This is a genomic window from Demequina iriomotensis (genome assembly GCF_000971395.1).
In the GTDB taxonomy this organism is placed as follows: domain Bacteria; phylum Actinomycetota; class Actinomycetes; order Actinomycetales; family Demequinaceae; genus Demequina; species Demequina iriomotensis.
On record NZ_BBME01000021.1, the window covers coordinates 1 to 55,423 of the forward strand.

Annotated in this window: 54 protein-coding genes, 1 tRNA gene and 1 pseudogene; 26 read left to right on the forward strand and 30 right to left on the reverse strand. The window is 71.8% G+C overall.

What is annotated here, in order from left to right:
* Window positions 1-128 precede the first annotated feature (128 nt).
* Window positions 129-404 carry a hypothetical protein gene (locus AOM09_RS15020; RefSeq protein ID WP_156162385.1) on the reverse strand — a complete coding sequence of 92 codons (276 nt, stop codon included), beginning with the start codon at window positions 402-404 and terminating at the stop codon, window positions 129-131.
* Between the two features lie 128 nt (window positions 405-532).
* Between AOM09_RS15020 and acs the strand changes: the two genes are divergently transcribed.
* Window positions 533-2,521, forward strand: a complete 1,989-nt coding sequence (gene acs, locus AOM09_RS13680) for an acetate--CoA ligase (protein ID WP_062389660.1) — start codon at window positions 533-535, stop codon at window positions 2,519-2,521.
* 71 nt (window positions 2,522-2,592) lie between these two features.
* On the opposite strand, the gene AOM09_RS13685 is transcribed toward acs, so the two are convergent.
* The 4 genes from AOM09_RS13685 to AOM09_RS13700 form a co-directional block, all read right to left on the reverse strand.
* Window positions 2,593-4,254 carry an ABC transporter ATP-binding protein gene (locus AOM09_RS13685; RefSeq protein ID WP_062389663.1) on the reverse strand — a complete coding sequence of 554 codons (1,662 nt, stop codon included), beginning with the start codon at window positions 4,252-4,254 and terminating at the stop codon, window positions 2,593-2,595.
* Window positions 4,251-5,240: an ABC transporter permease gene (locus AOM09_RS13690; protein WP_062389666.1), complete on the reverse strand. Its 990-nt coding sequence runs from the start codon at window positions 5,238-5,240 to the stop codon at window positions 4,251-4,253. Before AOM09_RS13690 ends, AOM09_RS13685 begins: the two co-directional genes overlap by 4 nt.
* A 1-nt stretch (window position 5,241) precedes the next feature.
* A complete protein-coding gene (locus tag AOM09_RS13695) occupies window positions 5,242-6,336 on the reverse strand; it encodes an ABC transporter permease (protein WP_062389669.1) in 1,095 nt (364 codons plus the stop codon).
* 93 nt (window positions 6,337-6,429) lie between these two features.
* Entirely contained in the window at window positions 6,430-8,076 is a 1,647-nt protein-coding gene (locus AOM09_RS13700; protein ID WP_062389672.1) for an ABC transporter substrate-binding protein, read from the reverse strand.
* Window positions 8,077-8,290: 214 nt separating this feature from the next.
* Between AOM09_RS13700 and AOM09_RS13705 the strand changes: the two genes are divergently transcribed.
* Window positions 8,291-8,680 (forward strand): cupredoxin domain-containing protein, encoded by a 390-nt coding sequence (locus AOM09_RS13705; protein WP_156162386.1) that lies wholly within the window; start codon window positions 8,291-8,293, stop codon window positions 8,678-8,680.
* A 201-nt stretch (window positions 8,681-8,881) separates the two neighbouring features.
* On the opposite strand, the gene AOM09_RS13710 is transcribed toward AOM09_RS13705, so the two are convergent.
* Complete coding sequence (locus tag AOM09_RS13710; protein ID WP_062389678.1) at window positions 8,882-9,679, reverse strand: phosphatase PAP2 family protein; 798 nt, start codon at window positions 9,677-9,679, stop codon at window positions 8,882-8,884.
* 128 nt (window positions 9,680-9,807) lie between these two features.
* On the opposite strand from AOM09_RS13710, the gene AOM09_RS13715 reads away from it, so the two are divergent.
* Window positions 9,808-10,266, forward strand: coding sequence for a GNAT family N-acetyltransferase (locus AOM09_RS13715; RefSeq protein WP_062389681.1), 459 nt, complete (start codon window positions 9,808-9,810; stop codon window positions 10,264-10,266).
* A 2-nt stretch (window positions 10,267-10,268) separates the two neighbouring features.
* Here AOM09_RS13715 and AOM09_RS13720 read toward each other — a convergent pair whose 3' ends face one another.
* Genes AOM09_RS13720 through AOM09_RS13730 form a run of 3 tightly spaced genes read right to left on the reverse strand, consistent with a single transcriptional unit; the run spans window position 10,269 to window position 13,299 of the window.
* Window positions 10,269-11,924 (reverse strand): DUF2705 family protein, encoded by a 1,656-nt coding sequence (locus tag AOM09_RS13720; RefSeq protein WP_062389685.1) that lies wholly within the window; start codon window positions 11,922-11,924, stop codon window positions 10,269-10,271.
* Entirely contained in the window at window positions 11,924-12,844 is a 921-nt protein-coding gene (locus AOM09_RS13725) for an ABC transporter ATP-binding protein (RefSeq protein ID WP_062389688.1), read from the reverse strand. Before AOM09_RS13725 ends, AOM09_RS13720 begins: the two co-directional genes overlap by 1 nt.
* Window positions 12,841-13,299: a GbsR/MarR family transcriptional regulator gene (locus tag AOM09_RS13730; protein ID WP_169747668.1), complete on the reverse strand. Its 459-nt coding sequence runs from the start codon at window positions 13,297-13,299 to the stop codon at window positions 12,841-12,843. The genes AOM09_RS13725 and AOM09_RS13730 overlap by 4 nt, the downstream gene beginning before the upstream one ends.
* Window positions 13,300-13,432: 133 nt before the next feature.
* On the opposite strand from AOM09_RS13730, the gene AOM09_RS13735 reads away from it, so the two are divergent.
* Both AOM09_RS13735 and AOM09_RS13740 read left to right on the forward strand, forming a co-directional pair.
* The gene (locus AOM09_RS13735) at window positions 13,433-15,679 is read left to right on the forward strand and encodes an RNA degradosome polyphosphate kinase (protein ID WP_062389693.1); all 2,247 of its coding nucleotides are present in this window, start codon (window positions 13,433-13,435) and stop codon (window positions 15,677-15,679) included.
* Entirely contained in the window at window positions 15,676-16,650 is a 975-nt protein-coding gene (locus AOM09_RS13740; protein ID WP_062389695.1) for an NUDIX hydrolase, read from the forward strand. The genes AOM09_RS13735 and AOM09_RS13740 overlap by 4 nt, the downstream gene beginning before the upstream one ends.
* A 449-nt stretch (window positions 16,651-17,099) precedes the next feature.
* Here the strand turns inward: AOM09_RS13740 and AOM09_RS13745 are convergent, their stop codons facing one another.
* Both AOM09_RS13745 and msrB read right to left on the reverse strand, forming a co-directional pair.
* Window positions 17,100-17,729 (reverse strand): hypothetical protein, encoded by a 630-nt coding sequence (locus AOM09_RS13745; RefSeq protein ID WP_228375154.1) that lies wholly within the window; start codon window positions 17,727-17,729, stop codon window positions 17,100-17,102.
* A 95-nt stretch (window positions 17,730-17,824) separates the two neighbouring features.
* Window positions 17,825-18,223 (reverse strand): annotated as a pseudogene (gene msrB, locus AOM09_RS15025) (peptide-methionine (R)-S-oxide reductase MsrB); the annotation flags it as partial.
* 432 nt (window positions 18,224-18,655) lie between these two features.
* On the opposite strand from msrB, the gene AOM09_RS13755 reads away from it, so the two are divergent.
* From AOM09_RS13755 to AOM09_RS13775, 5 genes are all read left to right on the forward strand, one after another.
* A complete protein-coding gene (locus AOM09_RS13755) occupies window positions 18,656-18,946 on the forward strand; it encodes a DUF1540 domain-containing protein (RefSeq protein WP_062389698.1) in 291 nt (96 codons plus the stop codon).
* A 71-nt stretch (window positions 18,947-19,017) separates the two neighbouring features.
* The gene (locus AOM09_RS13760; RefSeq protein ID WP_062389699.1) at window positions 19,018-19,800 is read left to right on the forward strand and encodes an AzlC family ABC transporter permease; all 783 of its coding nucleotides are present in this window, start codon (window positions 19,018-19,020) and stop codon (window positions 19,798-19,800) included.
* Window positions 19,797-20,111, forward strand: a complete 315-nt coding sequence (locus tag AOM09_RS13765; RefSeq protein ID WP_062389701.1) for an AzlD domain-containing protein — start codon at window positions 19,797-19,799, stop codon at window positions 20,109-20,111. Before AOM09_RS13760 ends, AOM09_RS13765 begins: the two co-directional genes overlap by 4 nt.
* A 197-nt stretch (window positions 20,112-20,308) precedes the next feature.
* Window positions 20,309-20,680, forward strand: coding sequence for a PadR family transcriptional regulator (locus AOM09_RS13770; RefSeq protein WP_062389836.1), 372 nt, complete (start codon window positions 20,309-20,311; stop codon window positions 20,678-20,680).
* A complete protein-coding gene (locus AOM09_RS13775) occupies window positions 20,677-22,017 on the forward strand; it encodes a permease prefix domain 1-containing protein (RefSeq protein ID WP_062389703.1) in 1,341 nt (446 codons plus the stop codon). The genes AOM09_RS13770 and AOM09_RS13775 overlap by 4 nt, the downstream gene beginning before the upstream one ends.
* A 20-nt stretch (window positions 22,018-22,037) precedes the next feature.
* Here the strand turns inward: AOM09_RS13775 and AOM09_RS13780 are convergent, their stop codons facing one another.
* Complete coding sequence (locus tag AOM09_RS13780; protein WP_062389705.1) at window positions 22,038-22,256, reverse strand: hypothetical protein; 219 nt, start codon at window positions 22,254-22,256, stop codon at window positions 22,038-22,040.
* 75 nt (window positions 22,257-22,331) lie between these two features.
* On the opposite strand from AOM09_RS13780, the gene AOM09_RS13785 reads away from it, so the two are divergent.
* From AOM09_RS13785 to AOM09_RS13805, 5 genes are all read left to right on the forward strand, one after another.
* Complete coding sequence (locus AOM09_RS13785) at window positions 22,332-23,243, forward strand: phosphotransferase (RefSeq protein ID WP_062389708.1); 912 nt, start codon at window positions 22,332-22,334, stop codon at window positions 23,241-23,243.
* A gap of 66 nt (window positions 23,244-23,309) precedes the next feature.
* The gene (locus AOM09_RS13790; protein ID WP_062389712.1) at window positions 23,310-23,858 is read left to right on the forward strand and encodes a VanZ family protein; all 549 of its coding nucleotides are present in this window, start codon (window positions 23,310-23,312) and stop codon (window positions 23,856-23,858) included.
* Between the two features lie 10 nt (window positions 23,859-23,868).
* Window positions 23,869-23,941 (forward strand) — tRNA-Lys (locus AOM09_RS13795).
* A 118-nt stretch (window positions 23,942-24,059) separates the two neighbouring features.
* Window positions 24,060-24,311 (forward strand): DUF4242 domain-containing protein, encoded by a 252-nt coding sequence (locus AOM09_RS13800; RefSeq protein WP_062389715.1) that lies wholly within the window; start codon window positions 24,060-24,062, stop codon window positions 24,309-24,311.
* A 16-nt stretch (window positions 24,312-24,327) separates the two neighbouring features.
* On the forward strand, window positions 24,328-26,901 hold the full coding sequence (locus AOM09_RS13805; RefSeq protein WP_062389718.1) for an ATP-binding protein: 2,574 nt from the start codon (window positions 24,328-24,330) through the stop codon (window positions 26,899-26,901).
* Here AOM09_RS13805 and AOM09_RS13810 read toward each other — a convergent pair whose 3' ends face one another.
* From AOM09_RS13810 to AOM09_RS13830, 5 genes are all read right to left on the reverse strand, one after another.
* Entirely contained in the window at window positions 26,902-27,822 is a 921-nt protein-coding gene (locus AOM09_RS13810) for a hypothetical protein (protein ID WP_062389722.1), read from the reverse strand.
* Between the two features lies 1 nt (window position 27,823).
* Window positions 27,824-28,945 (reverse strand): hypothetical protein, encoded by a 1,122-nt coding sequence (locus AOM09_RS13815; RefSeq protein ID WP_062389724.1) that lies wholly within the window; start codon window positions 28,943-28,945, stop codon window positions 27,824-27,826.
* Window positions 28,942-29,505, reverse strand: a complete 564-nt coding sequence (locus AOM09_RS13820; protein WP_228375155.1) for an RNA polymerase sigma factor — start codon at window positions 29,503-29,505, stop codon at window positions 28,942-28,944. The genes AOM09_RS13815 and AOM09_RS13820 overlap by 4 nt, the downstream gene beginning before the upstream one ends.
* Before the next feature lie 92 nt (window positions 29,506-29,597).
* Window positions 29,598-29,921, reverse strand: a complete 324-nt coding sequence (locus AOM09_RS13825; protein ID WP_062389730.1) for a YciI family protein — start codon at window positions 29,919-29,921, stop codon at window positions 29,598-29,600.
* Between the two features lie 4 nt (window positions 29,922-29,925).
* Window positions 29,926-30,483 (reverse strand): dihydrofolate reductase family protein, encoded by a 558-nt coding sequence (locus AOM09_RS13830; RefSeq protein WP_062389733.1) that lies wholly within the window; start codon window positions 30,481-30,483, stop codon window positions 29,926-29,928.
* Between the two features lie 73 nt (window positions 30,484-30,556).
* Here AOM09_RS13830 and AOM09_RS13835 point away from each other — a divergent pair, with 73 nt between their 5' ends.
* Complete coding sequence (locus tag AOM09_RS13835; protein WP_062389736.1) at window positions 30,557-31,405, forward strand: aldo/keto reductase; 849 nt, start codon at window positions 30,557-30,559, stop codon at window positions 31,403-31,405.
* A gap of 61 nt (window positions 31,406-31,466) precedes the next feature.
* Here the strand turns inward: AOM09_RS13835 and AOM09_RS13840 are convergent, their stop codons facing one another.
* A complete protein-coding gene (locus tag AOM09_RS13840; RefSeq protein ID WP_062389739.1) occupies window positions 31,467-31,832 on the reverse strand; it encodes a DoxX family protein in 366 nt (121 codons plus the stop codon).
* A 99-nt stretch (window positions 31,833-31,931) separates the two neighbouring features.
* On the opposite strand from AOM09_RS13840, the gene AOM09_RS13845 reads away from it, so the two are divergent.
* Window positions 31,932-32,330: a winged helix-turn-helix transcriptional regulator gene (locus AOM09_RS13845; RefSeq protein WP_369346109.1), complete on the forward strand. Its 399-nt coding sequence runs from the start codon at window positions 31,932-31,934 to the stop codon at window positions 32,328-32,330.
* A gap of 12 nt (window positions 32,331-32,342) precedes the next feature.
* On the opposite strand, the gene AOM09_RS13850 is transcribed toward AOM09_RS13845, so the two are convergent.
* Window positions 32,343-33,167: a siderophore-interacting protein gene (locus AOM09_RS13850; protein ID WP_082099252.1), complete on the reverse strand. Its 825-nt coding sequence runs from the start codon at window positions 33,165-33,167 to the stop codon at window positions 32,343-32,345.
* Between the two features lie 92 nt (window positions 33,168-33,259).
* Between AOM09_RS13850 and AOM09_RS13855 the strand changes: the two genes are divergently transcribed.
* The 5 genes from AOM09_RS13855 to AOM09_RS13875 all read left to right on the forward strand — a co-directional run bounded on the left by AOM09_RS13855 (window position 33,260) and on the right by AOM09_RS13875 (window position 39,975).
* Entirely contained in the window at window positions 33,260-34,738 is a 1,479-nt protein-coding gene (locus AOM09_RS13855; RefSeq protein ID WP_062389742.1) for an HNH endonuclease signature motif containing protein, read from the forward strand.
* A gap of 209 nt (window positions 34,739-34,947) precedes the next feature.
* Window positions 34,948-37,323, forward strand: coding sequence for a beta-glucosidase family protein (locus tag AOM09_RS13860; RefSeq protein WP_062389746.1), 2,376 nt, complete (start codon window positions 34,948-34,950; stop codon window positions 37,321-37,323).
* A gap of 76 nt (window positions 37,324-37,399) precedes the next feature.
* Window positions 37,400-39,217, forward strand: a complete 1,818-nt coding sequence (locus AOM09_RS13865; RefSeq protein WP_082099254.1) for a BCCT family transporter — start codon at window positions 37,400-37,402, stop codon at window positions 39,215-39,217.
* Between the two features lie 9 nt (window positions 39,218-39,226).
* Complete coding sequence (locus AOM09_RS13870) at window positions 39,227-39,718, forward strand: hypothetical protein (protein ID WP_062389751.1); 492 nt, start codon at window positions 39,227-39,229, stop codon at window positions 39,716-39,718.
* Window positions 39,715-39,975, forward strand: coding sequence for a hypothetical protein (locus AOM09_RS13875; RefSeq protein WP_062389754.1), 261 nt, complete (start codon window positions 39,715-39,717; stop codon window positions 39,973-39,975). Before AOM09_RS13870 ends, AOM09_RS13875 begins: the two co-directional genes overlap by 4 nt.
* Before the next feature lie 10 nt (window positions 39,976-39,985).
* Here the strand turns inward: AOM09_RS13875 and AOM09_RS13880 are convergent, their stop codons facing one another.
* Genes AOM09_RS13880 through AOM09_RS13895 form a run of 4 tightly spaced genes read right to left on the reverse strand, consistent with a single transcriptional unit; the run spans window position 39,986 to window position 41,984 of the window.
* Complete coding sequence (locus AOM09_RS13880) at window positions 39,986-40,471, reverse strand: GyrI-like domain-containing protein (protein WP_062389757.1); 486 nt, start codon at window positions 40,469-40,471, stop codon at window positions 39,986-39,988.
* Window positions 40,468-41,187 carry a flavodoxin family protein gene (locus AOM09_RS13885; protein WP_062389759.1) on the reverse strand — a complete coding sequence of 240 codons (720 nt, stop codon included), beginning with the start codon at window positions 41,185-41,187 and terminating at the stop codon, window positions 40,468-40,470. The genes AOM09_RS13880 and AOM09_RS13885 overlap by 4 nt, the downstream gene beginning before the upstream one ends.
* 15 nt (window positions 41,188-41,202) lie before the next feature.
* A complete protein-coding gene (locus AOM09_RS13890) occupies window positions 41,203-41,463 on the reverse strand; it encodes a YkvA family protein (RefSeq protein WP_062389762.1) in 261 nt (86 codons plus the stop codon).
* Window positions 41,464-41,495: 32 nt separating this feature from the next.
* Window positions 41,496-41,984: a beta-class carbonic anhydrase gene (locus AOM09_RS13895; protein ID WP_062389766.1), complete on the reverse strand. Its 489-nt coding sequence runs from the start codon at window positions 41,982-41,984 to the stop codon at window positions 41,496-41,498.
* Window positions 41,985-42,049: 65 nt separating this feature from the next.
* Here AOM09_RS13895 and AOM09_RS13900 point away from each other — a divergent pair, with 65 nt between their 5' ends.
* Window positions 42,050-42,814, forward strand: coding sequence for an SDR family NAD(P)-dependent oxidoreductase (locus AOM09_RS13900; RefSeq protein ID WP_062389769.1), 765 nt, complete (start codon window positions 42,050-42,052; stop codon window positions 42,812-42,814).
* Between the two features lie 9 nt (window positions 42,815-42,823).
* Window positions 42,824-43,825, forward strand: a complete 1,002-nt coding sequence (locus tag AOM09_RS13905) for a LacI family DNA-binding transcriptional regulator (protein WP_062389772.1) — start codon at window positions 42,824-42,826, stop codon at window positions 43,823-43,825.
* Here AOM09_RS13905 and AOM09_RS13910 read toward each other — a convergent pair.
* The 7 genes from AOM09_RS13910 to AOM09_RS13940 form a co-directional block, all read right to left on the reverse strand.
* On the reverse strand, window positions 43,822-44,835 hold the full coding sequence (locus AOM09_RS13910; RefSeq protein WP_062389775.1) for a LacI family DNA-binding transcriptional regulator: 1,014 nt from the start codon (window positions 44,833-44,835) through the stop codon (window positions 43,822-43,824). The genes AOM09_RS13905 and AOM09_RS13910 overlap by 4 nt on opposite strands.
* A gap of 242 nt (window positions 44,836-45,077) precedes the next feature.
* Window positions 45,078-46,256 (reverse strand): multiple monosaccharide ABC transporter permease, encoded by a 1,179-nt coding sequence (gene mmsB / locus AOM09_RS13915; protein WP_062389778.1) that lies wholly within the window; start codon window positions 46,254-46,256, stop codon window positions 45,078-45,080.
* A complete protein-coding gene (gene mmsA / locus AOM09_RS13920; protein ID WP_062389781.1) occupies window positions 46,253-47,809 on the reverse strand; it encodes a multiple monosaccharide ABC transporter ATP-binding protein in 1,557 nt (518 codons plus the stop codon). Before mmsA ends, mmsB begins: the two co-directional genes overlap by 4 nt.
* An 84-nt stretch (window positions 47,810-47,893) precedes the next feature.
* Window positions 47,894-49,072 (reverse strand): multiple monosaccharide ABC transporter substrate-binding protein, encoded by a 1,179-nt coding sequence (gene chvE / locus AOM09_RS13925; RefSeq protein WP_062389784.1) that lies wholly within the window; start codon window positions 49,070-49,072, stop codon window positions 47,894-47,896.
* A 327-nt stretch (window positions 49,073-49,399) separates the two neighbouring features.
* Window positions 49,400-50,914, reverse strand: a complete 1,515-nt coding sequence (gene araA, locus AOM09_RS13930; protein WP_062389786.1) for an L-arabinose isomerase — start codon at window positions 50,912-50,914, stop codon at window positions 49,400-49,402.
* On the reverse strand, window positions 50,915-51,622 hold the full coding sequence (locus tag AOM09_RS13935) for an L-ribulose-5-phosphate 4-epimerase (RefSeq protein ID WP_062389789.1): 708 nt from the start codon (window positions 51,620-51,622) through the stop codon (window positions 50,915-50,917). It lies immediately after the preceding gene.
* Window positions 51,623-51,864: 242 nt separating this feature from the next.
* The gene (locus AOM09_RS13940; RefSeq protein ID WP_062389792.1) at window positions 51,865-52,887 is read right to left on the reverse strand and encodes a LacI family DNA-binding transcriptional regulator; all 1,023 of its coding nucleotides are present in this window, start codon (window positions 52,885-52,887) and stop codon (window positions 51,865-51,867) included.
* A gap of 314 nt (window positions 52,888-53,201) precedes the next feature.
* Here AOM09_RS13940 and galK point away from each other — a divergent pair, with 314 nt between their 5' ends.
* A complete protein-coding gene (gene galK, locus AOM09_RS13945) occupies window positions 53,202-54,368 on the forward strand; it encodes a galactokinase (protein WP_439645002.1) in 1,167 nt (388 codons plus the stop codon).
* 10 nt (window positions 54,369-54,378) lie between these two features.
* Window positions 54,379-55,353, forward strand: coding sequence for a UDP-glucose 4-epimerase GalE (gene galE, locus AOM09_RS13950; protein ID WP_062389794.1), 975 nt, complete (start codon window positions 54,379-54,381; stop codon window positions 55,351-55,353).
* The last annotated feature ends 70 nt before the right edge of the window (window positions 55,354-55,423 follow it).

Consider the following 55,423-nt stretch of genomic DNA (forward strand, 5'->3'; position numbering starts at 1 on the left):
GGCAACGGATCTCGAGCCGACACCCCGGGCTGGACACGTTCACACGGCTGAATCGGCGGCGTGTCGCCGCCGATTCCGTTGCCAGTGTCAGCGGCGGAGGCGCCAGCGTCAGCGAGGAGACGCGGGCCTCAGCCGCTCTTGCGCCGGAACTCCTGGTGGCCGTGGGCCGCGCCGTTGCCGTGCAGGTGCGTGCCCGGCCCCGACGAGGAGCCGTGCACCCCGCCGCCGTGCCCGTCGTTGCCCACCGCGGCCGCCATCACGGCCTGCGCGTCGCCGCCCTTGACCGCCGCGAGGAAGTCCTCCGCGGGCGCCTCGCGCAGCATCTTCGCGAGCTTGCCGTGGTGGAAGATGTGCACCTCGCCGTTGGTACGGGTGCGGTAGTCGAAACCTTCTGCTCCACTCATCCACCCAGGCTCGCACGCGGCCGCCACGAGCGCGCGCGATAGCCCCGCATCGTCCCCCATCCGGGCATCTACCAGGCCGCCTAACAAAGCCTTCCCAGCGTCGGGACCTTGGTCCTAGGGTGGCGCGCATGGACAACGTCGCCCATACCCTCGAGAACCTGCACACCGAGACCCGATCGTTCCGGCCGCACGCGAGCTTCGCGGCCCATGCGAACGCGACCTCCTACGAGTACAAGAAGGCCGGCGTCGACCGGCTGCAGTACTGGCGCGAGGCGGCCCTGCGGCTCGCCTGGCGCGAGCCCTTCACCGAGATCCTCGACTGGTCCGACGCCCCCGTCGCGCGCTGGTTCCACGACGGCACGCTCAACGCGTGCGACAACGCCGTCGACCGCCACGTCCGTGAGGGCCGCGGCGACCGCGTCGCCTTCCACTTCGTCGGCGAGCCCGGCGACACCGCGACGCTCACGTACGCCGACATGCATGAGCGCGTCCAGAAGGCGGCGAACGGCCTGCTCTCGCTCGGCGTCACCACCGGGGACCGGGTCGCGATCTACCTCCCGCAGATCCCCGAGGCCGTGGTCGCCATGCTCGCGTGCGCGCGCATCGGCGCCATCCACTCGGTCGTGTTCGGCGGCTTCTCCGCCGAGAGCCTGCGCCAGCGCATCGACGACGCCGAGGCCAAGCTCGTCATCACCGCGGACGGCGGCAACCGCCGCGGCGCTCACCTCGCGCTCAAGCCCTTGGTGGACGATGCGCTCGCCGGCCCGGAGGGCCAGGGTCCGGCCGCCTCGGTCGAGCACGTCCTCGTGGTGCGCCGCACCGGTCAGCACACCGCGTGGACCGAGGGGCGCGACGTCTGGTGGCACGATGCGGTGGACCCGCAGCCCGCGGCGCACGAACCGGTCTGGGTCGAGGCCGAGCACCCGCTGTTCATCCTCTACACGTCGGGCACCACAGGCACGCCGAAGGGCCTGTGGCACTCGACCGGCGGCTACCTCACGGGCGCCGCCCACACCCACCGCCTCGTCTTCGACCTCAAGCCCGAGACCGACGTCTACTGGTGCACCGCGGACGTGGGCTGGATCACGGGCCACTCGTACATCGTCTACGGGCCGATGATCAACGGCGCCACCCAGGTGCTCTACGAGGGCACCCCCAACACCCCGCACGAGGGCCGGTGGTGGGAGATCGTCGAGCAGTACAAGGTCACCATCCTCTACACCGCTCCGACGGCGATCCGCACGTTCATGAAGTGGGGCGAGGCGATCCCGCAGCAGTACGACCTGAGCTCGCTGCGGCTGCTCGGCAGTGTCGGGGAGCCCATCAACCCGGAGGCGTGGATGTGGTACCGCCGGGTGATCGGCGGGGACCGGTGCCCCATCGTGGACACGTGGTGGCAGACGGAGACCGGCGCGATCATGATCTCGCCGCTGCCCGGCGTCACGGCCACCAAGCCGGGCTCCGCCATGACGCCCATGCCGGGCGTGTGCATGGACGTGGTGGACGATGCGGGACGTCCGGTCGCGAACGGCGAGGGCGGGTACCTGGTCGCCACCGAGCCGTGGCCGTCGATGCTGCGCGGGATCTGGGGCGACCGGCACCGGTACGTGTCGACGTACTGGAACCACTTCGACGGGATGTACTTCGCGGGCGACGGCGCCAAGAAGGACGTCGACGGCGACCTGTGGCTGCTCGGGCGGGTCGACGACGTCATGAACGTCTCCGGCCACCGCCTCACCACCACCGAGATCGAGCACTCGCTGGTCTCGCACCCGTGGGTCGCGGAGGCCGCCGTGGTGGGCGCCGCCGACGAGGTGACGGGCCAGGCCGTGGTGGCCTTCGTCATCGTGCGTTCGGACGCCCACGGCGTGCCGACCGATGGCGACGAGGTCGCGGCCGCGCTCCGTGAGCACGTGCGCCGCCAAATCGGCGCGCTCGCGAAGCCGCGCACCATCCTCGTGGTGTCGGAGGTGCCCAAGACGCGCTCGGGCAAGATCATGCGCCGGCTGCTGCGGGACGTCGCCGAGAACCGCCCGACCGGGGACGTCACCACGCTCGCGGATCCGACGGTGATGGACGCGATCCGCGTGGGCCTGGACGCGGGCACCGGGGACTGAGGCCACCGGGTCCGGGACGCTCGGTCCTCCCGACGCGTCGGAACGCGCGGAGGACCGAGCGTCCCGACCTGCTAGGCGCTGAGGCGGCCCCACTCCTCGCGACGCCTCGCCTGCTCGACCGGGTCCGGCACGGGCAGGGACGCCAGCAGGCGCTGCGTGTAGGGGTCCTGGGGGGCGCCGAGCACCTCGGCGCCCGTGCCCTCCTCGACCAGCCGGCCACGGTGCAGCACGCCGATGCGGTCGGCGAGCATGTCCACCACCGCGAGGTCGTGGCTGATGAACAGCGTCGCGAAGCCGAAGCGCTCCTGAAGCTCCACGAACAGCTCGAGCACGCGCGCCTGGACGGACACGTCGAGCGCGCTCGTGGGCTCGTCGGCGATGAGCAGCTTGGGGTCGAGCGCGAGCGCGCGCGCGAGCGAGGCGCGCTGGCGCTGACCGCCCGACAGCTCGTGCGGGTACCGGTCGCCGAAGCCGGCGGGCAGCTGCACGGCCTCCAACAGCGAGTCGACCTTCTCCCTCGCGTCGCCCGCGTGCCGGGCCTGCCCATGCACGATGAGCGGCTCGGCCACGTTGTCCGCGATGGTGAGCAGCGGGTTGAAGCTGGTCGCCGGGTCCTGGAAGACGAAGCCGATGTCGCGTCGCTTCGGGCGGAAATCGCGCTCCTTCACCCCGCGCATCTCGGTGCCGAGCACCTGGAGCGAACCGCCCGCCACGGGCGTGAGGCCCGCGATCGCGCGGCCGATGGTCGACTTGCCGGACCCCGACTCGCCCACCAGCCCGAGCACCTCGCCCGGCGCGATCGTGAAGCTCACCTCGTGCACCGCGCGGAACGTCGAGCGGCGGCCGAAGCGGCCCGGGTACTCGATGATGAGGTCCTCGGCGACCACGAGCGGCGCCGCGGTCGGCGCCGCGACGGGACGGTGACGGTCGGCCGCCTCGAGGCGCGGCACGGCGGCCAGCAGGCTGCGCGTGTACTCGTGCTGCGGCGAGGCGAAGATGTCGGCCACCGGAGCGGTCTCGACCAGCTCGCCCTGCAGCATCACCGCGACGCGGTCGGCGAGGTCCGCCACCACGCCCATGTTGTGGGTGATGAGCACGATCGCAGTGCCCTCCTCGTCGCGCAGGCGACGCAGGAGCTCGAGGATCTCCGCCTGCACCGTCACGTCGAGCGCCGTGGTGGGCTCGTCGGCGATGATGACGGTCGGCTCGAGCGCGAGGGCCATCGCGATGACGATGCGCTGCTTCTGGCCGCCCGAGAACTGGTGCGGGTAGTCGTTGACGCGGCGCTCGGGGTCGGGGATGCCGACGCGGCGCAGCATGTCGACCGCCTTCGCCTTGGCCTCCGCCTTGGAGATGCGGCCGTGGGCCCGCAGGCCCTCCGCGAGCTGCCACCCGACGCTGAACACGGGGTTCAGCGCCATCGACGGCTCCTGGAAGATCATCGCCGCCTTCTCACCGCGCAGCCGCCGCAGCGAGGCCGCGTCGAGCCCGACCACATCGGTGCCGGAGACCACCACGGCGCCGCTGGTGACGGCCGTCGACGCGAGCAGGCCCAGGATGGTGCGTGCCGTCACGGTCTTGCCGCTGCCGGACTCGCCGACGATCGCGAGCACCTCGCCGGGGCGCACGTCGAGGCTCACGCCACGGACCGCGTGGACGTCGCCGCCGTCGGTCGCGAAGGTGACGTTGAGGTCGCGGATCTCGACCGCGTTCTCGTTCGGGGTCGTCGTCACTGGACCTCTCCCATCTCTTCGCGGGCCACCGGCTCGGACTGCGCCACCGCATCGGCCGGCGTACCCTTGCCGCGGCGGCGCGCGCGCAGGCGCGGGTCGGCGAGGTCGTTCATGCTCTCCCCGATCAGCGTGATGCCGAGCACGGCGAGGATGATCGCGACGCCCGGCGGCACCGCCGTCCACCAGATCCCGGCGGCGACGTCGCTGATCGACTTGTTGAGGTCGAAGCCCCACTCGGCGGCCGACGTCGGCTCGATGCCGAGGCCGAGGAAGCCGAGCGCGGCGAGAGTCAGCACGGCCTCGGCCGCATTGAGCGTCACGATGACCGGCAGCGTGCGGGTCGAGTTGCGCAGGACGTGGCGGAACATGATGCGCCACGTGGAGGCGCCGATGACCTGGGCCGACTCGATGAAGGCCTCGGACTTGACCCTCACCACCTCGGCGCGGACCACGCGGAAGTACTGCGGGATGAAGACCACCGTGATCGAGATCGCGGCCGCGAAGACGCCCGACCACATGCCCGACTGACCGCCGGAGATGGCGATCGCGGCGACGATGGCGAGCAGGAGCGTCGGGAACGCGTAGATAGCGTCGGCGACCACGACGAGCACCCGGTCCACCCAGCCGCCGAGGTACCCGGACACCAGGCCGAGCAGGATGCCGACGAACACGGACAGCAGGACGGCGACGATGATGACGAGCAGCGCGGTCCGCGCGCCCCAGATCACGCGCGAGAGCACGTCGTAGCCGCCGACGGTGGTGCCGAGCCAATGCTCGGCCGACGGAGGCTGCTGCGCGCCGAAGTTGCCCGCATCGTCCGCGAGCTGGGAGTAGCCGTACGGCGCGAGCACCGGCGCGAGGAGCGCGAGGACCACGAAGGCGCCGGTGAGCACGAGGCCCGCGACGAGCATGCCGCGCTGGAGGCCGACGGCCTGGCGCAGCTGATGGACGACCGGCAGCCGGTCGAGGAGCCGAGGCTTGGTCATCTCAGTACCTCACCCGCGGGTCGATCAGGGCCGCGATGATATCGACGATGAAGTTGGCGACCGCGACGATGATGGCGATGAGGGCGACGATGCCCTGGACGGCGACGAAGTCCCGCGCCTGCAGGTACTTCGCGAGCTGGAAGCCCAGCCCCTGCCACTCGAACGTGGTCTCCGTCAGCACCGCGCCGCCCAGCATGAGGGCGATCTGCAGGCCGACCACGGTGATGATCGGGATGAGCGCCGGCCGGTAGGCGTGGGTGCGGATCAGGCGCGACTCGCTCACGCCTCGCGAGCGGGCCGCGTCGATGTACGGCATGTTGTGCGTGCCGATGACGTTGGTGCGCACCAGCCGGAGGAAGATGCCGGCCGTCAGCAGACCCAGGGTCATCGCGGGGAGCACCGCGTGCGACAGGACGTCCCACACGTAGTCGCTGTTACCGCTGCGGATCGCGTCGATGAGGTAGATGCCGGTGCCGCCGTCACGCCCGAGCGCGAGCTCCGTGCGCACGCCCGCGCGGCCCGAGACCGGGAACCAGCCGAGCCACACCGAGAACACCAGCTTGGCGACGAGCCCGGCGAAGAACACGGGCGTCGCGTAGAAGAAGATCGCGCCCACACGGAGCGCGGCGTCGGGCCAGCGGTCGCGGTTCGCGGCGGCGACGAGGCCGAAGGGGATGCCGATGAGGAACGCGACGACGAGCGCGTAGGTCACGAGCTCCAGCGTGGCGGCGCCGTACTCGGCCAGCACCGTCATGACCGGCTGGTTGTCGGTGATGGTGCTGCCGAAGTCGAACCTGAGGATCTGCCCGAGGTACTCGAGGTACTGCACGAGCAGCGGACGGTCGTAGCCGGCCTCGTGGATGCGCTCCGCGAGCTGATCGGCCGGGAGCCTGCCTCCGAGCGCGGCGGTGATGGGGTCACCGGTGAGGCGGATGAGGAAGAAGACGAGCGTCACGAGGATCAGCACCGTCGGGATCATGAGCAGCAGCCGCACCAGGACGTAGCGTCCGAATCCTCCGCCGCGGGCGGCCTGGGGTGCGAGTGCGGGGGGCGGCTCCGAGACGGCGGCCGCGGCGACGTCAGGCGTCGTCGACATGGGTACCTCACTTTTCCGGGAGCGGGCTCCCGGGATGGAACGGACAGGCCGATGGGGCAGCCGGGGATCCGGCTGCCCCATCGGCGTGGCGTCCTACTTCGTCACAGGGGCGAAGCGGAACTTGAACGAGGCGTCGAGCGTGACGCCCTCGATGCCGGTGCCGGCGACCGCGACCTGCGCGCCCTGCAGCAGCGGCAGGGTCGAGAGGTCACCCGCGACGGTGTCCTGGATCTGCTCGATGAGCGCGGTGCGCTCGGCCGGGTCCGTCGTGACGGCCTGGTTGAGGATCATCTCGTCGACGTCCGGGTTCGAGTAGTGGTTGCCCAGGAAGTTCTCCGTGAGGAAGAACGGCGTGAGGTAGTTGTCCGCGTCCGAGTAGTCCGGGAACCAGCCGAGCTGGTAAGCCGGGTACACGTCGGCGGTGCGGTCCTCGGAGTACTGGACCCACTCGGTCGACTTGAGGTCGACCTCGAACAGGCCGGTCGCCTCGAGCTGCGACTTGACCAGCGCGTACTCGTCGCCGGACGACGGGCCGTAGTGGTCGGGGTTGTACTGCAGGCTCAGCTTGACGGGGGTCTCGACGCCGGCGTCGGCGAGCGTCTGGGCCGCCTTGTCCGCGTCGGGCGCGCCCGCGCCGTCGCCGTACAGGTCCTTGAGCGACTCGGTGGCACCCGCGAAGCCCTCGGGGACGTAGGAGTACAGCGGGGTGTAGGTGCCCTTGTAGACCTGCTCCGAGATCGCGTCGCGGTCGACCAGGTCGGCGACGGCCTGACGGACCGCGAGCGCCTTGGCCTCGTCGGCCTCCGGGGTCGCCGCGCCGTAGGGCTGCGTGTCGAAGTTGAACACGATGTAGCGGATCTCGCCGCCGGGGCCGTTGATGACCTGGACCGCGTCGTTGCCCGACAGGTCCTCGACGTCGGTCGCCGACAGCGAGCGGTACGCCACGTCGACGTCACCCTCCTGGACGGCGAGCTTGAGGTTCGACGACTCGGCGAAGTAGCTGAGGATCACACCGCCGTTGGCCGGCGCCGCGAGCAGCCCCTGGTACGCCTCGTTCGGCGTGAACTCGACGGTCTTGTTGAAGTCGTACGCGGTGATCGTGTACGGACCGCCGAAGGCGTTGGCCGCGACGATGTCGGCGTCAGGGGTGATCGCGTCGGCGGCGAACACCTCCTCGTCGACGATCGCGCCGGGGAAGCTCGTGAGGATGAACGGGAAGACCTGGTCGTCCGCCGTCTTGAGGTGGAAGACCACGGTGGTCTCGTCCGGCGTCTCGACGCTGTCGAGGTTGTACAGCAGGCTGGACGCACCGTTGGGGTCCGCGATCGCGAGGTTGCGGTCGAAGGAGAACTTGACGTCCGAGGAGGTGAGCGCGTTGCCGTTCGCCCACGTCAGGCCCTCGGGAAGCGTGACCGTGTACTCGGTCGGCGAGGTGAACTCGGCGGTCTCCGCGAGGTCGGGCACCACGTCGGTGCTGTTGTAGTCCGTGTTGACCAGGTACGGGAAGACCTGGGTCTGGACCGCGAGCGAGCCGTTGTCGTACGAGCCGGCCGGGTCGAGCGTGGTGACCTTGTCGGTGGTGCCGACGATGATCGGCTCGCCGCTGCCGGTGTCGCCGGTGCCGGCCGAGCCGCTCGCGTCGGCGTCGGAGTCGCCGCCGGAGCAGGCGGCGAGCGTCAGCGCCGAGGCCGCGAAGCCGGCGACGACCGCCGCGCGACGCAGGTGGGACTGGTTCCGCATGGGTGTTGCCCTCCTTGAGTGAGAGAAGACCGGCGGCTGTGCGCGCATCGGTCGTGGCAAAGGATCCTGGCACGGGCGATGCGGCCGGAAGACACCGGTGCTAGATGTTTTACATTCCTGAAACTTTGCAGGTCGGAAGTCCCGCCTGACGTGACCGAATCGTTACGGTCACGCTCCCGTCGGGAGACGTACCGTGGAGCGTCAGGAGGCCACCGTGCGCGATCTCACCGGCCGCGCGACGCTCGCCGTCGCGGCCCTCGCCCTCGCGATGCTGCTCGGCGCGTGCGGCGGCGGCGAGGAGGCCCCGGACGTGGGCGAGCAGCCGAGCGCGGATGCGGTGCTGAACGTCTCTGCGACCGAGTACGCCTATGCGCTCGACTCGACCACCGTGCCCGCGGGGACCATCGAGCTGGTCCTCAGCAACGACGGCACCATGGCCCACGACCTCGTGCTCGAGGGCGACCCCGGCGGCGCGACGGCCGTCATCGAGGCGGGGGAGTCCGATTCGTTCGAGGTGACCCTGGAACCGGGGACGTACACGCTGTACTGCTCGGTCGGCAACCATCGGGCGCAGGGCATGGAGGTCGAGTTCACCGTCTCGTAGAACGCCGTGCTGTGACCGATCCCAGCGCCCGATCGACGCGCGCCGAAAAAACGCGGCGAATCTCATTGCCGCGCGCACCCCGAGGCCCTACACTGAACCAGGCGACGGGCAGGCATGGCCGCCCGGATCGCCGAAGACGTCCCCGGGAGGGGCGGCCGCGGTGCCCCCCAGCGCAGCCGACCTCCCGGGGCACCTTCGTCTTCAGGGCCCTTCGGACCCGACCTCCGCCTCGTCGTCGGCCCCCGCATCGTCCCCGTTGCCGCGCACCCACGCGAGATCCTCCGCCGTGACGGCGAGCGCCTCCGGCCGTGCCGGAGGGTCCTGCCGCTCGATCCAGAGGTCGTGCCACCGCTCCGCGCCCACGACGACACCGAGCACCGCGATCGCGACGCACAGCCCGGCGAGCACATCGGTGAGGAAGTGAGCGCCCAGGTACAGCCTGCTCGCCCCGACCGCCGCGATGATCGCCGCCGACACGACCACCCAGCCCGCGAGCGCCCACGAGGCCTCGGCGTCCTCGTGCCACAGGAGATAGCCGACGACCAGCACGAGCGTGGCCGCGCCGACGGTGTGACCCGACGGGAACGAGCCCGACGTGTCGGCGCCGGGCGTCACCGCGAGCAGGTCCGCGGGCCGGTCCCGCCCCACCGCCGCCTTGAGCACCACCGTCAACCCCGTCGACAGCACCATCGCGCCCGTGAGCAGCGCCGGCTCCCACCACGACCGCGACACCCGCCACCACACCAGGGCCACGGCGGCGACGATCACCGGCAGCACCGTCGGGCCGAAGACGAACGACACCGCGCCGAAGAAGCCGTCCCACGCGTCGGTGCGATGCTGCGCGAGCAGCTCGACGAGCGGCTGGTCGATCAGCGCGAGGTCCTCCTGCTCGCCCACCCAGTCGAGTAGGCCGAAGAAGCCCACCGTCCCTAGCGCCACGAGCAGCACAGCGGGCCAGAGCGCGAGGGCGGCGTCGGAGGCACGCATGCGGCTGGTCATGCGGCCCACCCTAGGGACGCCCACGGCGCGGACGATGCGGCACGCGCCGCCGCGCGCCGAAGCGCGCGAGGACCGGGGACGATGCGACGGGCGACCGCGCGTCGACGCGAAGGTGGCAGGATGCCGCCATGCAGATCGCCCCGGCCGACCCGACCACCCCGGACATCCTCGCGCTGCTCGCGGAGCACCTGGCCGAGATGCACGCGACGTCTCCCGCGGAGTCCGTCCACGCGCTCGACGTGACGGCCCTGCGGCGTCCTCACGTCACCTTCCTCGCCGCGCGGGACGATGCGGGGGACCTGCTGGGCGTCGGCGCGACGGTCGCGCTCGGCGACGGTCACGCCGAGATCAAGTCGATGCGCACCACGGCGCAGGCGCGCGGCCGCGGCGTGGCCGCGACGGTGCTCGCCGCGCTCGTCGAGTCCGCGCGTGACGCCGGATGCTCCCGCGTGAGCCTCGAGACCGGGACCGAGCCCCACTTCGCCCCGGCACGCCGGCTCTACGAGCGCCACGGCTTCCTGGAGTGCCCGCCGTTCGGCGCGTACACGCTCGACCCGAACTCGGTCTTCTACACCAGGGAGATCTGAGCTCAGCCCTTGAGGTCGCGCCTCACGTACGCCGCCACGCCTGCCGCGACCATCACGCCCGCCGCGCCGAACAGCACCACCGGCTCGTACCAGGACAGGCCGTTGTCCAGCGGGAAACCCCACGTGTAGTAGTAGTACGGCGACGCATGCGCGAGGGGGACCAGCGCATCGTTCACCGCGGCGAAGGCCGTGAGCGCCCAGCCGACGACCGCGACGCCGGTGCCCGCCCCGACCGCGATGCGCGGCGCGCCGGTGAGCGCGCCGCCGAGGAAGGCGGCGGCGCCGAAGACGGCGCCGAGCCCCCACACGAGCACCCCGGTCGCGAGGATGTGCGGGTAGGACATGCCGAGGCCGGCGATCCAGTTGCCCAGCGAGATGCCCGCCGTCACGGCGACCGCGATCACGGCCGCGGCCGCGAGCATCGCGAGCGCCCGACGCCACGCGACCACCGCGCGGGACAACGGCGAGCCGAGCAGCACCGCGATGGTGCGCCGGCGCTCCTCCCCCGCGAGCGCCGCGCCCGCCGAGATCGCCGCCACGGCCACCGCGACGGGCACCGTGATCGACAGCATCTCGCCGTGGTACCAGCCCTCGGGTCGCGAGTAGTCGGCGAAGCCCACCATCGCCATGATGGTGTCGGGGAAGGCGTCCGCGAACTCGCCGACGAAGTCGGAGACGAGGGTGAACATCGGCCCCATGAGCGCCGTCATGAAGAAGATGCCGCCGCCGGCGATGGTGAGGATCGCGCGGCTCTCGCTCATCGCCTTCCCGACGATGCCGCGGGTGCTCGAGCGCCCCTGGAGCAGCGCGACCACGCGGGCGAGGCGCTCGTCCTCCTGGAAGCGCGCGAGGAGCGGCACGGATGCGGCGCCGGAGACCAGGTCGCGGCGGACGTAGGCGGCCCATCCCACGACCACGAGCGCGGCGGCGATCCCGAGCAGCACGAGCACCTGGGCCCAGTCGGCCCCGTCGACCAGCGGGTTCGCGGCGTTGATGTAGTACCAGGGGAAGATCTTCGCCCAGTCCTCGCCGCCGTCGATCATCGGCAGCAGGCCCGACGCGAAGAAGGAGAGCACCAGGAACGCCGTGGCCACCCCGGACGCGAGGCGCTGATGACCGGTCGCGGCGCCGAGCGCGAAGGCCACCGCGCCGTACAGCAGCGCCACGGCGGTCACGTGGAGCGTCGCCGCGCCGATGTTCACGCCGGAGGCGGACTCCCCGAACGCGAGGATCGCCAGCAGGTAGCCGGCCCACGCGAGCAGGTTCACCACGAGCGCGATGGTGAGCGCCGCGAGACCCTTCGAGGCGAGCACGCGCGTGCGGGAGCGGGGCGCGGTGGTGAGCACATTCATCGTGCCGTCGTTCTCCTCGCCCGCGAGCGCGGCGGCGCCCATGGACACCGCGATGCCCGCGACCACGAACGGGCCGATGAAGTTGAACATCATGCTGAGCATGAGCCCGGCGACGCCCGCGTCGCCGTTGATCCCCACCAGGTCCGTGTACAGGGCGGGCATGTCGTCGAAGAACGCCACCGCATCGTCCCCGAGACCCGCGTAGGCCCACATGCCAAACACGGCGACGAGCCACAGCGAGGAGACCCCGATGAGCGCGGAGGTGCCGCGGTCGCGGAGGGACTTGAGGTAGAGGGTCTGGAGCATCAGGCGACCCCCGCCTCCGCCTCGGAGACCTCGTCGCGGTAGAACTCGAGGAAGATCTCGTCGAGGTCGACCGACGACGACTCGAGCGAGAGGACCTCGTGCGCCGTCGCCGCGCGCAGCAGCGGCCCCATCGAGCCTTCGTACGATGCGGTGACCCGGTTCCCGTCGGCGGTGACCCCGTGGACGCCCTCCACCGCGTCGAACGCGCTCGCCGCGACGGGCGCGGCGAACTCGAGCGTGACGCGGCGCAGCGCCTTGTCGAGCAGCTCGCTCATGCGCTCGACCGCGATGAGGTGGCCACGGCGGATGAAGCCCACGCGGTCGGCGACGCGCTCGACCTCGGACAGGGTGTGGCTCGACAGGAACACCGTGCTCCCCTCCGCCACGTGCTCGCGCATGAGGGTGTGGAACTCGAGCTGGACCAGCGGGTCGAGCCCCGTGATCGGCTCGTCGAGGATGACCACCTCGGGACGGTTCATGAAGGCCTGGATGAGGCCCACCTTCTGGCGGTTGCCGCTCGACAGCTCGCCGACCTTCCTGCCGAGGTCCGCGTCGAAGCGGTCCGCGAGCGCATCGACCCACGCCCAGTCGACGCCGCCGCGCAGGTTCGCGAGGAACTCGAGCGTCTCGCGGCCCGTGAGGTTCGGGTAGAGCGCGAGGTCCGAGGGCAGGAAGCCGAGGTGGCGGCGGATCTCGACCGCGTCCCTGCGCGAGTCCAGGCCGACGATGCGGCAGTCGCCCTCGGAGGGGCGGATGAGGTCGAGCAGGCACCTGATGGTGGTCGACTTGCCCGCGCCGTTGGGCCCGAGGAAGCCGAAGATCTCGCCGGGGCCGATCTGGAGCGACACGTCCTGGACGGCGGTGAAGTCGCCGAAGCGCTTGGTGAGGCCGACGGTCTCGATCGCGGGGGTGGTGGTCATGCTGGTCCCTTCCTCAGCTGTGCTGACATGCGTTCCATGAGCGGCGGCCATTCGCGTGCGAAGAAGTCGGCGAGGTCGCCGAGCTCGGTCACCCGTTCGGGCCTGTCCTCGGGCAGCACCGGCGCGGCCGCCCGCGCGATCTCCCCCATCGCCTGGATGCGTCCCAGCTCGGACGCCATCACCTCGAACCACGCCCCGGAGCGCAGGCGGTAGCGCTGGGTGCGGTCGCCGCGCACGCGCACCTGCTCGACCATCCCGAGCTGGACGTGCGTGCGCAGCTGCGTCGACACGGTGCCGGCGCTGAGGCCCAGGTCCTCGGCGATCTCGGCCTGCGTGCGCTCGGCCGGCTCGCAGATCATCAGCCAGCCCAGGATCTCGGCCCACGCGCGCGCGGAGCCGAACATCGTGAAGAAGGTCGCGACCCTGTCCACGTAGGCGTGCTGCTCGTCCGTCATCGGCATATTTCAACCATGCCTGAATCTATTGAAAGGCGCAAGGCGGCATGCGCCGCCGCCCCGCGCATCGTCCCCGCGCCGGCGCCCGCGGAACGGGGTAGCGACCGCCCCCGGCCCGTGGAAGCATGGCCCCATGTCCGAGAGCCTCGACGTCAACGCCTCCACGCCCGCGCCGGCCCCGCAGGACGATGCGCCCGCGCACGAGTCCGAGGAGACGTACCCCGTCCCCACGGTCGAGTTCGAGGAGGACGAGTCGCCGTCCGCGCTGCCCGACGACCGCTACCTGGACCGCGAGCTCTCGTGGCTCGCCTTCAACGAGCGCGTGCTCGAGATGGCGGAGGACCCGCAGACGCCCCTGCTCGAGCGCGCGCGCTTCCTCGCGATCTTCGCCTCGAACCTCGACGAGTTCTTCATGGTGCGCGTCGCAGGCCTCAAGCGCCGCATCGCGGCCGGCTTCGCGGTGCCGTCCGCGACCGGCATGAGCGCCTCGCGCCAGATCGACGCGATCATCGAGCGCGCGCACGAGCTCATGGACCGCCACGCCGAGACGTTCGAGGACCAGGTGCGGCCTGCCCTCGCGAACGAAGGCATCCAGCTGGTCCGTCACGACGACCTGGGGGACGCGGAGCGCGAGCGCCTGCGCAAGCTGTTCCGCGCGGACATCTTCCCGGTGCTCACTCCGCTCGCGGTGGACCCCGCGCACCCCTTCCCCTACATCTCGGGGCTGTCGCTCAACATCGCCGTCGAGATCGTCGACCCCGAGACCGGCAAGGACTACTTCGCGCGCGTCAAGGTGCCCGAGACGCTGCCGCGCTTCCTGTCGGTGGACGCCGCCGGGCACGTGGGCCAGGTGACCGATGCGGCGTCGCTGTCGGACGAGCCGCGCAGCTTCGTGCCGCTCGAGGACGTCATCGGGGCGCACCTCGACTACCTGTTCCCCGGGATGAAGGTCGCCGCGCACTACACGTTCCGCGTCACGCGCAACGAGGACGTCGAGGTCGAGGAGGACGACGCCGAGAACCTCCTCAAGGCGATGGAGAAGGAGCTGCTGCGCCGGCGCTTCGGCCCCGCGGTCCGCCTCGAGGTGGCCGACGACCTCCCGCCCAAGATCCGCGAGCTCCTGGTGCGCGAGCTCGGCATCACCGAGAACGACGTGTTCCACCTGCCCGCCCCGCTGGACCTCACCGGCCTCAACGCGATCGCGGACCTCGACCGCCCCGCGCTGCAATTCGAGTCCTTCCGTCCGACCACGCACCACCGGCTCGCCCCGGTGGAGACGGCGGACGAGCAGAACGTGTTCGACGCGATCACGCGCGGCGACGTGCTGCTGCACCACCCGTACGACTCGTTCTCGACGTCGGTGCAGGCGTTCCTCGCGCAGGCGGCCGCCGACCCGAAGGTGCTCGCGATCAAGCAGACGCTGTACCGCACCTCGGGCGACTCGCCCATCGTCGACGCCCTCATCGAGGCCGCCCACGCGGGCAAGCAGGTGCTCGCGCTCGTGGAGATCAAGGCGCGCTTCGACGAGCGGCGCAACATCTCGTGGGCGCGCAAGCTCGAGCAGGCCGGCGTGCACGTCGTGTACGGCCTCGTGGGCCTCAAGACGCACTGCAAGCTCTCGCTCGTGGTGCGCCAGGAGGAGGACGGCCTCCAGCGCTACAGCCACATCGGCACCGGCAACTACCACCCCAAGACGGCGCGTCTCTACGAGGACTACGGGCTGCTCACCAAGAACCCCGAGGTGGGCGCCGACCTCACCAAGCTGTTCAACCAGCTCTCGGGCTACGCGCCCAAGTCGCGCTTCCGCCGCCTCATCGTCGCGCCGATCGGCGTGCGCCAGGGCCTCATCGAGCGCATCGAGCGCGAGGCCCGCAACGCGGCCGAGGGCAAGGACGCGTGGGTGAAGATCAAGGTGAACTCGATCGTCGACGAGAAGACCATCGACGCGCTCTACCGCGCCTCGAACGCGGGCGTGAAGGTCGACGTCAACGTGCGCGGCATCTGCGCCGTGCGCCCCGGCGTGCCGGGCTTCTCGGAGCACATCCGCGTGCGCTCGATCCTGGGACGGTTCCTCGAGCACTCGCGCATCTACGCGTTCGCGAACGACGGCGACCCCGAGGTGTTCATCGGCTCCGCTGACCTCATGCACCGCAACCTCGACCGTCGCATCGAGGCGCTCATCACGGTGACGGACCCGCAGCAGGTCGCGAGCCTCATCGAGAACATCGACATGGCGATGAGCCACCAGGTCGCCGGCTGGGAGCTGCACGAGGACGGCACGTGGGGCCACGCGGTCACCGACGGCGAGGGCAACCGGCTCAAGGACCTCCAGGGCACCTACATCCGGCGGCAGCCCAAGCGGAGGGCCAAGGGGAAGTGAACCACTACCCCGAGGGCACCGTCGTCGCGGCAGGTGCGCTGGTGTGGCGCATCCGCGACGGCGTGCTCCAGGTGCTCGCGGTGCATCGGCCCCGGTACAACGACTGGTCGTGGCCCAAGGGGAAGCTGGATCCTGGAGAGTCGCTGCCCGAGTGCGCGGTGCGCGAGGTCGCCGAGGAGACCGGCAAGCAGGTGGTGCTCGGCCAGCCGTTGCCCACGCTGCGCTACCCGATCGCGGCCGGCAAGCAAAAGGTCGTCAAGTACTGGGCGGCGGAGGTGATGTCCGCGGGTGCCGCTCCGGTGCGGGCGCGGCCGCGCTTCAAGGACGCCTCGAAGAACGAGATCGACCAGATGCGCTGGCTCAGCATCGAGCAGGCGCACGCGCTCATCACCTTCCCGGACGATCTTCGACCGCTCGACGCGCTCGTCGACGCGTACGCGGCAGGGCGCCTCGACACGCGGCCCTTCATGCTCGTGCGGCACGCGCGCGCCAAGCGGCGCAAGGCGTGGAAGCTCGCCGACGCGAAGCGGCCGCTGTCGCGGTCGGGGAAGGAACGCGCCCGCGACATCGTGCCGCTCATCGCCTCGTTCGGGATCTCGCGCATCGAGTCCTCCCCCGCGCGGCGCTGCGTCGACACCGTGACGCCGTACGCGGATGCGATCGGCGCCGACATCCACGTGCACGACTCGCTCACGGAGTCCCGGCACGCGCACCGTCCCCTCGAGACGGCGACCGTGTTCGGCAAGCTGCTGCGCAAGCGTTCGCCGCGCGTCGTGTGCGTGCACCGGCCCACCCTGCCGACCATCGTCGAGATGCTGCGCGCGGCGGTGCGGCCGTACACGCGCGGCGCGCTGCCGCGATCGAACCCGTACCTGCCCGCGGGCGGCGTGCTGGTCGCGCACGTCGCGGACTGGGAGTCGGGGCCCGTGGTGGTGGCGGTGGAGACGCACCTGCTGCGCGTGCACGTGTAGGGCGGCGGTCCGCTCCTCAGCGCGAGCCCCGCGTCCCCCGGACTCGCCGCACCCCGCCATCCCCTCCATCTGCGGAATGGGGCGCTGGCGGTCGGATCCGCGCCGTCGGCGCGCGCCATGGGGCATCCGCGATCGCTCTGGCATGAGACGACGTCGGACCGGGAGCGCCAGTCGGCGCGAAGGCCGCTCGAAGCGGCTGGATTTGGAGCCCGGGGCTACCGCGGTCCGACGTCACCCCCACCATACGCCCGCCCGGAGCCGGCACGCCGCCATCCCCAGGCGTTCACGCGCTCCGCGAACACGACGCCTCGCGCGGCGCCCGTCCAACGACCGTGGACGCCCCATGGGCGCCAGCGAACCGCCACACCCGACCGCCAGCGCCCCATTGCGGGGTACGGATCCCAGGGCGGAGCGGCACGGGACGCGCCGGCGCGCGCGATGCGCGGCCGCTAGTCCAGCCGGCCCTCGCGCCACATCGCGGCGCAGCGCTCGAGGTCCTCGCCGGTGCGCAGCAGCTGGGCCGCGCGGAGCGTGGTCCGGTGGGCGCGGGCATCGGCATGGCCCTCGTCGCTCTCGGCCTCGAAGGCCGCGCCGGTCGCGACCACGCGGCAGAACGCGCCCGCGCGGTCGAGGGCGACCGCGAGGTCCCCTGCGAACACACCCGAGAGCACCGCGTCGGCGAGCGTGCGGACCTCATCGGGACCGGGCGGGTCCTCGACCCCGGCGATCGCGTGTCGCACGTGCGCCGCATGGACGCCCTGGTGGTAGGAGCGCGCCACCGACGACGCATCGTGCTTCACCCACTCGCGGATCATGTAGATCCGCCACAGCGCACCCGGGAGCGTGTGCTCCCCGGCCTTCGACCACATCATGGCGACGGTGTCGATGCCTTCCTCGTCGACCAGGCGCACCAGGCGCTCGACCAGCTCGGGGTCCTTCGACTCGCGCGCCTGCGACACGATCGCGAGCGCCGTCTCGTGCGCGATGAGCCCGCGGTCCGCGGGGTCGATGTCCCCTTCGATCTGATCGGCGAGCTCCATGTCGAGCATCGCCGGGCGGCGGTGCCGGTGCTCCACCATGCTCAGTCGATCTTCCCGTAGGGCCCCTCGGCCGGGTCCGCGAAGCCCTCGCCTGCCGCGTACGGCAGCGCGCCGGAGTCGTGCTGCTCCGCCTCGCCGGCGGTCTCGAAGGTCAGGGAGACCGAGTTGATGCAGAAGCGCTCGCCCGTGGGGGTCTGCGGCGCGTCGGGGAACACGTGCCCCAGGTGCGACTCGCACGCGGCGCAGCGCACCTCGGTGCGGACCATCCCATGCGTGAGGTCCTCGTGGAGCGTGACCGCACCCTCCTCGGCGTCGTAGAAGCTCGGCCACCCGCAGTGCGAGTCGAACTTGGTGCCCGAGGGGAACAGCTGCGCGCCGCACGCGCGGCACCGAAAGACGCCGTCGCGCTTCTCGTCGATCAGCTCACCGGTCCACGGCCGCTCGGTCGCGGCCTCGCGGAGGACCTGGAACTCGATGTCCGTCAGCTGGGCGCGCCACTCGGCGTCGGTCTTCACGATCTTGTTGGGGCTCATGGTCGGCTCCTTCCCAGGCAAGCGTACGCGCGCGGTGCGCTCCCGAATCGCGCGCCGAGCCCGACGCCACGGGCCTGTACAGATCAAGACGCGAGGCGCCCGACCTCCGAGGGGGGGAGGAGGTCGGACGCCACGCGTTCTCACCTGGGTGTCCCATGCGACTCACGCCGTGGTGGGTACACCCATACAGACGACCACGATCCGCGATTTGTTCCCACGTCGTGCAACGTTGTTGAACGGGCCACGGGACGATGCGCCGCGGACCCCGCGCGCACGCACCAGCGATTTCGCGCCGATAATGTCGCGGAATTCGATTATGGAAATGGTCGCGGCGCAGATATGACCAGGCCCTTCACCGGGGCGATAACGCGCGTATATTCGCGGTTATGACCGCCGGGATCGGACCGGCGGACACGAGCCCCGGAGGTTGCCATGCCCGTCTCGATCGGACTCCCCATCGTCTCGTCGTGCTCGGTCGCGAGCTGCGGCTACAACCACGACGGCTGCCACGCCGGCGCAATCTCCGTGGGCGGCAGCCACGCCCACTGCAACACCTTCGTCGACACCGCGGACAAGGGCGGCGCGGACGCGACCGCCGCCGTGGGCGCGTGCTCGCTCGAGGACTGCCAGCACAACGACAACCTCATGTGCACCGCGGACTCGATCGCCGTGGGCGGCAGCACCGACGTCGCCGACTGCCTCACCTTCGCGGCGCGCGTTTAGCAGGCGACACCCGTCGCACCATCCGGCCCCGGCGACCCGCCGGGGCCGAGCCGCGTGCCACACTCGCTCAGGTGACCTCGCGACCCCGCGCGTTCCTGCGCATCGGCCCCCAGCAGTGGAGCGACACCTGGGCGGGCATCCGCGCCGTCGCGCCGCTCATGCCCGGGGCGGTCCTGTTCGGGCTCGCGTTCGGCGCGCTCATCCGCGTCGCCGGGATCAACGCCTGGGTGGGCAACTACGCCTCGGTGACCGTGGTCGCCGGCGCGAGCCAGATCGCGATCGTCGAGCAGCTGCGGGCGGGGGCGCCAGCCGCGATCGCGGTACTCACGGCGCTCGTCATCAACGCGCGCATGGCGCTGTACTCGGCCGCGCTCGCGCCGGTGTTCGCGGCGTTCCCGCGGCGGTGGAGGCTGGGCCTCGCACACCTCATGACCGACCAGTCCGCCGTCGTGACCCTCCAGCACGCCGAGCGATGGCCCGACCCGGTGCGCCGCCGCTGGTTCATCTGGGGAGCCTCGGGTCCGTTCGTCGCGGTGTGGGCGATGGGAACCGCGGCGGGCATCGCGCTGGGTCCGGTCATCCCCGACTCGTGGCAGATCGGGTTCATCGTGCCCCTCATGTTCCTCGCGGTGCTCGTGCCGGGCCTGCGTGACTCCCCCGCGCTGGTCGCCGTGGCCGTGTCGGTCGGGGTCGTCGTCCTGGGTCGCGAGCTCCCCTACGGCCTCAACGTCCTCGGCGGCGCGCTGGCCGGGATCGCGGCGGGCGCGATGGTGCCGCGCCGCGCCGTGCCGGACGATGCGGCGGGCGGCCGCTCCCCCGGCGACCCCGACGCAGGACCGGAGGTCGCATCGTGACCGCGTTCCTCGTGTTCACCGCCGCGGCGATCGGCACGTATCTGATCCGGCTCTCCGGGGTCTCCCTGCTCGGCGGCGACCGCGAGCTCCCGCCGCCTGTCGCGCGCGCCCTCGGGCTGGTCGGGCCCGCCGCGATGGCCGCGATCGTCGCGAACGCGCTGCTGCTCGACGGCGGCGAGTGGCGCGGCTTCGGCGCGTGGCACCTGGCCGCGATCGTCGCGACGGGCATCGCGTTGTGGAAGCGCTCGATGGGCGTGACCATCGCGGCGGGCGCCGCGGCGTTCGCCGCCCTGCTGCTCGCCGGCGTGTAGCGCACCGTCGACCCCCACGACGGGTTCGACTCCCACTGACACATGGGGCTCGTGGAACGCACGAGGCACAGGGTGCGCGCCCGCGCTCCCCTCGCTCACCCCTTGTCACACCTGTCATCGGCAATCGACGCACGCGCTCGCGTCGCACATACCTTGATGTTCTATGTATCGTGGTGCGAGGGATGAAGGAGGCCGCGATGAAGGTGGGCAAGGACCTCATGGCCGCGAGCGCGGCACCGCTGGTGCTGGCGATCCTGGCGGAGGGCGAGAGCTACGGCTACGCGATCGTGAGGCGCGTCCGCGAGCTGTCCGACGGCGAGCTCGAGTGGACGGACGGCTTGCTCTACCCGCTGCTCCACCGCCTCGAGGATGCGGGGCACGTGAGCTCGCGCTGGGGCGTCTCGGACACGGGCCGCCGGCGCCGCTACTACGAGATCACGGACCGGGGACGGTCCGAGCTCGCCGAGCATCGGCGTCAATGGGCCGCCGTCGCCGCGGCGCTACAGGCGGCCTGGCACGGCCTGGGCGACGCGGTCGACGGGACGATGCGCCCGGGGCTCGCGCTGTGAGCGCGCCCGACGCCGGGGTCGAGGCGGAGATCGCCCGCTGGCGTGCCTACGTCCTGGGACGCGGCAGCGTCTCGACCGCGGACGCCGACGAGCTCGAGGACCACCTGCGCGGCCACCTCGAGCACCTGGTGGCGTCCGGCCTCTCCGAGGACGAGGCGTTCCTGGTCGCCGTCAAGCGCATGGGCAGCCAGTCCGACGTCGCGCGCGAGTTCGCGCGCCAGCATCAGCGCCGGCTCTGGCGCGAGCTGGTGCTCGACGGCGGCGCGGCGCGGGCCCGCGGCGGGCTCGCCGCGGTGCTGGGCTTCGGGTCGGCGGCCGGGCTGGCGGCGCGGCTCGGGTGGGCGCTCGGGGGCGGCGAGCACCCGCAGGACGGGTTCCTGCTCGGCATCCCCCTCGTGCTGGGCGTGGTCGCCGCGTTCCTGTGGTGGCGACGAGGCTCCTCGCCGCGCGTGCTGGCCGCCATCGGCGGGATCGCCGCGGCGCTGGCGAGCCTGGGCCTCGCCTATCCGTTCGACGGCGCGACCGACACCGCGGTGCTCATGGCGCTGCACATGCTCATGGCGATGTGGCTGACCGTGGGGTTCGCGTACGCGGGCGGCCACTGGCGCTCGCACGCCGCACGGATGGACTTCATCCGCTTCACGGGCGAATGGGCGATCTACATGTTCCTCATCGCCGCCGCGGGCGGCGCGCTCATCGGCGTCTCGCTCGCGGTGTTCGAGGGATTGGGCATCGACATCGCCGATGCGCTGCTCACGTGGGTGCTGCCGCTCGGCATGGGAGGCGCGACCGTGGTCGCCGCGTGGCTCGTCGAGGCGAAGCAGGAGGTGCTCGAGGCCATCGCACCCGTCCTCACGCGGGTGTTCACGCCCATCGCGACGCTCGCCGTCGTCGCGATGCTGGTCGCGGCCGTCGCCAGCGGCGGCTTCGAGGAGAGCCGCGAATCCCTTATCGCGGTGGACGTGCTGCTCGTGGTGGTCCTGGGTCTCGTGCTGTACTCGCTCTCCGCGCTGCCGCCGGACGCCCCGGCGGGCTGGACCGACCGCATGCAGCTCGCGCTCGTGATCGCGGCGCTGCTGCTCGACCTCGCGGCGCTCGCGGCGATGGCCACGCGCATCGTGGACCTGGGCCTCACCCCCAACCGCCTCGCGACGCTCGGCATGAACCTCGTGCTGGTCGCCAACCTCGCTGTCACGGCCGTGCTCTACGCGTCGCGCACCGTCCGCAACGGCCCGCTCGCACCGCTGCAGCGGTGGCAGACGCGCTACGTGCCCGTCTTCGGCGTGTGGGCCGTCACCGTCGCCGTCGCCCTCCCTCCCCTGTTCGCCTTCGCCTGACCTGCGCGCGCCTCGTCCCGTCAGGCCGCGCGGCCGCGGTGCACCCGCGCGGCCGCCTCACCCGCGCCGCACGCCGCCGCATGAGCGACCGGGTCGGCCAGCTCCGCGATGCCGCCGACGATGAGGCACGCGACCACGTCCTGCGCGATGCGCTCGGCCAGCCGCGCATCGGCCCCAATGCTCAGCGCCGCCTGGCCCGCGGCGGTCCGCATGCTCTCGAGAAGCTCCACGTCGATCATGGGCGTGACGTTATCGGCGACCACTGACAACGCGACCGCCGTGGTGCGCACGGCGCCCGCTGATACCGTCGCGGGATGATCCGCGACTCGGGCCCGCCGCCCGCGCACCCGGCGATCTCGCCCGGGCTGGCGCGGGCGCTGGTCGACCGGCAGCTGCCGGGCCTCGCTCACCTCGAGGTCGGCGAGCGCTTCGACGGATGGGACATGGTGGTCTACCGGCTGGGCGAGGACCTGAGCCTGCGGCTCCCGCGCGTCGAGGCAGCCGTCGGCTCGCTCGCGCGCGAGGCGGACCTGCTCGGCACTGTCGGCGCCGGCTGGACGTTCCCGCACCCGCGCATCGCCGCCAGCGGCGTCGGCCAGCACGGCTACCCCTGGCCGTGGGCCGTGGTCTCGTGGCTGCCCGGTCGGGCGGCCGATGCGGCGCCGCTCGACGCATCGTCCGGCGTCGCGCTCGGGCGGGCCTTCGCGCAGGTCCACGCGCCGGCGGGCGCGGGCGCGTGGTTCAACCCGGAGCAGTCGATCACGCTCGTCGAGCGCGAGGGCAATCTCGACTGGGCGCTCGCGCGGCTCGCCGCCACGGCCGGGCCTCACGGCCAGCGGCTCGACATCGACGCGGTGCGCGACGTGTGGGCCGAGGCGCTCGACGCCCCCGCCCCACGCGACGCTGTCTGGTCGCACGCCGACCCGCACGGCTCGAACCTGCTGGGCGTCGACGGCGCCTTCGCGGGGATCATCGACTGGGGGAAGATGGCCGGCTGCGAGCGCGCCGTCGACCTCTCCTTCCTCTACACGGCCATGCCGGCGGCGGGCGTGGACGATGCGGTGGCGGCCTATCGCGAGGAGACCGGTTGCGACGACGCGGGCCTCGAGGCGCGGATGCGCGGCATCGCGGTGGCGAAGTGCGCGTCGTGGGCCGTGCTCGACCGGCCGCTCAACGTCATGATGGCGTGGAGGGGCTTCGGCGAGCTCGGCGTGCTGCGCGCGTGAACGCGCGGCGGCGGGCACGCTCACGTACGCTGACGCGTTGATCCCCCGACCGGACCAGGAGGAACGATGCTCGCGCTGCAGTGGACGACAGGCGAGGGCGCGCTGCCCATCGCCGTGGTCGGCGGCGTGCTCGTGCTGGTCGCGTGGGGGCTGGGCTCGCTGTTCGGGCACGGACGCCGCACCGCGCTGTGGGCGGCGCTGCTCACGTGCCTGGCCGTGATCGGGTGGATCACCATCGGCCTCACGCTCGCGACTCACGATCCGGGCACGGGCGGCGTCAACCTCGACCCGGGACAGGAGATCCGCCGCGCGCTCGAGACCGGCGCGGGAGGGCCGCGCCTCAACCTCATCGGCAACATCGTGCTGTTCATCCCGTTCGGGACGGTGGTGGCGCTCATGACGCCGCGCGGCTTCGCGCTGCGCGTGCTCACCGCGACGTTCCTGGGTGCCGCGCTGTCGACCGCGATCGAGTCGACGCAGTACCTGCTCGGGCGCGTCGCCGACGTCGACGACGTCATCCTCAACACCGCGGGAGCGTTCCTCGGGGCGCTGGCGGCGGGCATCGTGCTCGCGCTGGGCGACTCGGATGCAGGGCGCCGCCGACGGGCTGACTAACATGGGCGGCGGGCCTCTAGCTCAGTCGGTAGAGCAGCGGACTTTTAATCCGTAGGTCGTGGGTTCGAGCCCCACGGGGCCCACCGCTCACCACCACCCGCCCCGAATATGGGTGAGAACCCCGATTCGCGCGCAGGCGCCCCCGCGGTCTGATGGGGATGCCCGGCCACCATCGGCCGGCATCACACGGAAGGCACCGTCATGTCGCTCTACATGGATGTCCACCACCTCGACGGCCCGGTCAGCGTCGACGAGGTCAGCAAGGCCCACGCCGCCGACCTCGAGAAGCAGGACGAGCACGGGGTCCACTACCTCCGCTACTGGGTCGACGAGTCCGCCGGAAAGATCTTCTGCCTGGTGGACGCCCCGGACCCCGAGGCCGCGAACAAGGTGCACCGCGAGGCCCACGGCCTGGTGGCGGACGAGATCCACCTGGTGGTGGAGGGTCTCTGACGGGTTCAATGGGCAGATGCTCGTCGAACGCGAGATCCAGCTGAGGGGCCTGTCAGCCCTGGTGGACGATGCGCTGGCCGGCACGGGCGGCCTCGCCTTCGTCTCGGGCGAGGCAGGGGCAGGGAAGTCGTCGCTGGTCACGGCCCTCGCGACGAGCACGGCCGGCCGATGCCGCGTGCGCATCGGCGGTGCGGACAACGTCACCACCGCCGATGCGCTCGCGCCGTTTCGGGACGCGGCGCCGGAGATCCGGCCCCTGCTGGCGGGGACCGGCGGCCGCGTCGCGCTGTTCTCGGCGTTGCGGACGGCGCTGGTCGCGGAGCCCACGCTGGTGATCCTCGAGGACCTGCACTGGGCCGACGAGGCCACGCTCGATGCGCTGAGGTACCTCGCGCGGCGCCTCGAGGGCGTCCCCGTCGCCATCGTCGCCACCTACCGGGCGGACGACATCACGGCGCAGCACCCGCTCACCCAGGCGCTCGGCGACCTCGCAACCGTGCCACAGGTCTGCCGCGTCGAGGTACCGGCGCTCACGTCGGCGGGTGTCGCGACGCTGGTCGCCGAGGCGGGCGCCACCCTCGACCCGATCGCGCTCCACGCGCGCACGGGTGGCAACGCGTTCTTCGTCAGCGAGCTGCTCGCAGCCGGGGACCTGGCCCTCCCCGCGAGCGTGAGCGACGCCGTCCTCGCGAGGTTCGCGAGGTTGCCGCACGTCGCGCAGGACGCCGCGGCCGCGGCCGCCACGCTCGGGCGCGCCACGGATGCCGCACTCATCGCGGCCGTCGCTGGAGGGGAGATCGAGGCCGTGGACCTCTGCCTGGACGACGGCGTGCTGGTAGCCGGCGCGGAGGGAATCGGGTTCCGCCATGAGCTCGCACGCCAGGCGGTCGAGCTGGGCATGTCTGCGCTGCGGGCGCGCCAGCTTCACGCTCGCGCGCTGCGCGAGATCGAACGCCGCACGCCCGAGGACCACCGGCGCATCGCGCACCATGCCGCGCGCTGCGGCGAGTCCGCGACCGCAGCGCGGCACGCGATCGCCGCGGGACGCCGCGCCGCGGAGCTGGGCGCGCACCGCGAGGCCGCCGAGCAGTACCGCGCGGCCCTGCGCCACGGCGCGACCGGCGCCGAGCGCGCCGCGATCTTCGTCGCGCTGTCCTACGAGTGCTACCTCACGGACCAGCTTCGTGAGGCGATCACAGCGCGCCAGCATGCGCTCGAGCTGCACGAGCTCCGCGCTGACCGGGCAGCGGTCGGGGAGGACGAGCGCTGGCTGTCGCGACTCTCCTGGTTCCTGGGCCGCGGCCCCGACGCGGAGCGCTACGCCACGCGCGCGATCGCGACGCTCGAACCCGTCGGCGAGACGCCTGCCCTCGCGATGGCCTACTCGAATCTGGCCCAGCTGCGGATGCTCGCGATGGACACCGACGAGGTCGAGCGGTGGGGGACGCTCGCCCTCACGCTCGCGACGCGGCTGGGCGAGACGGAGATCCAGGCGCATGCGCTCAACAACCTGGGAGCCGCCGCGATGATCGCGGGTCGCACCGAGGCGGGGACCGCACGGCTTCAGCGCAGCCTCGACGTCGCGCTCGCCGGCGGCCTCGAGGAGCACGTGGCGCGCGCCTACACGAACCTGGGTGCGGTCGCGGTCGACCAGCGCCGCTACGTGACCGGCCTGCGTGACCTCGAGGCCGGCGTGCGCTATTGCGAGGAGCGCGACCTCGACTCGTGGACGCGCTACATGCAGGCATGCCGCTGCGTCGCGCTGGGCGACCTCGGGCGTTTCGACGAGGCGCTCGCCCTCGCGCGCATCGTCCTCGAGTCCGCGGGCCTGGCGCCCGTCTCCGCCATCCCGGCGGCCGCCGCTGCGGCGCGCGTCACCGCTCGACGCGGGCAGGACGCGACCGCCTTGCTCGCAACCGCGACAGACCTCGCAGCCGGGACGGGCGAGCTGCAGCGCATCGGCCCGGCAGCGTGCGCGGCCGCGGAAGAGGCATGGCTGTCCGGAAGGCCGGAACGGATCGCGCCGCTCACCGACACCGCCCGGCAGCTCGCGCGCGAACGCCACGAGCCCTGGCTCCTGGGCGAGCTCGCGTGGTGGCGACTGCTCGCCGGGCTCGCGCCCGAGGGCGCGGACGATGCGGCGGCCCCCTTCGCGGCCCTGCTCGCCGGGGATCACGCCCGGGCCGCGCACGCGTGGGAGGGGATCGGCAGCCCCGTGTGGTCGGCGTACGCCGCGACCCTGGATCCCGATCCGGCGGCGGCGGACCGTGCGGTGCGCACCCTCGACGGCTTGGGGGCGACGCTCGCGGTCCAGGCGATCCTGCGCACGCGGCGCGAGCGCGGACTCGCGCTCCCCCGCCGGCCCCGCGGCGCGGCCCGCACCGCTCCCGGTCATCTCACCGCGCGAGAGCTCGACGTGCTGCGGCACCTGGATCGCGGACTGTCCACCACGGAGATCGCGCACGAGCTGGTGGTCTCGCCCCGCACGGTCGAGCACCACGTGTCCGCGGTGCTCCGCAAGCTCGGCGAGCCGACGCGCGCGCGTGCCGTCGCGGCGGCGCGGCGCGCGGGGATGCTCGACGCCGCCTGACTACGCGGCCGCGTTGGCCGAGACCTCGTCGCGAGTGCCAGAACGGCGGCCGGCGACGATGCGCCACACAGCGACGCCGGCCACGATCACCACGGCCACGACCATCCGTTCCACCGCTCCCCCGTCCGGCCCGAGCGCCATCCGCATCACCTGGAGCCCTGCTGCGGGGATCTCCTCGGGGAACTTCAGGTAGATCGGCGTGAGCACGTAGGCGACCGCGGTCGTCGCCGCGGGCACCACCCACAGCATCACGAGGATCACCACGGTCGCCACGGAACGGCGCACCGTCACGAAGCCGCTCCATGCCGCGGCCCCCGCGACCACCAGGATCGGCAGCCACTCCCGTACGTAGGTGAGCGGGCTCCCGTAGACGAGCGAGGCGACGTCCCGCGACTCGAGGACCAGCCCGTCGAGCCAGGACATCGACGCGATCCCCGCCGCACCGAGCGCCACCGCGGCCCCGGCGGTGCCGGCCCGCGCGAGAGCCGCCAGCACCGTCGCGGACAGCACCACGCACGCCGCCGAGCCCGCCACGAGGGCCGCCACGTACGCCTGCGAGCGGCCGTCGTCGCCCAGCCCGGACCGCAGCGCGACCGTGCTCTGGGCCAGCGCGACCAGCTGCACGAGCACCGCTCCCACGGCGGCCGCCCACGCGGGCAGCGCCGTCCCGCGCGCACGCAGCACCCGCAAGCCGATACCCGCGAAGGCCCCGCCGAGCACCAGCATCGCCGCGATCGACGCGACGTAGTACTGGTTGAGCGGCAGCAGCGCAGTCGGCATGTCCTCCGGCAGCGTCTGCTCGAGCCAGATGTTCTGCAGCGGCAGCCGAGCGCCCGTCACCAGCCAGGGCGCGAGGCCCAGCAACGCGGTCCCGACCCCCACCGCGCCTCCGATGAGGACCCGCGCACCGCGACCGGCCACGTCAGCAGTCCTTCAGCTCGAGGCCGGTGACCTCGCGCAGCGCGGCGACCAGGGCGTCCTGGAACGCGAAGATCGACTCGTCGTTCTCGGGCTTCTGCTGGACCACCAGGTACGCGTCGCGCCCGACCGGGCACTGGATCCCGCCGCCGTTGATCGACTCGTCGTAGTAGAGCTCCTGCTTGAGCTGCGAGTCGTCGCCCTGCACCTCGGCCCCGTCGGGCCCGGTGACCGCCGCGTCCAGCGGCACGTCGCGCAGCGTGACGGCGTAGCGCGGGCTCATCGCGCCCGCCGGATCGGCCAGGTAGGCGTCGTAGGTCGCGGCGGAGACGTATCGGAGCGTGGGTCCGTACGTCCCCGACGTCGAGGAGGTGCCGTCGATGAGCACCCACCCGTCCGGCAGCTCCGCCATCGCGGAGGTGTTGCCGAACGCGTCGAGCATCGCGAAGAACGCCGTGTCGCGCCCGGACGGGGTCTCGTCCGGCGCCTCGGCCTCGAAGTCCGGGTCGTGGATGGTCATCGCCTCGAGCACCTCCCCGGTCGCCGCGTCGATGATCACGAACGAGTCCGCGGGCCACGAGGGGTCGGGGTCGGGGACCAGGAAGTCCGGCCCCAGATCGCGGTACGCGTCCATGTCGGGTCCGTCGACGCGGACGTTGGCCTGCAGCATCGTGCCGTCGACGGTGTTCACCACCACCGTGTTCGGGTGCGCGAGCACCTCCTCGGGCCACTCCTCGCACGGCTCCGAGTACGCCATCGCCCACCGGTGCTCGAGGCCGCCGACGTCGTTGTAGGGCTTGCCGTCGATCCACGTCGCGTCGACGCACCCCGCCGCGAGCGCCTCGGCCACGGCGGTCGCCGACGGGCTCGGCGCGGCGCTGGACGATGCGGTGGGCGAGTCGGCCGGCGCCGGCGCCACCGTCGCGGGCGGGGACCACAGGGCCAGACCGACCGCGCCGAGCGCCACCACCGCGGTCCCGGTCGCGCCCGTGACGAGCGCGCGGGTGCGCCGGTGGCGGGCGACCCGCTCGGTCACGGCCGAGTGGTCGGCCGCGAGCCGACCGTCGTCGAACGTCGCGCCCGCGAGCGCGTGCAGCTGGTGCAGGGTGGTGCGGGTCCCGGTCATCGTGCACCTCCGTTCCGCGCGTGGATCGCGACCGTCTCGGTGTCCTCGAGGTCGACGTCGGGAAGCACCTCGCGGAGCTTCGCGACGCCGTCGTGCAGGTAGCGCTTCACCGTGCCCGGCGCGAGGTCCAGCACATGGGCGACCTCGGCGACGGGCAGGTCCTCGAGGTGGCGCAGGACGATGCACGCGCGCTCGCGGGGCGACAGCGTCAGCAGGGCGTCGTGCAGGTCGAGCGCCTCGTCGACGCGCGCGCCGTGGTCGTGCGCCACCATCCGCATGCCCGCCGCCCGCAGCTCGTCGGGCGCGGACGCGACCGTGCGCGGACGCGCCGCCGCGCGCCGTCCGCCGTCGATGAACGCCGTCGCGATCGCGCGCTTGACGTAGGACTGCGCGGCCTCGACGCTGCGCAGCGCGCGCCCGGTGCGGAAGGTCCGCACGAGCGCGTCCTGAAGCAGGTCCTCGGCCTCCTCGCGGCTCCCCGTCAGCACGTACGCGTACCCGTAGAGCGCGCGCCCGCGCTCGCGCATCACCGTGTCGAGCGTTTCCCTCCAGCCGCTCACGCGACCATCCCCCCTGTGCTCATGCCAGCCAAGACGCACGGTAGCCGCGTTCGGTTGGGGGCGGGGTGAAGGCTGCCGCGCGAGTCTGTTCGCTAGAGGAAGGCCCGCACCTCGACCTTCCGGTTGCAGCAGCGGGACGCCTCCGTCGCGAGCTCGATCGCCTCGTCGAGGTCGGCGGCGTCGATGACCCAGAAGCCCACGACGTGCTCCGCGGTCCGCACGAAGGGTCCGGGCATCACACGCCCGGCGCCACCGCGGTTGTCGACGGTCACCGCCGGGTCGGGCCCGCCGACCCCGGCGGCGAGCACCCAGTGCCCTTCGTTCTTCAGCCTCGAGTCGAAGGCGGAGATCGCGGCCTGCTCGTCCGCGGTCGCGGACCCTGCGCGATCGTCGATGACGTTGAACAAGAACCTCACGGAGTCACCTCACCCGGTAGCGCAGCAGCACCGTGCCGCGCGGGAACGCGCGGTGCTCGAGCAGCTCGAGGTCGAGCCGCAGCCCCGCGGGCAGCGCGGGCGTGCCGCCGCCGATGATCGCGGGCACCACCGCGAGCTGGACCTCGTCGACCAGCCCGGCCCGCAGCGCGTGCGCGGCGAGCGTCGGCCCGCCGATGTCGAGGTCGCGGTCCGCCTCCTCCTTGAGCCGCGCCACCTCGGCGGCGTCGAACTCGCGGACGATACGTGCGCGCGGCACCCCGGGATCGTCCAGCGTGCGCGAGTAGACGATCGTGTCGGCGTCGCACCAGGCCTCGGCGAAGCGCTGCAGCATGGGCGTGATGTCAGGCGTGGTGCGGATGTCCTCCCACACCGCCATCGTCTCGTGCATGCGGCGCCCGTAGAGATGCGTGCCGACGGTCCGCTCGAGGTCCGCGAAGTAGTCGTGCAGCTCCTCGTCGGGCTCGCTCCAGTCGAGCTCGCCGCGCGCATCGTTCGCATAGCCGTCGAGCGAGCAGTTGATCGCGTAGATGAGGCGCCCCATCGCATCGGCCTCCCTCCCCGGCCACGGTAACCCGCGCATCGTCCACCCGCAGGGCGTGGCTAGGGTGGACGGCATGACTCTTCCCACCCTCACCCTCAACGACGGCTTCACCATCCCGGCCGTCGGATTCGGCACGTACCCCCTGGTCGGGGACGAGGGCCGCATCGCGGTGCGCTCGGCGCTCAAGACGGGCTACCGGCTGCTGGACTCGGCCGTCAACTACGAGAACGAGGGCGTCGTCGGCCTCGCGGCGCGCGAGTTCCTCGCGCGCGCCAAGGCGGGCCGCGCGGACCTCACGATCCAGACGAAGCTCCCCGGGCGCCACCACGGCTTCGACCGTGCGATCGCCTCGGGCTACGAGTCGCTCGCGCGGCTGGGGCTAGACCGCATCGACGTCATGATGATCCACTGGCCCAACCCGGTCACCGGGCGGTACAAGGAGGCGTGGCGCGCGCTCGTCGAGCTGCGCGAGCGCGGCGTGGTGCGGTCGATCGGGGTGAGCAACTTCAACGAGCGCCTGCTCGACGAGGTCATCGAGGACTCGGGCGTGGTCCCCTCGATCAACCAGGTCGAGCTGCACCCGTACTTCCCCCAGGTGGAGCTGCTGGCGCGGCACGCGGAGCTGGGCATCGTCACCCAGGCGTGGAGCCCGCTCGGCAAGCGCCAGGCGCCCTACGCCGAGCCCGTGGTGGTCGCGGCCGCGTCGCGCCTGGGCGTGACCCCGGCCCAGGTCATCCTGCGCTGGCACCTCGAGCGCGGCTCGCTGCCGCTGCCCAAGTCGGCGACGCCGTCGCGTCAGGAGGAGAACCTCGCGGTCGACGGGTTCACGCTGCTGCCCGAGGAGGTCGAGGCGATCACCGCGCTCGGGCGCCCCGACGGGCGCCTCTTCGACGGCGACCCCGAGACGCACGAGGAGATGTAGAAGGGACGATGCGCGGCGCCGGGCTCTCTCAGCGCGCCCGGCCCCGCGCATCGTGCGACGGTCAGAGGACCTGCGCGAAGCCCAGCGCGGCGGACGCGACGGCGACCACGGTGAGCACGACCGTGGGCACCACGGGCTCGTCGCGACGCGCGTGCACCACGGTGGCGCCGATCATCGTGATCGCGAGGCCGACCGCCGCGAGGGGCGTGAGGATCGGCGCGATGCCGGTCGCGAGCGGGGCGATGAGGCCGATCGCGGCGAGCACCTCGACCGCGCCGATGGCCTTGACCGCGGCGTCGCCGAAGTCCTCGGTCCACCCCATGCCCTTCTCCTGCAGCGCGGTCCGCGAGGTGGAGGCCTTCATGCCCCCGGCGGCCAGGAAGAGGAGGGCGAGGACGGCGTTGACGATCCAGAGGGCGATGAGCATGGGAACTCCTTAGTTACGATGAGTAAGCAACCCCATGATGCGTGACGGTTGACGCGTCCACAAAAGGCACATCCATGTGCGTGACCCCGCGGAGGAACAGTGAGCATCACCGAGGAGCCCCTCACCGCGTACGAGACCACCTGCTCCAGCGTCACCACCGACGCGCAGGCGGCGATCCGCGACGTGCTCAACCGCGTCGGCGACAAGTGGTCGCTCCTGGTGATCGTCACGCTGAGCGAGCGCACGCTGCGGTTCGGCGAGCTCCAGGCGCACGTCCCGGGGATCTCGCAGCGGATGCTCACGCTGACGCTGCGGCAGCTCGAGCGGGACGGGCTGGTACGGCGCGAGGTCTTCGCCGAGGTGCCTCCCCGGGTCGAGTACGCGTTGACGCCGCGCGGCGCGACGCTCATCGCCCCCGCGAGCGCGCTCGCCGAGTGGTCGATCGGGCACTACCCCGGCATCCTCGCGAGCCGCGAGGAGTACGACGCGCGCGGCTGACCGGCGTCGCCCCTAGACCCGCGCGTCCTGCTCGTCCTCCATGCGCGCGTTGAACTCGCGCTTGCTCGACTGCCAGCCGTCCTCGTTCATGCCGGTGCGCCAGTAGCCCGAGATCGACACCTGGTCGCGCGGGACGCCGCGCTCGAGGAACAGGTGACGGCGCAGCGGCTTGATCATGTCGGCGTTGCCGTGGACGAAGGCCTCGAGGCGCCCCTCGGGGAGCTCGGCTGCGATGACGGCGCGCGTGAGGGCCTCGCCGTAGCCGTCGCCGGGCCCGCGATGGATCCAGTGGACCCGCGTGCGCGAGGTGGCCGGGAGCTCCTGTTCCTCGGAGGCGTCGGCGACCTCGAGGTAGACCTCGACCCGCGCATCGTCCCTGGTGTCCTGGAGGCGTTCAAGGGCGGCGGCGACGGCCGGCAGCGCCGACTCGTCGCCGACCAGGAGGTGGACGTCGGCCTCGGCGCTGGGCGCCCAGCCCCCGCCCGGGCCCGCGAAGCTGACCGTGTCGCCGGGCCGAGCGGCCGCCGCCCACGGGCCGGCCAGTCCCTCGTCGCCATGGATCACGAAGTCGATCGCGAGCTCGCGCGCCTCCATGTCGAGCGAGCGGATCGTGTAGGTGCGGGTCACCTCGCCGAACCTCAGCTTCACGTAGTGATCCGTGAACGGCAGGTCCGGAAGCGTGTCGAGGTCGGGGCCCGTGAGGACCACGCGGACCATGCTCGGGCTCAGCCGCTCCGTTCGCGTCACCGTGAGGGTGCGGAGCGGGCGGGCGGGGCGCGGCTGGCGGTTCTGGCCGTTCGGGTCGTTCGGGTCGTTCGGGTCATCGGGGCGGGGCATGCTCAGATCGTATGCGATCCGCGGTTAGGGGTTTTCCCCATGGCCGCGTCCGCTTTGTCGGCATTGTCGGACCTCGGTGATGGGATGGGGTCATGGACATCCCGAGCCTGCTCGACACGGATCCCGGAGGCGGTTCGCCCGCCACCGGGACCTTCGCGCAGGCGTGCGCGGCGGCACGCGTCGCCGTGGGGACGATGCGGGAGCTGGCGGCCTCCGGCCTCCCCGGCGAGGCGTCGGGCGGAGACCTGGTCGCGCGGATCGGGGCGGCGGCGGCGCTGGCGCGAGAGGTCGACCTGGTGCTCGCCCAGTTGAGCCGCGAGGCGGATCGCCGCTCGGACGTGCCCGGAGGAGGGGTGGTGCGGCGGGAGGGGCATCGGAGCGCGGCGGACCTCGTCGCGACCGCCACGGGCGGCACGCGCGCCGAGGCGGGGCGCCTGATCGAGGTCGGCCGGGCGCTCGAGGAGATCGGAGCCTCCGACGGCGCGCCCGACGCCGTGCCACCCGACTCCCCACCACCGCCGCGCCCCGCGCCGCGGCATCCCCTCGTGGCGGGCGCGCTGTCGCGCGGTGAGATCTCGGCCGACTGCGGCACGCAGATCATGACGATGCTCGACTCGCTACCCGCCAGCGTGCCCGCGGAGCACCGCGAGCGGGCCGAACGCGACCTCATCGCACGGGCGAGCGGCATGTCGGCCACCAGATTCGCCGCCGTCGTCCGGCGGTTCCGAGCGAGGCTCGACGTCGCGCAGCACACCAGGGACCTCGCGCGCATGCGCGAGCGCCGGAGCCTCCGGATCTGGGAGAACCGCGACGGGATGCTGGAGCTGCACGGGCAGCTCGACCCGGAGACCGGTGCGCCTCTGCGTGCCGCGCTCGACGCGCTCGTGGGCGACGCGATGCGCCGCAGCAAGGACTCGGTCGGCGAGGACACGCGCACCACCGACCAGATGCGTGCCGACTCCCTCGCCGCCCTCGCCCGCCACGGGCTCGGCTGCACCGCCACAGACCTCCCGCTGTCGACCGTCACGGTGGTCGTGCGCGTCGACGAGAAGGACCTCCACGCCGGCCTCGGCCTCGGCGAGGTGGACGGGACCTCCACCCCCGTCGACGTCGCGACCGTGCGGCGCATGGCGGCTGACGCGCACGTCATCCCGGCGGTACTCGGCTCGAACGGCGAGCTGCTCGACTTCGGCCGCCGTCGGAGGCTGTTCACCCGCTCCCAGCGGCTCGCGCTCGGGGAGCGCGACGGCGGATGCGCCTTCTGCGGTGCCGCGCTCGCCTGGACGGACGCCCATCACATCCGCTGGTGGGGACGCGACGTCGGCCGGACGGACCTCGCGAACGGGGTGCTGCTCTGCGGCCACTGTCACACCACCGTCCACACGCAGGGATGGGAGATTCGAGCGACCGCGACCGAGGTGTGGTTCGTGCCTCCGGCCTCGGTGGACCCCGAGCAGAGACCGCGGCCCGGAGGACGAGCCCGATTCGACGCACCGCGAGACCTCGGCGGCCTCCGTCAGACACGAGGCGTCCCCCCGTCCGCAGCCGAGCGAGAACACGAGGCCGCCTGAATCCGGGAGGTGGCGGCACCCGGGGCGGCGGAGCGTGCCCCTTCGGCGGCCTGGCCGGCGCGCGCCGCGCGTCGGGGCGGCGGGAACACGCGGGAGGGAACCGCAGCGGGACCCGCAGGAGGGACCCGGGTCCCGCATCGTCCCAGGACAGGCCCTCGATAGGATGGAGGCACCGACGAAGCAGTCCCCCTTCTCTACAGAGGAAAACGATGCGCGCCACCTATGAGAGGGCCGAGCAGATCGTCTCGCGCCTGACCACCGACGAGAAGATCCGACTGGTGTCCGGCAAGGACGCCTGGAGCACCGAACCCCTCGAGGAGCACGGGGTACCGTCGATCCTCCTCACCGACGGACCCCACGGCGTGCGCAAGATCCGGGGCGGCTCCGACCACCTCGGCGTGAACGACTCGGAGCCCGCGACCTGCTTCCCGCCCGCGGTCACGCTGGGCTCCACGTGGGACCCCGCCCTGCTCGAGGAGATCGGTGCCGCGCTCGGCCGGGAATCCCGCGCCAACGACGTCTCGGTGCTGCTCGGGCCGGGCCTCAACATCAAGCGCCACCCCGGCGGCGGGCGCAACTTCGAGTACTTCTCGGAGGACCCCTTCGTGTCAGGCAAGATGGCCGCCGCCATGGTGCGCGGGATCCAGTCCGAGGGCGTCGGCGCGTGCCTCAAGCACTACGCGGCGAACAACCAGGAGTTCTTCCGCATGTCGTGCGACTCCGTGATCGACGATCGCGCGCTCCACGAGCTCTACCTGTCCGGGTTCGAGACCGCCGTCAAGGAGTCCGACCCGTGGGCCGTCATGTGCTCGTACAACAAGATCAACGGCGAGCACGCCGACATCCACCGCGGCCTCCTCACGGAGAAGCTCCGTGACGACTGGGGCTTCGACGGCCTGGTGATGTCCGACTGGTTCGCCGTCTCCGACCGCGCCCTCGCCATCTGCGCCGGACTCGACCTCGAGATGCCCGGCAGCAACGGCACCTGGGATGCCCAGGTCAAGGACGCGCACGGGACGGGCCTGCTCACCACGGCCGAGCTCGACCTCGCCGCCACCCGCGTCGTCGACCTCGCGCTCCGCGCCGCCGAGTCGACGGGCTCCTCGCAGTTCGACCCGGAGGCGCACCACCAGCTGGCGCGTCGCGCCGCGGCCGCCGGCACCGTGCTGCTCACCAACGACGGCATCCTGCCGCTCGAGCGGACCGGCAGCATCGCCGTGCTCGGCGCCTTCGCCAAGACGCCGCGCTTCCAGGGCGCCGGCTCGTCGCTCGTCAACCCGACCCAGGTCGATACGTTCCTCGCCTCGCTGCGCGCCGCCGTCGGCGACGACGTCGCGGTCCACTACGCCCCGGGATACGACGCCGCCACCGGCGAGACCGAGGAGGCGCTGCTCGGCGAGGCCCGCGACATCGCACGCAAGGCCGACGTGGTCATCGTGCTCGCGGGGCTCCCTACCTCGTACGAGTCGGAGGGCTTCGACCGCACCCACCTGCGCCTGCCCGACGGGCACAGCGCGCTCGTGGCCGCGGCCCTCGACGCCAACGAGCGCACCGTGGTGGTCCTCCAGAACGGCGCGCCCGTCGAGCTGCCCTGGGCCGACGGCCCCGCGGCGATCGTCGAGGCGTACCTGGGCGGCCAGGCCTCGGGCGCGGCGCTCTCCGACGTGCTCCTCGGCGACGTCGCACCCGGCGGCCGCCTCGCCGAGTCCTTCCCCGTGTCCGCGGGCGACCTCCCGAGCGACCGCGACTTCGCGCGCCACCCCAAGCAGGTCGAGTACCGCGAGGGCCTGTACGTCGGCTACCGGTTCCACGACTCGGCAGGGGTGCCCGCGCGCTTCCCCTTCGGCCACGGCCTCAGCTACACCGCGTTCGACTACACGGGCCTCACGGTGCGCAAGTCCGGCGAGGGCTACTCGGTGACGGTGACCGTCACCAACGTGGGCCCCCGCGCGGGCTCCGACGTGGTCCAGGTCTACGTCCGCGACCCCGAGTCGGTCGCCTACCGTCCCGCCAAGGAGCTCAAGGGCTTCGCCAAGGTCCACCTCGAGCCCGGCGCCTCGGAGAAGGTGGTGGTCAAGCTCGACCGCCGCGCCTTCACCGTCTGGGACGTCCGCTCGCAGGAGTGGCGCGTCGAGCCCGGCGCCTTCGAGATCCTCGTCGGCGCCTCCTCGACCGACATCCGCGCCCGCCGCACCGTCAAGGTCGAGACCGGCGAGGCGGTCTCGCCCTCGCACGGCCCCGCCGCCTTCGTCGCCACCGACAACGAGTTCCGCATCATGCTCGGCCATGAGATCCCCGAGACCCCCGGCCAGCTGCCCTTCCACCGCGACTCGACCGTCGCGGACCTCAAGGAGACCGCCGCGGGCAAGCTGCTCGCGGGCGCGATGATGCAGCAGGCGCGGAAGACCTTCGACACCACCGCCGCGGACGCCACCACCATCGCCATGTTCGAGGCGGCGGCCCGCGAGGCCCCGCTCCGCATGGTCGCGATGGGCAGCGAGGGCAAGCTGACCCTCGCGAGGCTCGACCTCATCATCGGGGTGCTCAACCGCACCTCGGCCAAGGCGTGGCGCGCGCGCAGCTGAGATACCCCGCGCGTACCAGGGCCCTGGGGTGCAGGATTGACCCAGGGCCCTGGGCCCTCCGATCTGGGAGGCGTGCATGACCGCTGCTGAGGCGAGCACCAAGGAACACATGTCCCGCGAGGAGCTCGCACGCTGGGTCTTCTGGCCGTCCGCGGTGCTCATCCTCGGGTTCGTGCTCTTCGCGATCATCGCTCCCGACGTCGCCGAATCGCTCTTCGACACCATCCAGGCGAACATCATCTCCGCGTTCGGCTGGTACTACGTGCTCATCGCGGCGTTCTTCGTGGCGGTGACCCTCTACCTGGGCTTCAGCCGCTACGGCGACATCGTGCTCGGCAAGGACGGCGACGAGCCCGCCTTCTCGAAGTTCTCCTGGTACGCGCTCCTGTTCGCGGCCGGCATGGGCATCGGCCTCGTGTTCTACGGCGTGGCCGAGCCGCTGTCGCACTTCTCCGACCCGCGCCCCGGGGTGACCGGCACCCCCGCGCAGCTCGCCCAGTCCGCGATGTCCCAGACGTTCCTGCACTGGGGCATCCACGCCTGGTCGATCTACATCATCGTCGGCCTCGCGATCGCGTACGCCGTGCACCGGCGCGGGCGACCCGTGTCGATCCGCTGGGCGCTCGAGCCGCTGCTCGGCAAGCACGTCGAGGGCCGCTGGGGCAACGTCATCGACATCACCGCGGTGCTCGGCACGCTGTTCGGCATCGCGACGTCGCTCGGCCTCGGCGTGCTGCAGATCTCCGCGGGCCTCGGAGCCGCCGGCATCGCCGAGCCGAGCACCACCACCGAGGTGGTGCTCATCATCGTCATCACCATCGTCACCCTGTTCAGCCTCCTCACCGGGCTCGCGCGCGGGATGAAGTGGCTGTCCAACATCAACCTCGCCCTCGCGGCCGTGCTGCTGTTCTTCGTGCTGTTCTCGGGGCCCACGCTCTTCCTGCTGCGCGAGTTCGTGCAGTCGATCGGCAACTACATCCAGAACTTCGTGGGGCTCAGCTTCAACGTCTCGGCGTACGCCGGCGCGGAGGGAGCCGCGTGGCAGGCGTCGTGGACCACGTTCTACTGGGGCTGGTGGATCGCGTGGGCGCCGTTCGTCGGCGTGTTCATCGCGCGCGTCTCGAAGGGGCGCACCGTACGCGAGTTCGTCTGGGGCGTGCTCCTCGTGCCCGCGATGATCACCTTCCTGTGGTTCGCGGTCATGGGCGGGACGGCCCTCTACCAGGAGCTCTTCGGAGGCGGCGGGCTCGTCGCGGCCGACGGCACCATCGACACCGAAGGCGCGCTGTTCGACATGCTCGAAGGCCTGCCGGGCGGCACCGCGCTCACCTTCGGCGCGATCCTGCTGGTCGGCATCTTCTTCGTGACCTCGTCGGACTCCGGCAGCTTCGTGCTGTCGATGCTGACCTCGGGAGGCAAGGAGAACCCCGCCCGGTGGATCCGCGTGTTCTGGGCCTGCACTACCGCCGCGGTCGCGATCGCGCTGCTGCTGTCGGGCGGTCTCACGGCGCTCCAGACCGCCGCGATCATCACGGCGCTGCCCTTCTCCGTCGTCATGATCGGCATGGTCGTGTCGCTGTTCCGCGCCTTCGAGGGCGAGCATCGCGCGTTCCTCAAGGCGACCCGCCAGCAGTTCGTCGCGCACATCGGCGACACCTACGGGCTCGACGCCACCGGAGAGGTCCCGCGGCCTCGCGGCACGCTGCTCGACCGGCTGCGGCGTCGGCCCGACGCGCCCGGAGGGACGGGCGGCACCCCCGGGAGCGCGACGTCCGGCGCCGCGGGGGACGCCACGCGCGACGCGGGCGGATCGCCGCCCCACTACGAGTCGCTCGACACCGACGCGATCGCGATCGCGCATCGCGAGACGGAGCCCCCGGAGGAACGCGCCTAACCTTGGCGCATGGAGTTCTCGTACGCGCTCGGCCTGCCGCGGCAGCTGGTCCTGTCCGTGACCGCGGTGGCGGCCGTCGAGATCCCCGTCGCCCACGTGCTGCTCGCGCGCTGGAACGGCACCGTGGCCCTCGCGGTGACGGCGCTGTCGATCGCGTTCATCGCGTACGTGCTCGTCGACTGGGTCGCCGCAGTGCGCCGCCCCCTCCGGCTCGACGCGGCCGCGCTCACCGTGCATCGCGGCCTGCGCGCGCCGGTGGTCGTGCCGCGCGACGGCATCGTCGAGGTCCGCGCCGTGCCGTCGAGCGACGCGCTGCCTCCCGGCGCCGCGCGCACGGTCTACGCGGGCGAGGCCAACGTCCTCGTCGCGCTCTCCCCGGCCGCCGCATCGTCCCTCGGCCGCGAGGCCGTCGCCGTGGCGGCGGACGATCCGTCGGCGCTGATCGCGGCGCTCGCCGCCGCTCCGGGGCCCGCCGCGACGGGTCTACAGTCGACCCCATGAGCATCCGCCCCCTGGTCCACGGCACCCGACCGCTGCTGCGCACGGTCATGGAGGTCGGGAGCAGCTGGGCGTTGATGTCGGACGGCGACTCCATGCTCGTGTGGCGCATCGACCAGCCGACGCACCTGCGCGTCGGCGATCAGGTCGCCGACCACGGCGATGGACGATGCACGGCCCCCGGCGGCATGGTCGCCTACCGGGAGGCCGACGAGGAGGGCGACATGGCGGGCCGGTCCGCCTTCGCCCTCGCGGCCTGAGCCGCCCCGCTCAGCCCTCCGCGACCAGCACGCACACCTCGACCTTGCCCTCGGGCCCGTCGGGGCCCATGCGCGGCATGTCGAGGTAGAGCTCGTACCAGCACGCGAAGTCGTCGCCGGTGCTCGTGTGCGCCGTCGCGGGTGTCACCCCGGCGTCGGGCCACGAGTCCATCAGGGCCGCGGTGACCGACGCGATCCGCGCGTACGGGCCGTCGTGCGCGACCGTCGAGTACTCCCCCTCGGGCAGCACGTCGGGCTCGATCGGCGAGCCATCGAGGTCCCCCGCGTCGACCAGGTGCCCCACCTCGATGTCGAGCAGACCCGCCGGGCGGAACGCGATGTAGCGGATGACGCCGCCGCGCGACGGCGCGCCGTGCGCCGCCAGCATCGCCGCGACCCGGTCGAAGGCGCCGCCCACCGCATGCGGGAGCTCCTCCATCGTGACCTCGAGCGGCACGGCCACGTAGGCGCGGGCGGGCAGGTGCACCGTGCTCACGCGCGGTACTCCGGGTTGGGGTGATCGAAGCGCGCCCCCGCGTCCCACTCGCGCCGCGAGTTCCCGCCCGCGGGGAAGCCGCCCGAGTCGCGCAGCCACCGCGCCACGTGGAGCAGGTTCCAGGTCATGAACGTGGTGTTGCGCCGGGTGAAGTCGCTCTCGGGTCCCCCGCTCTCGGGATCCAGGTACGACGGGCCGGGACCCACCGGGCCGATCCAGCCGGCGTCCGCGTTGGGCGGGATCGTGTAGCCGAGGTGCTGCAGCGAGTACAGGACGTTCATCGCGACGTGCTTGACCCCGTCCTCGTTGCCCGTCACCACCACGCCCGCCGTGCGCCCGTAGTAGAGGTACTGGCCGCGCTCGCCCAGCTCGCCCGACAGCCCGTACAGGCGCTCGATCACGCGCGTCGCGACCGAGGACTTGTCTCCGAGCCAGATGGGCGTGCCGAGGATGAGGATGTCCGCCGCGAGGATCCGCGATGCGAGGCCGGGCCAGTCGTCGCGCGCCTGGTTCCCGCCCGGCACGTCCTCCGTCATGTCGGGGTACACCCCGGGCGGGATGACGTGGTCCGCGGCGCGGATCACGTCGACATCGACGCCCTGCGCGCGCAGGATCGCGATCGCGTTGTCGAGCAGGCCCTGCGTATGGGAGAGCGCAGGCGAGGGCTTGAGCGTGCAGTTGACCACCACGGCCGCGAGATCGGAGAAGTCGCTCATGGTGTCGACGCTACGTCAGGACGGGCGGACCGTCCCCTCGACGTCCACGACCTCGTGGCGCGACGCCTCCTCGAAGCGCCGCCGCTCGCGGTTGACCAGCGTGAGGGTCACCGCCCAGAGGCCCAGATCGTCGACGATGCCGAAGGGCAGCAGCAGGTCGGGGATGACGTCGAGGGGCCACAGCGAGTACACCAGCGCGCCCGCGGCCGCGATCCACGTCGTGGGCGCGAGCCGATGCTCGCCGCGCCTGACCGCCTGGAAGAAGCTCCACCACATGGCGCCAGTATGCGCCCGATGGGGGCGTCCCGTCAGAGGACCTCGCGCAGCCGGCCCGTGTGCACGTCGAACACGAAGCCGCGGACCTGGGTCGAATCGACCAGGAACGGGTTGCGCCGCAGCCGCTCCATCGACTGGCGCAGGTCCGCGTCGAGGTCGCGGAAGGACTCCGGGCTCCACGTGGGCTTGAGGCCCGTCTCGTCGAGGAGCTGGTTGCGCAGCTCGTCGTCGGTGAACGTCAGCGCGCCGCAGTCCGTGTGGTGGATGAGGATGATCTCGCGCGTGCCGAGCTTGCGCTGCGAGATGACCAGCGAGCGGATCATGTCGTCCGTGATGACGCCGCCCGCGTTCCTCATGATGTGCGCGTCGCCGACCTCGAGGCCGAGCATCGCGAAGACGTCGAGGCGGGAGTCCATGCACGCGACCACTGCGAGTTGGCGGCGCGGCGGCAGCGGGCGGTCCGGCGTGTACGAGGTCGCGTAGTCGCGGTTGTTGGCGATGAGCTCGTCGGCGATTCCCATGGTTCCTCCCTGGTGTCCGGGTCCACCCTATTGCCGGGCGGCTCTCGCGTTGCAACGATGAGTCCATGACTCGCGTCCTCGTCACCGGTGCGGCCCAGGGCCTCGGATCTGAGATCGCGCGCCGCATGGTCGCGCTCGGGTACGAGGTGGTGGTGCACGGCCGCGACGCCGCGCGCACGGACGTGGCCCTCGCGGCGGTGCCCGGCGCGGTCGCCGGCGTGACGGGGCGGCTCGACTCGCTCGCCTCGACCCGCCTCCTGGCGGACGATGCGCGGGGCCGGGGGCCGTACGAGGTGATCGTGCACAACGCCGCGCTCGGCGGGGACCAGGACCGGCCGGTCCTCACCGAGGACGGCCTCGAGCGCATCGTGCAGGTCAACGTGATCGCCCCCTACCTGCTGAGCGCGCTGCTCACGGTGCCGCGCCGGATGGTCTTCATCGGCTCCGACGCGGCGCTCTCCGGCCGGCCGCTCGTGGATCTGCGGCCCGCCGAGCCCTGGGACGGGCATCGCACCTACGCCGACTCGAAGCTGCTGCTCACGATGCTCGCGTTCGAGCTCGCCGCGCGCCACACGGACCGGCAGATCAACGTGGTGCATCCCGGCTGGGTGCGCACCCGCATGGGCGGCCCGCGCGCGGTGCTGCCCCTGTCCGACGGCGCCGACACCCCCGTGTGGATGGCGACCTCCGACGAGCCCGTCGCCCGCCGCGGCGGCCAGTACGTGCACAAACGACGCGCGGAGGCCGCTCCCGCGGCGGCCCACGACGCGCGCCTGCGCGAGGCGCTCGTGGACTCGCTGGTCGCCGTCACCGGCGAGCACCTCCACTAGGGTTCCCTCATGAGCCCGTCACGCGCGTCCATGACCGACGTCGCGCGGCTCGCGGGGGTGTCGAGCCAGACCGTCTCGCGGGTCGCGAACGGCTCGATCAACGTCAGCCCCGACACCCGTCAGCGCGTGCTCTCCGCGATGGACTCCGTCGGGTACACGCCGAACACCGCCGCCCGCGCCCTGCGCCGCGGATCGTTCGAGACCCTCGGGGTGATCGCGCATCGGCTCGCCCGCACCGGTGAGTCGAGCATCGTCGAGGCGGTCGTGCAGGCCGCCCGCGACTCCGGCCACACCGTGACGCTGCTCGACATCGACTCCACGGGCCACGAGGACGTCGCGGAGGCCGCCTCGCGACTGTCGCACCAGGCGATCGACGGGCTCATCATCATCCGCGCCGAGATCGAGGACGCGGGCCGGCTCGCCCTGCCGTCGGGGCTGCCGGCCGTGGTGGCGGACGCCACCTTCGGCGGGCTCCTCCCGATGGTCGGCTCGGACCACGCCGGGGGTGCGCGCCTCGCGGTCGAGCACCTGCTGTCCCTGTGCCACCGCACCGTGCACCACCTCGCGGGCCCGGCCGACTCCATCCCCGCGCGGGCGCGCCATCAGGCGTGGCGCGACGTCCTGCACGAGCGCGGCCTCGAGGCCCCCGCCGTCCTCCGAGGCGACTGGACCGCCGAGTCCGGGCACGCGGCCGGCCTCGAGCTCGCGCGCGCGGGCGAGGCGACGGCCGTGTTCTGCGCGAACGACGAGATGGCGGCGGGGCTCATGCTCGCGTGCGCGCAGTCGGGCGTGCGCATCCCCGAGGACCTGTCGGTGGTCGGGTTCGACGACATCCCGCTGGCCGGCTACCTCACCACCCCGCTCACGACCGTGCGCCAGCCCTTCGCGCGGGTGGGTCGCCGCCTGGTCGAGGCGGTCCTCGACCGCATCGCGGGCGCGCCCGCCACCGCCGGCACCGAGCTCATCCCGTGCGAGCTGGTGGTGCGCGGCTCGACCGCGCCGCGCCCCTAGAGGGTGCCGCGCTCGACTATCTGCGTGGGGATGACCACGCGGCCCGCGGGCCGGCCGTTGATCTCGTCGAGCAGCAGGCGCACCATCTCCTCGCTCACACGATCGAACGGCTGACGCACCGTGGTGAGCGGCGGCGTCGTCGCGGTCGCGGCGGGCGCATCGTCGAACCCGACCACCGCGACGTCCTCCGGGACCCGGATCCCGGCCTGAGCGAGCACGTCCATCGCGCCCGCGGCCATGAGGTCGTTGCCCGCGAACACCGCGTCGAACGCGACCTCGCGCGCGAGGAGCTCGCGCATCGCGCGCGCGCCGGACTCGCGGCCGTAGTCGCCGTACACCACCAGCTCCTCGGCGAACGCGTCGCCCAGGACGTCCCGGTACGCGCGCAGGCGGCCCGTGCCGCCCGACGTGTCCTGCGGGCCCGCGATGTGGACGATGCGCGTGCGGCCCCTCGCGACGAGGCGCTCGACGATGGCGCGGGCGCCGCCGTCATCGTCCGCCGTGACGTAGCCGACCTGGTCCTCGAAGCCGAGCGGGATGCCCGCGGAGATCACGGGCAGGCGTGCGTCGAGCAGCGCCGCCAGGAACTCCTGGCTGTCGCGGTGGGAGGACACGACCAGGGCGCCGTCGACGTGGCCGCCGGTGAGGTACTCCGTGGCGCGGCGTCGCTCCTCGAGCGTGTCCGCCATGATCAGCACGAGCGTCATGCCGTGCTCCGCCAGCGCGTCCGCCGAGGACCGCAGGATCTGGAGGAAGTTGGGGTCGGAGAAGAACCGCTCGTAGGACTCGGTCAGCAGGAAGCCCACCGAGCCGGTGCGGCTGGTCGCGAGCGACCGCGCGTGGGGGTTGATGCGGTAGCCCGTGGACTTGATGGCCTTCTCGACCTGCACCCGAGCGCCGTCGGACACCCAGTGCCCTCCGTTGAGCACCCGGGACACGGTGCCGCGGGAGACCCCCGCCTCCCGCGCCACGTCGTCGATCGTGGGCCGGCGTCCCCGCAGCTTCGTCACTGGTACCTCATCTCGTCTCGCCTACGAGTATGGACTAGGAGCGCTCTCAGTGCGCGCGACGCGCTCCCGCCCTCCCGACACTGCCAACGGACCTGGTCCCGACACGCGGGGCCTGGGCGCGCATCGTCCCGTCATCAGCGGCGTGTCGCCGCGAGATCCGTTGCTGCTGTCCAGCCGGGAGGAGGGAGGGGGAACGCGACGAGGGGCCCCGGCGGACCGGGACCCCTCGTGGAACGCGGTGCTTAGCGAGCGCCCGCGCGGCGCTTGTTGTAGACGTCGAACGCGACGGCCAGCAGCAGGACCAGACCCTTGACGATCTGGACCATGGACTGGTCCACGCCCATGAGCGACATGCCGTTCGACATCGTGGCCATGACCAGACCACCGACCATGGCGCCGGTCACGCGACCCACACCGCCGGTGACGGCGGCGCCACCGATGAAGCAGGCCGCGATCGCGTCGAGCTCGAACATGTTGCCCGCTGCGGGCTGCGCACCGTTCGAGCGCGAGGAGTACACGACGCCGGCGACGGCGGCCAGGATGCCCATGTTGAGCATGACGCCGAAGGTGACCCACTTGACCTTGACACCCGAGAGCATCGCGGCGGCGAGGTTGCCACCGATCGCGTAGACGTGGCGACCGAACACGGTGCGCTGCGTGACGAGCGAGTACACCACGATGAGCACCGCGAGGATGATGAGGACGTAGGGCAGGCCGCGCGCGTTGGCGAGCTGCCAGGCGAACCACATCACGATCGCGGCGACCGCGACCAGCTTCGCGATGAACAGCGGGAAGGCCTCGACCGGCTGGTCGTAGGCGATGCGCGCCGCACGGGTGCGGTACGCCGAGAAGCAGTAGCCGGCAACCGCGATGGCGAAGACCACGAGCGTGAACACGTCGAAGCCGTTGCCGCCGAACAGCCCGTTGATGAACCCGCCCGCGATCTTCTGGTACTCCGGCGTGAACGGCGAGAGCGAGATGTTGTTGAGGATCAGCCACGTGAGGCCGCGGAACAGCAGCATGCCGGACAGTGTCGTGATGAACGCGGGGATCCCCACGAACGCGACCCAGAAGCCCTGCCACGCGCCGATGAGGGCACCCACCACGAGGGCGCCGATCACGCCGACCCACCACGGCATGCCGTGGCGGATGACGAGCACCGCGGACACGGCGCCCGTGAAGGCCACCACCGAGCCGACCGAGAGGTCGATGTGCCCGGCGATGATCACCATCACCATGCCGATCGCGAGGATCAGGATGTACGAGTACTGCAGCACCAGGTTGGTGACGTTGCCTGCGCTCAGCAGCTTCCCGTCCGTCAGGATCGCGAACAGCGCGACGATGACGACGAACGCGATGTAGATGCCGCTGGTCCGGATGTTGCGCGTGAGCAGCTCCCGGAGATTCGCGGTGCCGGTCATGCCCGGACCTCCTTGTCCTTGTTGGTCTTCTCCTGAGTCATCAGGGTCATGAGCTTCTCCTGGGTGGCCTCCGCGACCGGCACCTCGCCGGTCACGACGCCGAAGGCGAGCGTGTAGATGCGGTCGCACGTGCCGAGCAGCTCCGGGAGCTCGGACGAGATGATGATGACCGCCTTACCCGCCGCCACCAGGCGGTTGATGATGGTGTAGATCTCGTACTTCGCGCCGACGTCGATGCCGCGCGTCGGCTCGTCGAGGATCATGACCTCGGCGTCCGAGTAGATCCACTTGGACAGCACGACCTTCTGCTGGTTGCCGCCCGAGAGGTTGCCGACGGTCTGCATGACCGAGGGCGTCTTGATGTTCATCGAGCCGCGGTACTCCTCCGCGACCTTGATCTCCTTGTTGCCGTCGACCCAGCCGCGCCTCGCGAGCTTGAACAGGGCGGCCGCGGAGATGTTGCGGCGGACGTCCTCGATGAGGTTGAGGCCGTAGCGCTTGCGGTCCTCCGTGGCGTACGCGAGGCCGTGCTTGATGGCCTCGGAGACGTCGCGGATCTGGACCTCCTCGCCGTGCATGTACGTGCGACCGGTGATGTCGCGGCCGTACGCGCGGCCAAAGAGGCTCATCGCGAGCTCGGTGCGGCCGGCGCCCATGACGCCGGCGATGCCGATGACCTCGCCCTTGCGGACGTGGAAGGACGCGTTGTCGACCACGATGCGGCCCGGCTGGGTCGGGTGGTAGACGGTCCAGTCCTCGACGCGGAAGACCTCGTCGCCCACCACGTGCTCGCGCTTGGGGTAGCGGCTGGTGAGGTCGCGGCCGACCATGCCCCGGATGATGCGGTCCTGCATCCCCGAGTCCTCGGTCACGTCGATGGTCTCGATGGTGTGGCCGTCACGGATGATGGTCACGCGGTCGCAGATCTCGGCGATCTCGTTGAGCTTGTGCGAGATCATGATCGACGTGATGCCGCGGCCCTTGAGGGCCCGCAGCAGGCCGAGCAGGTGCTCGGAGTCGTCGTCGTTCAGCGCAGCGGTGGGCTCGTCGAGGATGAGGAGCCGCACGTCCTTGGACAGCGCCTTCGCGATCTCGATGAGCTGCTGCTTGCCCACGCCCAGCTGGTTGACCGGGGTCATGGGGTTCTCGTCCAGACCCACCTGCTCGAGCAGCTTCGCCGCCTCGTGGTTGGTGAGGTTCCAGTCGATCATGCCGTTCTTCCCGCGGCGCTCGTTGCCGAGGAAGATGTTCTCCGCCACCGAGAGGTAGGGGATGAGCGCGAGCTCCTGGTGGATGATGACGATCCCCTTCTGCTCCGAGTCAGGGATCGAGTGGAAGGCCTGGACCTCGTCGTCGTAGACGATGTCGCCCTCGTAGGTGCCGTGCGGGTAGACACCCGAGAGCACCTTCATCAGCGTCGACTTGCCTGCGCCGTTCTCGCCGCAGATGCCGTGAATCTCGCCGTCGATCACGCTGAGCTCGACGTCCGAGAGCGCCTTGACGCCGGGGAAGGTCTTGGTGATCTTCCTCATCTCAAGGATGTGCTTCGGCATGTCTCACCTCCAAGGGTGGGAAAGGGGGTTCTGCACAAGGAAGGGTGGCGGTGCCGGTCCCGAGGGACCGGCACCGCCGTCGGATCAGGAGGCCTGGCCCGACTCGACTTCCTCGGCCGTCCAGTAGCCGGAGTCAACCAGCAGCGACTGGATGTTGTCGGCGTAGACGATGTCCGACTCGAGCAGGTACGACGGGACGACCTTCACGCCGTTGTCGTAGGTCTCGGTGTCGTTCGCCTCGGGCTCCTCGCCGGCGAGGTAGGCCTGGGCGACCGTCACGGCCTGGTCCGCGAGCTTGCGGGTGTCCTTGAAGATCGTCGAGAACTGCACGCCGTCAGCGATGAGCTTGACGGAGGCGATCTCGGCGTCCTGGCCGGTCACGACGGGGAAGCCGTCGGCCGTGGTGCCGGAGTAGCCCGCGTTCTGCAGCGCGGTGATGATGCCGCGCGACAGGCCGTCGTACGGCGAGAGCACGCCCTGGACCTTGTCGCCACCCGTGTAGGTGGAGGTCAGGAGGTCCTCCATGCGCTTCTGCGCGGTCTCCTGCTGCCAACGCAGCGTCGCGGCCTGCTCGATGTCGGTCTGACCCGAGGGGACCACGATGGTGCCCGCGTCGATGAAGGGCTGCAGGGTGTCGATCGCGCCCGCCCAGAAGAAGTGCGCGTTGTTGTCGTCCAGCGAACCCGCGAAGAGCTCGACGTTGAACGGGCCGGTCTCGCCGGTCTCCGTGACGCCGTCCGCGTCGAGGATGCCGAGACCCACGAGCAGCGAGGTCGCCTGCTGCACGCCGACGTTGTAGTTGTCGAACGTGACGTAGAAGTCGACGTTCTCCGAGTCGCGGATGAGGCGGTCGTACGAGATGACCGGGATGCCGGCGTCCGCCGCCTGCTGCAGCTGCTGCGCGAGCGCGGTGCCGTCGATCGCCGCGATGATCAGGGCGGAGACGCCCGAGGTGATCATGTTGTCGATCTGCTGCGACTGCGTCGGGATGTCGTCGTTCGCGAACTGGAGGTCCACGTCGTAGCCCGCGGCCTCGAGGCCGGCCTTGACGGCGTCGCCGTCGGCGATCCAGCGCTCCGAGGTCTGCGTCGGCATGGCCACACCGATGGTGCCGCCCTCGGTGACCGCGGGGGCGTCGCCGCCACCGGTGGTCGCGTCAGCCGAGCTGTCGTCCGTGGTGCCCGCGCCGCCGCCCGAGCAGGCCGCGAGGGTGAAGGCGAGTGCCGCACCGGTGCCCGCCGCCAGGAACTTCCTGAACTTCATATCTCCTCCTCGAGATACCGACCCGCTCCGTCACGGGCCGTGCGATACACAGTGTGTTTGCGTTCACAACAAACGTCAAACCCGATCCGTCACAATGCGATCACGACGCATGCATACCTTGAATTAAAATGGTTTACCAGGGACTTTGCGGTATTCCTGAGAGCGCTCCCAGCGCCCGCGAGGCGCCCTTGGCGTCGGCGCCCGACCCCGGCGCCAGGGACGAATCGGACACGCGTCGCTCCCGACCGTCCGCCGCGAGGATGCCGCCCGCACGCCAGAAGGGCCCCGATCGCACACGATCGGGGCCCTTCTGGAAGCGCTCGGAGGTCAGCGACCGCCCATCGCGTAGTAGGCGTTGTTCCAGCGGATCTGCTGCTCGAAGCCCTCGTACGTGGTGTCCTCGTCGATGACGAGCAGCTCGATGCCGACCATCTTCGCGAAGTCCTTGATGACGTCGATGCCGATCTGGTTCGACATGGCCGTGTGGTGCGCGCCGCCGGTCTGCAGCCACGACGCGACGGCCGTGGTGAAGTCCGGGCGGGGCTTCCACACCGCGTGGCCCACGGGGAGCTTCGGCATGGGCTCGGGCAGGTCGACGTTGTCGACCACGTTCGCGACCAGGCGGAAGCGGTCGCGCATGTCGGACAGCGCCACCACGACGGCCTCGCCGGCGTCCGCGGTGAAGACCAGGCGGACCGGGTCCTCCTTGCCGCCGATGCCGAGCGGGTGGATCTCCAGGCGCGCCTTCTTCGACGACAGCGCCGGGTTCACCTCGAGCATGTGCGCGCCGAGCGAGAGCTCCTCGCCGGGCACCAGGTGGTACGTGTAGTCCTCCATGAGCGAGGAGCCGCCGGGCAGGCCCGCGCCCATGACGGCGCACAGGTGCACCAGGATCGCGGTCTTCCAGTCGCCCTCGGCGCCGAAGCCGTAGCCGTCGGCCATGAGGCGCTGGACCGCGAGGCCGGGCAGCTGCTTGAGCTCGCCGAGGTCCTCGAACGTGTCGGTGAACGCGCCGAAGCCGCCCTCGACCAGGAACGCGCGCAGCGCGACCTCGATCGCGGCCGCATCGCGCAGCGACGCGTGACGTTCGCCGCCCTTGAGCAGCTCCGGGACCACCTCGTACTCGGCGAGGTAGGTGTCGACCATCGCGTCCACGTCCGCCTCGGACACCGCCGCGACGCGGTCCGCGAGCTCGTTGACGCCCCACGTGTTGATCTGGGCGCCGAGCTTGATCTCGGCCTCCGTCTTGTCACCCTCGGTGACCGCGACGAAGCGCATGTTGTCACCGAAGCGCGCGACCTTGAGGTTCTTCGCGGCGAGCGCGCCGGCGGCGGCGCGCGACCACACGCCGATGCGCGCGGAGACGGCCGGCGTCGACGGGTGGCCGACCACGGTGGTGCGGGCGACGTTCATGCGCGACTCGATGTACGCGTACTCACGGTCGCCGTGCGCCGCCTGGTTGAGGTTCATGAAGTCGAAGTCGATGGTCGACCACGGCAGCTCGAGGTTCGCCTGGGTGGCGAGGTGGAGCAGCGGCTTCTGCAGCGCGTTGAGGCCCGCGATCCACATCTTCGCCGGGGAGAAGGTGTGCATCCAGGTGATGACGCCGATGACCTTCGGGTCCGCGTTCGCGGCCATGATGGTCTCGAGGATCTCGTCGCGGTTCTTCACCACGGGCTTCCACACGACCGTCGCGGGGATGTCGCCGGAGGCCTTCAGGGTCTCGACCACCTCGGTCGACTGGTCGGCGACCTGCTTGAGGACCTCGTCGCCGTAGAGGGTCTGGGACCCGGTGAGGAACCAGACCTCGTAGTCGGCGAGGTTCGGAACGATGCTGGTCACTTACATGCCTCCCTGGGGCTTCTGTCCGTAGACGTTCTGATAGCGGTCGAAGAGCGCGTCGATCTTCCCCTCCGGGATGTCGACGAGCGCACCGCCCTGGCGGGCGATGTGGGTGGTCTTGGCGACGTCCTCGCACATGACGGCCGCCTTGACGGCGTCGCGCGCGTCCTTGCCGATGGTGAAGACGCCGTGGTTCGCCATGAGCACGGCGCGCGACCGGTGGCCCTCGAGGGTCGAGACGATGCCGCGGCCGATCGAGTCGTCGCCGATGATCGCGAACGGGCCCACGGGGATCTCGCCGCCGAATTCGTCCGCCATGCCGGTGATGTGGCACGGGATGGGCTCGTTGCGCGCGGCCCACGCGGTCGCGTAGGTCGAGTGGGTGTGGACCACGCCGCCCACGTGCGGCATCGCGCGGTAGACGTAGGCGTGCGCGGCCGTGTCGGAGGAAGGGCTGCGGTCGGAGCCCGGCGAGCCGGGGACGACGTTGCCGTCGAGGTCGCACAGGATCATGTTGTCCGCCGAGAGGTCGTCGTAGTCGACGCCGGACGGCTTGATGACGAAGTGCTGGGTGCCGGGCACGCGCTCCGACACGTTGCCGGCGGTCCAGACCACCAGGTTGTAGCGCGTGAGCTCGCCGTGCAGACGCGCGACCTTCTCGCGGCTCGCTCGGATCGCCGACACCTGCTCGGGCGTGAAGCTGGTCACGGGTGGGACTCCTTCCTCAGAGGTCCATGCCTTCTCGTGGCGGCAGGCCTCAGGCGACCCGGGCTCGCGTCCCGTCGATCCACCTGGTTGGCCCCTTTGCCGTGCGGAGAGGATGGCTGGTTTTAACGTTAACATACCGGCTGCAGCGCCTCGGACCGGGGTCGTTGGTCCCGACGCGGCCGCGTGTCGCGCGGCCGCTGTCCACGCTAGCCGAGGACCGCATCGTCCTCACCCGCAGGAGGTCAGGACCGCACGGGCCCCGTGGAGTCGCGGACCACCAGCCACGGCTCGACGGCCTCGCCGACGTCGGGCTCCTTGCCGTTGATCGCGGCGAACACCAGCGAGACCGCGCGCAGCCCGACCTCGGTGAAGTCCTGGTGCACGGTGGTGAGGCCGGGGTGCGCGTACGCGGACTCCGGGACGTCGTCGAAGCCCACCACCGAGACGTCGCGCGGGACGCTCAGGCCGCGCTCCTCGAGCGCATGGATCGCGCCGATCGCCATCGGGTCGTTCGCGACGAACAGCGCCGTCACGCCGTCCGCGACCTGCAGCCCCGCGCGATAGCCCGCGTCGGCGCTCCAGTCGCCCTCGAGCACGGGGAGCCGCTCGAGCCCGTGCTCGTCGAGGAAGGCGAGGAACGTGTCGCGCCGCAGCTGGGCCTCGGTGAGCCCGGCGATGCCCGTGACGTGCTGGAAGCGGCGGTGGCCCAGCGAGTAGAGGTGGTCGAGCGCGAGCCGCGTGCCCTTGACCTGATCGACGGCCACCGAGCGAGCGCCGTGCGAGTTCCCCGTGAGCACGAACAGCACCGGCACGTCGGTGATCGCGTCGACCGCCGCGAGCACATCGGGGTGCTGCGCCATCACCACGAGCGCGTCGACCGCGCGCCCGAGCAGGAAGTCGAGCGCCTCCCCCATCGACTCCGAGTCCCACGAGGCGGTGGTGATGAGCGGCTTGAAGCCCACCTGCTTGGCGGCGTGCTCGATCGCGTAGAGGGTGCTCGTGGGGCCGAAGTGCGGGACCTCGGGCATGATCACGCCGATGACCTCGGAGCGCCCGGTCGCGAGCGCGCGCGCGGCCATGTTGCGCCGGTAGCCGAGCTCGCGGATCGCGGTCAGCACACGCTCGCGCGTCTCGGGGCGGATGCCAGGGAAGTCGTTGAGGACCCTCGACACGGTCTGATGGGACACGCCGGCGCGCGCGGCGACGTCGTGCATGCTCGGCCCGCGGCCCTGCTTGGCCAAGGGCGCGGGACGCTCCGGTGTCATGGCGGCCAGGGTAGCCGACCGCATCGTCCCTGCCGCGGGCGGACGGTCCCGGCGCGGCGGCGGACGCCGCGTCCGGGCCGCCGGTCGGCGCCGCCGGTCGGTGCCGCCGGTCGCATCGGTCCCCACCGGGACGATGCGCGGCGACGCCTCCGCGGGCGAGGACCACCGTCCTGCACCCGATCCGCCATGTTGACGATAACATGTTGACGCTCACACAAGCCGGGAGACCGAGCCCTCGCGCCCTCGCAGCCTCCTGAGGCGCGTGGGAGCATGGGACGCGGACGCCCGCGCCGACAGCCATCCGTGGAGGAACCGTGATCGACATCCCCTCGCCCGAGTCCACCGCCCGCGACTTCGAGGACCGCTACGGGCGGCGCCCCGACGGCGTGTGGTCGGCCCCCGGCCGCGCCAACCTCATCGGTGAGCACACCGACTACAACGACGGCCTTGTCTTCCCCTTCGCGATCGAGCGGCGCACGTGGGCGGCCGTGGGCGGCCGCGAGGACCGGCTCCTCACCGTCCACTCCGGCGCGATGCCCGAGCCCGCGCAGGCCTCGCTCGACGCCCTCTCCCCCGACGACTTCGACGGATGGAGCGCCTACGTCTTCGGCGTGGTGTGGGCGATGCGCGAGCGCGGGGTGCGCCTCGAGGGGCGCGCCGGCTTCGACATCATGCTCGCATCCGACGTGCCGCTGGGCGCCGGCCTGTCCTCGTCCGCCGCCATCGAGTGCGCGGTCGCCCTCGCGATCAACGACGAGTGGGAGCTGGGCCTCACCCGCCGCGAGCTCATCTCCATCTGCCAGCTCGCGGAGAACGGCGCCGTGGGCGCGCCGACGGGCAACATGGACCAGACCGCCTCGCTCATGGGCGAGCCCGGGCACGCCGTCCTCATCGACGTGCGCGCCGAGACGGCCGAGCCCGTCGCACTGCACTTCGCCGACGAGGACCTCGAGCTGCTCGTCATCGACACGCGCGTGCACCACGAGCACGCGACCGGCGGCTACGGCGAGCGCCGCCGCTCGTGCGAGGACGGCGCCGCCGCGATGGGCGTGCCCTCGCTCCGCGACCTCACCGAGGCGGACCTCCCGCGCGCCGCGGAGACGCTCGACGACGTGACCTTCCGTCGCGTCAAGCACGTGGTCACCGAGAACGCGCGCGTCGCGCGCACCGCGGAGGTGGTCCAGCAGGACGGCCCGCGCGCCATCGGCGACCTGCTGGTGCAGTCCCACGCCTCGATGCGCGACGACTTCGAGATCTCGTGCCCCGAGCTCGACCTCGCGGTCGAGACCGCGCTCATCAACGGCGCCGTGGGCGCCCGCATGACCGGCGGCGGCTTCGGCGGCGCGGCCATCGCGCTCGTGGACGCGGGCCGCGCCGAGGAGGTGGGCGCCGCCGTCGAGGCCGCGTTCGCCGAGTCCGGCTTCACCGCCCCCATCATCTTCGTCGTCAACCCCGCCGCGGGCGCGCACCGCGACATCTAGAAGGAGACACATGTCCTGGCTTGTCACCGGCGGCGCCGGCTACATCGGCTCCCACGTGGTCCGCTCGCTCATCGACGCGGGGATCACGCCGGTCGTGATCGACGACCTCTCGAGCGGCATCGAGGCCTTCGTGCCCGAGGGCGTGCCCTTCCTGCACGCCTCGATCCTCGAGACCGATGCGGTCGCCGCCTTCCTCGCCGAGCACGGCGTCGTGGGCGTCATCCACTGCGCGGGCTACAAGTACGCGGGCGAGTCCGTGCGCTTCCCCCTGGTCAACTACAAGGCCAACGTCGACGGCACGCGCGCGCTGCTCGAGGCCATGGAGCGCGAGGGCGTGCGCCGCCTCGTCTTCTCGTCCTCGGCCGGCGTGTACGGCAACACCGGCGAGCCCGTGGTGACGGAGACGACCCCGACCACGCCCGAGTCGCCGTACGGCGAGTCGAAGCTCATCGGCGAGTGGCTGATCCGCGACCAGGTGGTCGCGACCACCATGGCCGGCGCCCCGCTCGCCGCGACCAGCCTGCGCTACTTCAACGTGGTCGGCTCCGGCTACGCGGACATCTACGACGCCTCGCCCCACAACCTCTTCCCGAAGGTGTTCTTCGCGATCGAGTCCGGCAAGGCGCCGCAGATCAACGGCACCGACTACCCGACCCCCGACGGCACCTGCGTGCGCGACTACGTGCACGTGAGCGACCTCGCCGCCGCCCACGTGGTGGCCGCGCAGCGCCTCGACGCGGGCGACGCGCTCGAGCCCGTCTACAACCTCGGCTCCGGCTCGGGCACGTCGGTGCGGCAGATCGTCGACGCGATGGTCGCCGCCACGGGCACCGACAAGGCCCCCGTCGAGGGCCCGCGCCGCCCGGGCGACCCCGCGAGCATCGTCGCCGACGGCACGCTCGCGACGCGCGACCTCGCGTGGGCGATGCGCTACTCGGTCCAGGAGATGGTCGACAGCGCCTGGGCCTCGCACCCGAAGGCCTGAGCCGCGCTGCCCTCCCCTGCACCCCTCCACACGGATTCTGCACTCCCCCACGCATCGCGCCGTCTGACGC

What these genes read in the sequence shown, in the direction of transcription:
- acs (WP_062389660.1), top strand. Translation starts at nt 533, where the DNA reads ATGGACAACGTCGCCCATACCCTCGAGAACCTGCACACCGAGACCCGA.
- AOM09_RS13715 (WP_062389681.1), top strand. Translation starts at nt 9,808, where the DNA reads ATGCAGATCGCCCCGGCCGACCCGACCACCCCGGACATCCTCGCGCTG.
- AOM09_RS13735 (WP_062389693.1), top strand. Translation starts at nt 13,433, where the DNA reads ATGTCCGAGAGCCTCGACGTCAACGCCTCCACGCCCGCGCCGGCCCCG.
- AOM09_RS13690 (WP_062389666.1), bottom strand. Translation starts at nt 5,240, where the DNA reads ATGACCAAGCCTCGGCTCCTCGACCGGCTGCCGGTCGTCCATCAGCTG.
- chvE (WP_062389784.1), bottom strand. Translation starts at nt 49,072, where the DNA reads ATGAAGTTCAGGAAGTTCCTGGCGGCGGGCACCGGTGCGGCACTCGCC.
- mmsB (WP_062389778.1), bottom strand. Translation starts at nt 46,256, where the DNA reads ATGACCGGCACCGCGAATCTCCGGGAGCTGCTCACGCGCAACATCCGG.
- AOM09_RS13730 (WP_169747668.1), bottom strand. Translation starts at nt 13,299, where the DNA reads ATGACGGACGAGCAGCACGCCTACGTGGACAGGGTCGCGACCTTCTTC.
- AOM09_RS13745 (WP_228375154.1), bottom strand. Translation starts at nt 17,729, where the DNA reads ATGGTGGAGCACCGGCACCGCCGCCCGGCGATGCTCGACATGGAGCTC.
- AOM09_RS13725 (WP_062389688.1), bottom strand. Translation starts at nt 12,844, where the DNA reads ATGACCACCACCCCCGCGATCGAGACCGTCGGCCTCACCAAGCGCTTC.
- AOM09_RS13900 (WP_062389769.1), top strand. Translation starts at nt 42,050, where the DNA reads ATGACTCGCGTCCTCGTCACCGGTGCGGCCCAGGGCCTCGGATCTGAG.
- AOM09_RS13885 (WP_062389759.1), bottom strand. Translation starts at nt 41,187, where the DNA reads ATGAGCGACTTCTCCGATCTCGCGGCCGTGGTGGTCAACTGCACGCTC.
- AOM09_RS13860 (WP_062389746.1), top strand. Translation starts at nt 34,948, where the DNA reads ATGCGCGCCACCTATGAGAGGGCCGAGCAGATCGTCTCGCGCCTGACC.
- AOM09_RS13850 (WP_082099252.1), bottom strand. Translation starts at nt 33,167, where the DNA reads ATGCCCCGCCCCGATGACCCGAACGACCCGAACGACCCGAACGGCCAG.
- AOM09_RS13855 (WP_062389742.1), top strand. Translation starts at nt 33,260, where the DNA reads ATGGACATCCCGAGCCTGCTCGACACGGATCCCGGAGGCGGTTCGCCC.
- AOM09_RS13700 (WP_062389672.1), bottom strand. Translation starts at nt 8,076, where the DNA reads ATGCGGAACCAGTCCCACCTGCGTCGCGCGGCGGTCGTCGCCGGCTTC.
- AOM09_RS13790 (WP_062389712.1), top strand. Translation starts at nt 23,310, where the DNA reads ATGCTCGCGCTGCAGTGGACGACAGGCGAGGGCGCGCTGCCCATCGCC.
- galE (WP_062389794.1), top strand. Translation starts at nt 54,379, where the DNA reads ATGTCCTGGCTTGTCACCGGCGGCGCCGGCTACATCGGCTCCCACGTG.
- AOM09_RS13755 (WP_062389698.1), top strand. Translation starts at nt 18,656, where the DNA reads ATGCCCGTCTCGATCGGACTCCCCATCGTCTCGTCGTGCTCGGTCGCG.
- AOM09_RS13780 (WP_062389705.1), bottom strand. Translation starts at nt 22,256, where the DNA reads ATGATCGACGTGGAGCTTCTCGAGAGCATGCGGACCGCCGCGGGCCAG.
- AOM09_RS13800 (WP_062389715.1), top strand. Translation starts at nt 24,060, where the DNA reads ATGTCGCTCTACATGGATGTCCACCACCTCGACGGCCCGGTCAGCGTC.
- AOM09_RS13770 (WP_062389836.1), top strand. Translation starts at nt 20,309, where the DNA reads ATGAAGGTGGGCAAGGACCTCATGGCCGCGAGCGCGGCACCGCTGGTG.
- AOM09_RS13870 (WP_062389751.1), top strand. Translation starts at nt 39,227, where the DNA reads ATGGAGTTCTCGTACGCGCTCGGCCTGCCGCGGCAGCTGGTCCTGTCC.
- AOM09_RS13720 (WP_062389685.1), bottom strand. Translation starts at nt 11,924, where the DNA reads ATGCTCCAGACCCTCTACCTCAAGTCCCTCCGCGACCGCGGCACCTCC.
- mmsA (WP_062389781.1), bottom strand. Translation starts at nt 47,809, where the DNA reads ATGCCGAAGCACATCCTTGAGATGAGGAAGATCACCAAGACCTTCCCC.
- AOM09_RS13840 (WP_062389739.1), bottom strand. Translation starts at nt 31,832, where the DNA reads ATGCTCATCGCCCTCTGGATCGTCAACGCCGTCCTCGCCCTCCTCTTC.
- AOM09_RS13815 (WP_062389724.1), bottom strand. Translation starts at nt 28,945, where the DNA reads ATGACCGGGACCCGCACCACCCTGCACCAGCTGCACGCGCTCGCGGGC.
- AOM09_RS13890 (WP_062389762.1), bottom strand. Translation starts at nt 41,463, where the DNA reads ATGTGGTGGAGCTTCTTCCAGGCGGTCAGGCGCGGCGAGCATCGGCTC.
- AOM09_RS15020 (WP_156162385.1), bottom strand. Translation starts at nt 404, where the DNA reads ATGAGTGGAGCAGAAGGTTTCGACTACCGCACCCGTACCAACGGCGAG.
- AOM09_RS13695 (WP_062389669.1), bottom strand. Translation starts at nt 6,336, where the DNA reads ATGTCGACGACGCCTGACGTCGCCGCGGCCGCCGTCTCGGAGCCGCCC.
- AOM09_RS13785 (WP_062389708.1), top strand. Translation starts at nt 22,332, where the DNA reads ATGATCCGCGACTCGGGCCCGCCGCCCGCGCACCCGGCGATCTCGCCC.
- AOM09_RS13830 (WP_062389733.1), bottom strand. Translation starts at nt 30,483, where the DNA reads ATGGGGCGCCTCATCTACGCGATCAACTGCTCGCTCGACGGCTATGCG.
- AOM09_RS13805 (WP_062389718.1), top strand. Translation starts at nt 24,328, where the DNA reads ATGCTCGTCGAACGCGAGATCCAGCTGAGGGGCCTGTCAGCCCTGGTG.
- AOM09_RS13895 (WP_062389766.1), bottom strand. Translation starts at nt 41,984, where the DNA reads ATGGGAATCGCCGACGAGCTCATCGCCAACAACCGCGACTACGCGACC.
- AOM09_RS13835 (WP_062389736.1), top strand. Translation starts at nt 30,557, where the DNA reads ATGACTCTTCCCACCCTCACCCTCAACGACGGCTTCACCATCCCGGCC.
- AOM09_RS13905 (WP_062389772.1), top strand. Translation starts at nt 42,824, where the DNA reads ATGAGCCCGTCACGCGCGTCCATGACCGACGTCGCGCGGCTCGCGGGG.
- AOM09_RS13875 (WP_062389754.1), top strand. Translation starts at nt 39,715, where the DNA reads ATGAGCATCCGCCCCCTGGTCCACGGCACCCGACCGCTGCTGCGCACG.
- AOM09_RS13710 (WP_062389678.1), bottom strand. Translation starts at nt 9,679, where the DNA reads ATGACCAGCCGCATGCGTGCCTCCGACGCCGCCCTCGCGCTCTGGCCC.
- AOM09_RS13940 (WP_062389792.1), bottom strand. Translation starts at nt 52,887, where the DNA reads ATGACACCGGAGCGTCCCGCGCCCTTGGCCAAGCAGGGCCGCGGGCCG.
- AOM09_RS13865 (WP_082099254.1), top strand. Translation starts at nt 37,400, where the DNA reads ATGACCGCTGCTGAGGCGAGCACCAAGGAACACATGTCCCGCGAGGAG.